Origin of the sequence: Pseudomonas fluorescens (genome assembly GCF_019212185.1) — a bacterium.
Lineage (GTDB): Bacteria > Pseudomonadota > Gammaproteobacteria > Pseudomonadales > Pseudomonadaceae > Aquipseudomonas.
In genome coordinates, this window is the sequence record NZ_CP078138.1 from 464,038 (window position 1) to 520,837 (window position 56,800).

48 protein-coding genes, 3 tRNA genes and 1 pseudogene (1 of these 52 cut by a window edge) are annotated in these 56,800 nt (G+C 60.6%); 17 read left to right on the top strand and 35 right to left on the bottom strand.

What is annotated here, in order from left to right; genetic code table 11:
* The first annotated feature begins 229 nt into the window (after positions 1-229).
* Together KW062_RS02000 and KW062_RS02005 are read left to right on the top strand one after the other, a co-directional pair.
* The gene (locus KW062_RS02000; RefSeq protein ID WP_105754107.1) at positions 230-2,179 is read left to right on the top strand and encodes a RecQ family ATP-dependent DNA helicase; all 1,950 of its coding nucleotides are present in this window, start codon (positions 230-232) and stop codon (positions 2,177-2,179) included.
* 87 nt (positions 2,180-2,266) lie between these two features.
* The gene (locus KW062_RS02005) at positions 2,267-2,695 is read left to right on the top strand and encodes an acyl-CoA thioesterase (RefSeq protein WP_027617273.1); all 429 of its coding nucleotides are present in this window, start codon (positions 2,267-2,269) and stop codon (positions 2,693-2,695) included.
* A gap of 53 nt (positions 2,696-2,748) precedes the next feature.
* Here the strand turns inward: KW062_RS02005 and KW062_RS02010 are convergent, their stop codons facing one another.
* From KW062_RS02010 to KW062_RS02025, 4 genes are all read right to left on the bottom strand, one after another.
* Positions 2,749-3,243 (bottom strand): glycine zipper domain-containing protein, encoded by a 495-nt coding sequence (locus tag KW062_RS02010; RefSeq protein ID WP_105754106.1) that lies wholly within the window; start codon positions 3,241-3,243, stop codon positions 2,749-2,751.
* A gap of 199 nt (positions 3,244-3,442) precedes the next feature.
* Entirely contained in the window at positions 3,443-5,791 is a 2,349-nt protein-coding gene (locus KW062_RS02015) for an FdhF/YdeP family oxidoreductase (RefSeq protein WP_027617275.1), read from the bottom strand.
* On the bottom strand, positions 5,788-6,627 hold the full coding sequence (fdhD, locus tag KW062_RS02020) for a formate dehydrogenase accessory sulfurtransferase FdhD (protein WP_105754105.1): 840 nt from the start codon (positions 6,625-6,627) through the stop codon (positions 5,788-5,790). Before fdhD ends, KW062_RS02015 begins: the two co-directional genes overlap by 4 nt.
* A gap of 97 nt (positions 6,628-6,724) precedes the next feature.
* Entirely contained in the window at positions 6,725-7,612 is an 888-nt protein-coding gene (locus tag KW062_RS02025) for a LysR family transcriptional regulator (protein ID WP_027617277.1), read from the bottom strand.
* A 136-nt stretch (positions 7,613-7,748) separates the two neighbouring features.
* Between KW062_RS02025 and lysM the strand changes: the two genes are divergently transcribed.
* Positions 7,749-8,189 (top strand): peptidoglycan-binding protein LysM, encoded by a 441-nt coding sequence (gene lysM, locus KW062_RS02030; RefSeq protein ID WP_027617278.1) that lies wholly within the window; start codon positions 7,749-7,751, stop codon positions 8,187-8,189.
* A 51-nt stretch (positions 8,190-8,240) separates the two neighbouring features.
* Here the strand turns inward: lysM and yrfG are convergent, their stop codons facing one another.
* Positions 8,241-8,903, bottom strand: a complete 663-nt coding sequence (gene yrfG, locus KW062_RS02035) for a GMP/IMP nucleotidase (RefSeq protein ID WP_105754104.1) — start codon at positions 8,901-8,903, stop codon at positions 8,241-8,243.
* Between the two features lie 88 nt (positions 8,904-8,991).
* On the opposite strand from yrfG, the gene nudE reads away from it, so the two are divergent.
* A complete protein-coding gene (nudE, locus tag KW062_RS02040; protein WP_027617280.1) occupies positions 8,992-9,558 on the top strand; it encodes an ADP compounds hydrolase NudE in 567 nt (188 codons plus the stop codon).
* Positions 9,555-10,382, top strand: a complete 828-nt coding sequence (cysQ, locus tag KW062_RS02045; RefSeq protein ID WP_105754103.1) for a 3'(2'),5'-bisphosphate nucleotidase CysQ — start codon at positions 9,555-9,557, stop codon at positions 10,380-10,382. The genes nudE and cysQ overlap by 4 nt, the downstream gene beginning before the upstream one ends.
* A gap of 220 nt (positions 10,383-10,602) precedes the next feature.
* On the opposite strand, the gene KW062_RS02050 is transcribed toward cysQ, so the two are convergent.
* The 3 genes from KW062_RS02050 to KW062_RS02060 are packed head-to-tail and all read right to left on the bottom strand — an operon-like array spanning position 10,603 to position 14,290.
* Positions 10,603-11,058 (bottom strand): YiiD C-terminal domain-containing protein, encoded by a 456-nt coding sequence (locus KW062_RS02050; protein WP_105754102.1) that lies wholly within the window; start codon positions 11,056-11,058, stop codon positions 10,603-10,605.
* Between the two features lie 35 nt (positions 11,059-11,093).
* Entirely contained in the window at positions 11,094-12,485 is a 1,392-nt protein-coding gene (locus tag KW062_RS02055) for a sigma-54-dependent transcriptional regulator (RefSeq protein WP_105754101.1), read from the bottom strand.
* Positions 12,482-14,290 (bottom strand): sensor histidine kinase, encoded by a 1,809-nt coding sequence (locus KW062_RS02060; RefSeq protein WP_027617284.1) that lies wholly within the window; start codon positions 14,288-14,290, stop codon positions 12,482-12,484. Before KW062_RS02060 ends, KW062_RS02055 begins: the two co-directional genes overlap by 4 nt.
* A gap of 219 nt (positions 14,291-14,509) precedes the next feature.
* Between KW062_RS02060 and KW062_RS02065 the strand changes: the two genes are divergently transcribed.
* From KW062_RS02065 to KW062_RS02080, 4 genes are all read left to right on the top strand, one after another.
* A complete protein-coding gene (locus KW062_RS02065; protein WP_105754100.1) occupies positions 14,510-17,422 on the top strand; it encodes an aminotransferase in 2,913 nt (970 codons plus the stop codon).
* A 208-nt stretch (positions 17,423-17,630) separates the two neighbouring features.
* Complete coding sequence (aguB, locus tag KW062_RS02070) at positions 17,631-18,509, top strand: N-carbamoylputrescine amidase (protein ID WP_027617286.1); 879 nt, start codon at positions 17,631-17,633, stop codon at positions 18,507-18,509.
* A gap of 5 nt (positions 18,510-18,514) precedes the next feature.
* A complete protein-coding gene (aguA, locus tag KW062_RS02075; protein WP_027617287.1) occupies positions 18,515-19,621 on the top strand; it encodes an agmatine deiminase in 1,107 nt (368 codons plus the stop codon).
* Between the two features lie 238 nt (positions 19,622-19,859).
* Entirely contained in the window at positions 19,860-20,060 is a 201-nt protein-coding gene (locus tag KW062_RS02080) for a hypothetical protein (RefSeq protein WP_105754099.1), read from the top strand.
* 54 nt (positions 20,061-20,114) lie between these two features.
* Here KW062_RS02080 and KW062_RS02085 read toward each other — a convergent pair whose 3' ends face one another.
* Complete coding sequence (locus KW062_RS02085; protein WP_105754098.1) at positions 20,115-22,208, bottom strand: TonB-dependent receptor; 2,094 nt, start codon at positions 22,206-22,208, stop codon at positions 20,115-20,117.
* Between the two features lie 224 nt (positions 22,209-22,432).
* On the opposite strand from KW062_RS02085, the gene KW062_RS02090 reads away from it, so the two are divergent.
* The gene (locus KW062_RS02090; protein ID WP_105754097.1) at positions 22,433-23,134 is read left to right on the top strand and encodes a DsbA family protein; all 702 of its coding nucleotides are present in this window, start codon (positions 22,433-22,435) and stop codon (positions 23,132-23,134) included.
* Positions 23,135-23,372: 238 nt separating this feature from the next.
* Positions 23,373-24,659 carry an OprD family porin gene (locus KW062_RS02095; RefSeq protein WP_027617291.1) on the top strand — a complete coding sequence of 429 codons (1,287 nt, stop codon included), beginning with the start codon at positions 23,373-23,375 and terminating at the stop codon, positions 24,657-24,659.
* 259 nt (positions 24,660-24,918) lie between these two features.
* On the opposite strand, the gene KW062_RS02100 is transcribed toward KW062_RS02095, so the two are convergent.
* From KW062_RS02100 to KW062_RS02130, 7 genes are all read right to left on the bottom strand, one after another.
* Positions 24,919-25,752 (bottom strand): hypothetical protein, encoded by an 834-nt coding sequence (locus KW062_RS02100; protein WP_256350877.1) that lies wholly within the window; start codon positions 25,750-25,752, stop codon positions 24,919-24,921.
* On the bottom strand, positions 25,752-27,590 hold the full coding sequence (locus tag KW062_RS02105) for a hypothetical protein (RefSeq protein ID WP_105754096.1): 1,839 nt from the start codon (positions 27,588-27,590) through the stop codon (positions 25,752-25,754). Before KW062_RS02105 ends, KW062_RS02100 begins: the two co-directional genes overlap by 1 nt.
* Before the next feature lie 19 nt (positions 27,591-27,609).
* Positions 27,610-29,127, bottom strand: a complete 1,518-nt coding sequence (locus tag KW062_RS02110; RefSeq protein WP_051550483.1) for an OmpA family protein — start codon at positions 29,125-29,127, stop codon at positions 27,610-27,612.
* A gap of 450 nt (positions 29,128-29,577) precedes the next feature.
* Positions 29,578-31,989, bottom strand: coding sequence for a TonB-dependent siderophore receptor (locus KW062_RS02115; RefSeq protein ID WP_105754095.1), 2,412 nt, complete (start codon positions 31,987-31,989; stop codon positions 29,578-29,580).
* A gap of 111 nt (positions 31,990-32,100) precedes the next feature.
* Positions 32,101-33,048, bottom strand: a complete 948-nt coding sequence (locus tag KW062_RS02120) for a FecR domain-containing protein (RefSeq protein WP_105754094.1) — start codon at positions 33,046-33,048, stop codon at positions 32,101-32,103.
* Positions 33,048-33,548 carry a sigma-70 family RNA polymerase sigma factor gene (locus KW062_RS02125; RefSeq protein ID WP_105754093.1) on the bottom strand — a complete coding sequence of 167 codons (501 nt, stop codon included), beginning with the start codon at positions 33,546-33,548 and terminating at the stop codon, positions 33,048-33,050. Before KW062_RS02125 ends, KW062_RS02120 begins: the two co-directional genes overlap by 1 nt.
* A gap of 115 nt (positions 33,549-33,663) precedes the next feature.
* The gene (locus tag KW062_RS02130; RefSeq protein ID WP_105754092.1) at positions 33,664-34,533 is read right to left on the bottom strand and encodes a LysR family transcriptional regulator; all 870 of its coding nucleotides are present in this window, start codon (positions 34,531-34,533) and stop codon (positions 33,664-33,666) included.
* A 100-nt stretch (positions 34,534-34,633) separates the two neighbouring features.
* On the opposite strand from KW062_RS02130, the gene KW062_RS02135 reads away from it, so the two are divergent.
* Complete coding sequence (locus KW062_RS02135; RefSeq protein ID WP_105754091.1) at positions 34,634-35,542, top strand: DMT family transporter; 909 nt, start codon at positions 34,634-34,636, stop codon at positions 35,540-35,542.
* Positions 35,543-36,319: 777 nt separating this feature from the next.
* Here the strand turns inward: KW062_RS02135 and KW062_RS02140 are convergent.
* The 3 genes and pseudogenes from KW062_RS02140 to KW062_RS02150 all read right to left on the bottom strand — a co-directional run.
* On the bottom strand, positions 36,320-36,997 hold the full coding sequence (locus tag KW062_RS02140) for a hypothetical protein (protein WP_105754090.1): 678 nt from the start codon (positions 36,995-36,997) through the stop codon (positions 36,320-36,322).
* A complete protein-coding gene (locus tag KW062_RS02145; protein ID WP_146118208.1) occupies positions 36,994-38,037 on the bottom strand; it encodes a hypothetical protein in 1,044 nt (347 codons plus the stop codon). The genes KW062_RS02140 and KW062_RS02145 overlap by 4 nt, the downstream gene beginning before the upstream one ends.
* 967 nt (positions 38,038-39,004) lie before the next feature.
* Positions 39,005-39,658, bottom strand: a pseudogene (locus KW062_RS02150) (tyrosine-type recombinase/integrase); the annotation flags it as partial.
* A 78-nt stretch (positions 39,659-39,736) separates the two neighbouring features.
* Between KW062_RS02150 and KW062_RS02155 the strand changes: the two are divergent.
* Positions 39,737-40,378: a BRCT domain-containing protein gene (locus tag KW062_RS02155; protein WP_105754087.1), complete on the top strand. Its 642-nt coding sequence runs from the start codon at positions 39,737-39,739 to the stop codon at positions 40,376-40,378.
* A gap of 147 nt (positions 40,379-40,525) precedes the next feature.
* Here the strand turns inward: KW062_RS02155 and KW062_RS02160 are convergent.
* The 10 genes from KW062_RS02160 to KW062_RS02205 all read right to left on the bottom strand — a co-directional run bounded on the left by KW062_RS02160 (position 40,526) and on the right by KW062_RS02205 (position 48,329).
* Positions 40,526-40,601 (bottom strand) — tRNA-Thr (locus KW062_RS02160).
* A gap of 78 nt (positions 40,602-40,679) precedes the next feature.
* Positions 40,680-41,501 carry an FkbM family methyltransferase gene (locus tag KW062_RS02165; protein WP_105754086.1) on the bottom strand — a complete coding sequence of 274 codons (822 nt, stop codon included), beginning with the start codon at positions 41,499-41,501 and terminating at the stop codon, positions 40,680-40,682.
* A gap of 328 nt (positions 41,502-41,829) precedes the next feature.
* Positions 41,830-43,059, bottom strand: coding sequence for a methyltransferase (locus KW062_RS02170; RefSeq protein WP_105754085.1), 1,230 nt, complete (start codon positions 43,057-43,059; stop codon positions 41,830-41,832).
* Complete coding sequence (locus KW062_RS02175; protein ID WP_027617340.1) at positions 43,040-43,729, bottom strand: ABC transporter permease; 690 nt, start codon at positions 43,727-43,729, stop codon at positions 43,040-43,042. The genes KW062_RS02170 and KW062_RS02175 overlap by 20 nt, the downstream gene beginning before the upstream one ends.
* Positions 43,726-44,421, bottom strand: a complete 696-nt coding sequence (locus KW062_RS02180; RefSeq protein WP_105754084.1) for an ABC transporter permease — start codon at positions 44,419-44,421, stop codon at positions 43,726-43,728. Before KW062_RS02180 ends, KW062_RS02175 begins: the two co-directional genes overlap by 4 nt.
* 77 nt (positions 44,422-44,498) lie before the next feature.
* Positions 44,499-45,254 carry an ABC transporter substrate-binding protein gene (locus KW062_RS02185; protein ID WP_027617342.1) on the bottom strand — a complete coding sequence of 252 codons (756 nt, stop codon included), beginning with the start codon at positions 45,252-45,254 and terminating at the stop codon, positions 44,499-44,501.
* 13 nt (positions 45,255-45,267) lie between these two features.
* Entirely contained in the window at positions 45,268-46,041 is a 774-nt protein-coding gene (locus KW062_RS02190) for an ABC transporter ATP-binding protein (protein ID WP_027617343.1), read from the bottom strand.
* Between the two features lie 395 nt (positions 46,042-46,436).
* Entirely contained in the window at positions 46,437-46,889 is a 453-nt protein-coding gene (locus tag KW062_RS02195) for a hypothetical protein (protein ID WP_027617344.1), read from the bottom strand.
* A 6-nt stretch (positions 46,890-46,895) separates the two neighbouring features.
* On the bottom strand, positions 46,896-47,312 hold the full coding sequence (locus tag KW062_RS02200) for a hypothetical protein (protein ID WP_027617345.1): 417 nt from the start codon (positions 47,310-47,312) through the stop codon (positions 46,896-46,898).
* A 36-nt stretch (positions 47,313-47,348) separates the two neighbouring features.
* On the bottom strand, positions 47,349-48,329 hold the full coding sequence (locus KW062_RS02205) for an alpha/beta hydrolase family protein (protein ID WP_027617346.1): 981 nt from the start codon (positions 48,327-48,329) through the stop codon (positions 47,349-47,351).
* Positions 48,330-48,502: 173 nt separating this feature from the next.
* On the opposite strand from KW062_RS02205, the gene KW062_RS02210 reads away from it, so the two are divergent.
* A complete protein-coding gene (locus KW062_RS02210; protein WP_105754083.1) occupies positions 48,503-48,952 on the top strand; it encodes a hypothetical protein in 450 nt (149 codons plus the stop codon).
* Between the two features lie 77 nt (positions 48,953-49,029).
* On the opposite strand, the gene KW062_RS02215 is transcribed toward KW062_RS02210, so the two are convergent.
* The 6 genes from KW062_RS02215 to KW062_RS02240 form a co-directional block, all read right to left on the bottom strand.
* Positions 49,030-49,105 (bottom strand) — tRNA-Phe (locus KW062_RS02215).
* 76 nt (positions 49,106-49,181) lie between these two features.
* Positions 49,182-49,257 (bottom strand) — tRNA-Phe (locus KW062_RS02220).
* Positions 49,258-49,360: 103 nt separating this feature from the next.
* Positions 49,361-49,633 carry an oxidative damage protection protein gene (locus KW062_RS02225; RefSeq protein WP_105754082.1) on the bottom strand — a complete coding sequence of 91 codons (273 nt, stop codon included), beginning with the start codon at positions 49,631-49,633 and terminating at the stop codon, positions 49,361-49,363.
* Entirely contained in the window at positions 49,630-50,697 is a 1,068-nt protein-coding gene (mutY, locus tag KW062_RS02230; RefSeq protein ID WP_105754081.1) for an A/G-specific adenine glycosylase, read from the bottom strand. The genes KW062_RS02225 and mutY overlap by 4 nt, the downstream gene beginning before the upstream one ends.
* On the bottom strand, positions 50,694-52,931 hold the full coding sequence (locus KW062_RS02235; RefSeq protein WP_105754080.1) for an AsmA family protein: 2,238 nt from the start codon (positions 52,929-52,931) through the stop codon (positions 50,694-50,696). The genes mutY and KW062_RS02235 overlap by 4 nt, the downstream gene beginning before the upstream one ends.
* An 84-nt stretch (positions 52,932-53,015) precedes the next feature.
* On the bottom strand, positions 53,016-53,414 hold the full coding sequence (locus tag KW062_RS02240) for an acetyl-CoA sensor PanZ family protein (protein ID WP_105754079.1): 399 nt from the start codon (positions 53,412-53,414) through the stop codon (positions 53,016-53,018).
* A gap of 274 nt (positions 53,415-53,688) precedes the next feature.
* Here KW062_RS02240 and KW062_RS02245 point away from each other — a divergent pair, with 274 nt between their 5' ends.
* The 3 genes from KW062_RS02245 to hisH form a co-directional block, all read left to right on the top strand.
* The gene (locus KW062_RS02245) at positions 53,689-55,350 is read left to right on the top strand and encodes an OFA family MFS transporter (protein ID WP_105754078.1); all 1,662 of its coding nucleotides are present in this window, start codon (positions 53,689-53,691) and stop codon (positions 55,348-55,350) included.
* A 275-nt stretch (positions 55,351-55,625) separates the two neighbouring features.
* Positions 55,626-56,219 carry an imidazoleglycerol-phosphate dehydratase HisB gene (hisB, locus tag KW062_RS02250; RefSeq protein WP_027617353.1) on the top strand — a complete coding sequence of 198 codons (594 nt, stop codon included), beginning with the start codon at positions 55,626-55,628 and terminating at the stop codon, positions 56,217-56,219.
* Positions 56,219-56,800, top strand: the 5' portion of a protein-coding gene (hisH, locus tag KW062_RS02255) for an imidazole glycerol phosphate synthase subunit HisH (protein ID WP_027617354.1). It continues 57 nt past the right edge of the window; 582 of the gene's 639 nt are visible here — the first part of the coding sequence; it begins with the start codon at positions 56,219-56,221; its stop codon lies off the right edge, out of view. Before hisB ends, hisH begins: the two co-directional genes overlap by 1 nt.

Below are 56,800 nucleotides of genomic sequence, written 5' to 3' on the forward strand. Positions count from 1 at the left end.
GGTTTCCCACGTTCATGTGGGTTACTGTGCGCAATACGCTGCGCTAATCCAGTCAGGTTGAGTCAGGCATTTCTTGGTGATGTGCCAGATTATTCAAGGCCCATGCAACGCGGGCGGTGGGACTTTCTCCCTGTATCATCCGGAATCTTTTTGACCCCGAGCTTTTCTCGACGTGTTGCGTTCGCCCGCTAGGCTTTCGACACCGCAGCCGTCAACGGAGTGACCGCATATGCACCACACCCTCCAACAGGTCTTTGGTTATCCACAGTTTCGTCCCGGCCAGGAGGCAGCGATCAGTGCAGTTCTGGCCGGGCGTTCGGCGGCGGCGATTTTCCCCACCGGCTCTGGCAAATCCTTGTGTTATCAATTGTCGGCTCTGCTGTTGCCGCATCTGACGCTGGTGGTCTCGCCGTTGCTGGCGTTGATGCAGGATCAACTGGCGTTTCTGCAGCGCCACGGGATTACCGCCGGCAGTATCGATTCGGCGCAGAGCCGTGACGACGCCAATGAGGTGATGGCACGGGCGCGCAGCGGTGAGCTGAAGATCCTGATGATTTCCGTGGAGCGCCTGAAGAACGAGCGCTTCCGGCACTTCCTTCAGCAAGTACCTATTTCTTTGCTGGTGGTGGACGAGGCGCACTGCATCTCAGAATGGGGGCATAATTTTCGTCCGGATTACCTGAAGCTGCCGGACTACCAGCGCCAGTTCAACATTCCTCAGACCTTGCTGTTGACCGCCACCGCCACGCCGCAGGTGATTGCCGACATGCAGGAAAAATTCGCCATTGACGCTGGCGATGTGGTGACCACCGGTTTCTACCGACCCAACCTCAACTTGCTGGTTGAACCCGTGCGCGGCCAGGACAAGCGTCGCCGTCTGTTGGAGTGGATGAGCCCGCGTGCCGGGCAACCGAGCATCGTCTATGTCACCTTGCAGAAAACCGCCGAGCAGATTGCCGAGCACCTGACCCGCAACGGGCTCGAGGCGCAGGCTTATCACGCTGGATTGCCCCACGAGCAGCGCGAGGCGATCCAGCGTCGATTCATGGCCGGGGAGTCCAATTGCATCGTCGCCACCATCGCCTTCGGCATGGGGATCGACAAGAGCGATATCCGTAACGTGGTGCATTTCGACCTGCCGAAATCGATCGAAAACTACAGCCAGGAAATCGGCCGCGCCGGACGTGACGGACTCCCCTCCGATTGCCTGGTGCTGGCCAATCGCGACAGCCTGAATGTCCTGGAAAACTTTGTGTATGGCGACACACCGGAACTGGATGGCATCCGCCATGTGCTGGATGAGTTACTGGCGGCCGCGCCGGACGCACAGTGGGAATTTTTGCTGGGGCCGCTGGCCGATCACAGCAATATCCGTCAGTTGCCGCTCAAGACCTTGCTGGTGCAGCTTGAATTGAAGCGCTTGATTGCGCCGCGTTATGCCTACTTTGCCGAGTACCGGTTCAAATACCTGCTGGAGCCGGAGGATTTGCTCGCGCGGTTCGAGGGCGAGCGCCGGGAATTTGTCCGGGCCATCATCCAGACTTCCGATCGTAAGCGAACCTGGGCCACGGTGAATTTCGACGCGCTGTATTTGCAGCATCAGGCGGAGCGCAGCCGGGTGGTCAAGGCTCTGGATTACTTCCAGGAAAAGGGGTGGGTAGAACTGGAAAGCAAACAGATGACCGAGGTCTACAGCCTGCTGCAGGGTGACTTCGATGCGCGAGCAGTGAGTCTGGAGTTGTTTGCCTACTTCACCCGACACGAATGCACGGAAATTGCCCGCATCCACGCGATGCTCGATCTGTTCGCGACCGAGCGCTGCCTCGGCCAGCGCCTGGCGCACTACTTCGGCGACGACAAGGCTCCCGAACATTGCGGACATTGTTCGGTGTGCCTGGGGCAGGTCGCTCATTTGCCACCGCCGCCCAAATTGCCGGCGCTTGTGGAGAAAAACTTTGATGCCTTATGTGGCGATTTTATCCACAAGCACCAAAGCCACTGCGGCCAGGCGCCTGGCGCGGAGCGACTGACGCGCTTCCTCTGCGGAATCAGCGTGCCGCTGTTTACCCGGCTCAAGGCCAGGGCAATTCCGGGGTTCGCGGCGCTGGAGGACTATCCCTATGCCGAAGTGCGGGCCTGGGCCCAGAGCCATCTGGCGGCCAGTGCATCCAGCGGCTGAATGGCGGCCATCAGGGTTATCCCTTCAAAAAGCGTGGCGGCCTGACTATGGTGATCGCTGGATGCCCATTCATTGCCAGGAAACTCCATGACCGACCGCATGCCGCAACGCTCCGACTACCAACACTTCCAACCGATCATTACGCGTTGGCACGACAACGATGTCTACGGACATGTGAACAACGTGACCTACTACAGCTTCTTTGACACGGCGGTGAACACCTACCTGATCGAAGTCGGTGGCCTGGATATCCATGACGGTGAGGTGGTCGGCTTCGTGGTCAGTTCGGCCTGCGATTACTTTGCCTCGATTGCCTTTCCCGAGCGCATCGAGATCGGCTTGCGCGTCGGCAAGCTGGGCAACAGTTCGGTGCAGTACGAATTGGCGGTGTTCAAGGCGGGAGAGGAGGACGCCTGCGCGGCAGGGCGCTTTGTTCACGTGTTTGTCGATCGGTCGTCGAATCAGCCAGTGCCGATTCCTGACCAGTTGCGCGAGGCGTTGCAGCGGCTGGTGTAACGAAAAATCGCAGCCCGAGGGCTGCGATTTTCGTTTGGCAATTCACTGATTCATCAGTCGCGATAGTGGCGATGCTTGTGCTTGCGATGCCCGTAGGCATGACCGCGGCCCGGGTGGCCGTCACGGTAGTAGCGACGGTCGTCACGACCACCGCGGTAGCGACGGCCGTCATCACGGTCTTCGTCGTCGTACTTGTTACCCATGTAGTTACCCAGTGCACCACCGGCACCACCACCGGCAGCGGCGCCGATCAGGCTGCCGGTGCTGCCACCGACACTGCGGCCCACCACGTTGCCGCCTGCCGCGCCGAGCGCGCCGCCGATGGCTGCTTCGCCACGGCTGTGTTTGTTGGCACCCACCGCACTACCACCCGCACCGCCCAGTGCGGCACCAATGGTCGAGCCGGTATTGCCGCCCAGCGACTGACCGACGACTGAGCCGAGAACCCCGCCCAATGCGCCGCCCACACCTGCTTCAGTGGTGCCTCCAGCTGACGCGACGCCACTGATCAGGCCAAGGGACAACAAGAGAATCGAGGAGAACTTCATAGAGGAGCCTCAAAGGGATGACGAGGCGATCCTGAGGCTGTGACAGCATCGTTACAATCGGAATCCGACGAGTAACACGACTTGTGCACAATTAGCTAAGTTATTGTTTTATAGAGGGAACTTAATGGATTTTCGCAGGTCTATGGTTACTTGAGACAGGCCGCTTTCCCCATAAAGCGGCCTTTTTTGTGGGCGATGTTTACGCCGATTTGCTGAGGATCAAGCCATTGTCGCTGGCCGCTTCCAGGCGGATCGCGACGAATTTCGAGGTCGGCGTATGGCTGCCATCGCCGATGCTTTCCAGTGGCACCAGCGGGTTCACTTCCGGGTAATAGGCGGCTGCCTGTCCTGCCGGAATGTCGAACGCCAGCAGCGTGAAGCCCTTCACTCGCCGCTCCACGCCATCGTCCCACAGCGATACGATATCGGCCTTCTGTCCTGGCTTGAAGCCCAGGCGAATGATGTCGGCTTCGTTGACGAACAGCACATCGCGCTGACCCTTGACCCCCCGGTAACGATCATTGAGGCCATAGATGGTGGTGTTGTACTGATCGTGGGAACGCATTGATTGCATGATCAGGTCCGGCGACTGTCCTGTTGCGCGGGTACGTTCGTGGATCAGGTCGAGGGGCAGGCTATTGGGGCGGAAATTGGCGCGGCCGGAAGCGGTGTTCCAGCGTCGCTCACCGGCGCTGTTGCCCAGGTAGAAGCCACCCGGATGCTGGATCTTCTGGTTGAAGTCCTTGAAGGCCGGAATGGTCTCGGCGATCAACTCGCGGATGCGTCGGTAATCGCCCACCAGCCAATTCCAGTCCACCGGCGTGTCGCCCAGAGTAGCGGCGGCGATACCCGCGATGATGGCGGGTTCCGAGCGCATTTGCCGGGACAGCGCGTCCAACTGGCCATTAGAGGCATGCACCATGCTGAACGAGTCTTCTACCGTCACCGCTTGTGCGCCTTCGGTTTGCAGGTCGATGTCCGTGCGCCCGAGGCACGGCAGGATCAACGCATCCTTGCCGTGGGCCAGGTGGCTGCGGTTGAGCTTGGTGCTGATTTGTACCGTCAGCTCGCAGTTGCTCAAGGCCTGGAAGGTGCGCGGGCTGTCCGGTGTGGCCTGGGCGAAATTGCCGCCGAGGGCGATGAACACTTTCGAACGCTTTTCGAGCATCGCGTGAATGGCTTCGACCACGTTGTGGCCGTTGTCCCGTGGCACCTTGAACTGGAAGCGTTTCTCCAGCGCATCGAGAAACGCCGCCGGTGGCCGCTCGTTGATGCCCATGGTGCGGTCGCCCTGCACGTTACTGTGGCCGCGCACCGGGCACAGGCCGGCGCCGGGGCGGCCGATGTTGCCGCGCAGCAGCATCAGGTTGGCGATTTCCTGGATGGTCGCCACTGAATGACGATGTTGGGTGATGCCCATCGCCCAGCACATGATCACCTTCTTGCCGGTGACATACATGCGTGCTGCTTGCTCGACTTCCACCAGGCTCAGGCCGGATTGCTGGATGATCTGCTCCCACGGGGTGTCATCGACGACGGCCAGGTAGTCCAGCAGATTGACGCTGTGCTCATTGAGAAAGGCGTGATCGAACACTGCCGGCGCGCCAGCCTTTTGCGCATCGCGTTCCCATTGCAGAAGGAACTTGGCCATGCCGCGCATCAGCGCCATGTCGCCGCCCAGTGCCGGGCGCAGGTACGCGGTGTTGGTCGGCTTGTCGCCGTTGGTGAGCATTTCGATTGGCTTCTGCGGATTCTGGAAGCGTTCCAGACCACGTTCCTTGAGCGGGTTGATGCACACCACTTGCGCGCCGCGCTTCACTGCTTCGCGCAGCGGTTCAAGCATGCGTGGGTGGTTGGTGCCGGGGTTCTGGCCCCAGACGAAAATCGCATCGGCATGCTCGAAGTCGGCGTAGGTCACGGTGCCTTTGCCGACGCCCACACTCTGCGACAGCGCCACACCACTGGCCTCATGGCACATGTTCGAACAGTCGGGGAAGTTGTTGGTGCCATAGGCGCGCACAAACAATTGATAGAGGAACGCCGCTTCGTTGCTCGCCCGGCCCGAGGTGTAGAACTCGGCCTGATTGGGGCTCGACAGACCGCGCAAGTGTTTGGCGATCAGGGCAAAGGCAGCGTCCCAGCTGATTGGCTGGTAGCGGTCGGTCTCGGCGTCGTAGCGCATGGGTTCGGTGATGCGGCCCTGGTATTCAAGCCAGTAGTCGCTCTGCGCCAGCAGCGAGGTGACGCTGTGTTTGGCGAAGAACGCCGGATCAACCCGACGCTTGGTGGCTTCCCAGTTGACGGCCTTGGCGCCGTTTTCGCAGAACATCACCATGCCGCCTTCCAGCGAGTCGCCCCAGGCGCAACCCGGACAGTCGAATCCGCCGTTCTTGTTGGTCTTGAGCATCATCCGCAGGTTTTTCAGCGCGTTGTCGCTGGTCAACCAGGCCTGGGCAACGCTTTTCAGCGCGCCCCAGCCACCGGCCGGACCTTTGTAGGGTTTGTAACGCGGAACGGGTGTCTGGTCGGCTTGACGGTGTTGGCTCACGCTTGATTCTCCGACGCCGGGCTGTAGACCCGTGGGGCGTTTTTCTGTGGCAAATGGATGAGATTGAGGTTGTGTCGACGCGCCCATTGCACGGCCAGGCCGGTGGGCGCCGACAGGCTGACCAGAGTCTGGATGCCGGCGCGCAGCGCTTTCTGGATCAATTCCAGGCTGCAGCGGCTGGTGACGATCGCCAGCCCGCCGGCGGTCGGGATGTTCTGCCGGGCCAGGGCGCCGATCAGCTTGTCGAGGGCGTTGTGTCGGCCGATGTCTTCACGGCCCAGCAGCAACTCGCCACGTTCGTTCATGAACACCGCCGCATGCACGGCGCCGCAGTGCTGGCCCAAAGGTTGGAAGGCGCTGATGCGCTGGCGCAGACCGTCGAGCCACTGCGCGGGCGGCAAGGGCGCGCCGGGTAATACTTCGAGTTGGGGCAGGGCCTGTTCCACCGCCTCGACCCCACACAGTCCGCAACCGCTGGTCCCGGCCAATTGCCGACGCTGGCGCTTGAGCTGCCAGAACGCGCGGCTGGCGATATTGACCTGAGCGTATTGCGCCGAGCCACTGCCGCTGAGCTGAATGTCGTAGATGTCCGCCAGCTCACTGACAATACCGCTGCCCAGACTGAAGCCGACAATGAAGTCCTGCAGATCGCTGGGGGTCACCAGCATCACCGCCTGGCTGATGCCGTTGTAGGCGATGGCCAGCGCCACTTCCTCCGCCAGCGCAGTGTCGGCGGATTCGTCGCGATCCAGGTTGCAGTACTGGTAGTTCTGACTGGCGGCGGGCGCGGCCGTTTCGGCGGCGGGCGCCGCGCAGGTCGGGCGCTTGGTATTCATGGGGCGTTACCGGCGGCGGTTTATCCAGCTTCCAGCCTATGCGCGACAAAGTGTCGCGTCTAATTGCTATTACTGATCTACCGATAGATGGCGTCGATCAAGAGCTTGCCATTGATCGTTGGTAAAAGGCGAAACAGGCCTCGGCCAATGCCGAGCGAGGGGCGCTGCGCCGCATGATCAGGCCCAGTCGGCTAAGGGTTTGTGCGTTTTCGATGGGTTGCAGGCGCAGGTGCTCGGTCAAGGACTCCAGGCCGCCGGTCAGCGGCATGACGGCGCAGCAGAGGCCGCCGTGCACCGCCTGCAACAGTTGATGGACCGCGTCGGTTTGCAGCAGCGGTTGCGGACTCAAACCGCGACTGTGGAAATTGTGGTCAATGGACTGGCGAAAGTGCATGCCGCTGGTGAGCATGCCCAGTGGCAATTCGATCAGTGCCTCCCAGCTCAAGGGGGTGTCGCCGAAGCTGAAAAAACGCTGGTCATAGAGCAAGCCCATATGGGTTTCGCTGAAGGCCAGAGAGTCGAAGCGTTCACCGTCCAGGCGCTCCAGGTAGGACACCCCGAGATCGAGGCGGTTGTTCGCCAGTTGTTCGAGGATCTGCTCGGAGCTCAGTGCCGACAATTCAAAGCGCAGGTTGGGGTGCTCGGCATGCAGCTGTTGCATCAGCGGCACAGGGTCGAAGCTCGACAGCGGCACCACGCCCAGGCGCAGGGTGCCGACCAGGTTGCCGCGACAGGCGGCGGCTTCGGCCTGCAAGCCATCACACGCCGCCAGTACCGTGCGCGCCCACGCCAGAACCCGTTCGCCCGGGGCGGTAAAGCCCTCGAAGCGCTGGCCGCGATTGACCAGCGGCAGGTCGAGTTCTTCTTCGAGGTTGCGCAAGCGCATCGACAGAGTCGGCTGAGTGATGTGGCAGCGCGCGGCGGCCTGGCCGAAATGCCGGGTCTCGTCGAGGGCGATGAGGAATTTCAGTTGTTTGATGTCCATCTTCGGTCCTCGGCGCGCTGGAGAGCGGATTCTAGCGGCTGGCTTGACCTGCGTCATTGGTCGGTTGGCAGCCGCACGACGTAGAGTTGGTCTAGGCTTTCGCGACCGGACCAATGAAACCCAAGGAGAGTGCACCATGAGTCTTTTGAGCTTTGTCAAAGAAGCAGGCGAAAAACTGCTGGATCTGCTGACACCGGGTAACGCCAATGCGAGCGAGCAGTTGAAGGAACACATCAGCAAGGTCGGCCTGGGCAATCCCAACGTGCAGGCCACGGTAGAGGGTGACAAGGTCACTGTGACCGGCGAAGTCGCCAGTCAGGAAGAGAAAGAGAAAATCCTCCTGGCGGTGGGCAATATCGAGGGTGTGGGCAGTGTCGACGATCAGATCACCGTGACCGGGCCGGTGGTTGCCGCGGCGCGATTTGTGGTGGTGAAGAAGGGCGATACCCTGAGCGCGATTTCCCTGGCGGTGTATGGCAACGCCAACCACTACAACAAGATTTTTGAAGCCAACAAACCCATGCTCAAGGACGTGAACAAGATCTATCCAGGACAGACTCTGCGTATTCCTGACTAACCCATCCAGCGTCTCCCACAGAGTGCCCATCGCTCTGTGGGAGTGCTGTCGCTAGAGCCCTTCGATCAACTGCCGATAATCCCCCGCCGCCGCAAACTCGGCCGTGTCCTTGGGTGCCTTGCGGCTGTCCGGCACGCTGACCGCGAGTAAGTGCCCAACACCAAAATCCCGCGCACTGCGCAGAATCGGCAGGGTGTCGTCGATGAATAGGCTGCGGCTCGGGTCAAAGCCGATATCAGCCTGCAGTGCGTCCCAGAATTGCCGGTTTTCCTTGGGGAAACCGTAGTCGTGGGAGCTGATCAGCCGCTCGAAGTACGGTGCCAGTTCAATTCTTTCCAGTTTCAGCGACAGCGAATCGCGGTGCGCGTTGGTGATCAGGATCACCCGCTTGCCAGCCTGTTTGATCGCCGCCAGAAAGGTATCGGCGTCCGGGCGCATGGCGATCAGGTGCGCGGTTTCCAGCTTCAGCTCGCGCACCGGCAGTTTCAGTTCGCTGCTCCAGAAATCCAGGCAATACCATTTCAATTGGCCAGCGTTGCGCTCGAACAGCGGCTGCATTTCCAGCTCGGCCATCGCCCGGCTGATGCCATGCAGTTCGGCGTAGCGCTGGGGCAGGTGTTCCATCCAGAAATGGTTGTCGTAGTGCAGATCAAGCAGGGTGCCGTCCATATCCAGCAGAACGGTATCGATGTCGCGCCAGGGCAGTGTGGGCATCGCGGACTTCTCCAGCGGTAAACAAATATCCGACATAAACAATCAGGACAGGCCGGGTATAGTAACCCGTTCACGTCAAGGAGCCGCCATGCGCCAGAAACCCGAAGTCCTCGCCCGCGAAATCGTCGCCACCAGCCGTCTGTTTTGCGTTGAAGCGGTCCAGCTGCGTTTCTCCAATGGCGTCGAGCGTACCTATGAGCGTTTGGTTGGCAAGGGCGCTGGCTATGGCGCAGTGATGATCGTGGCAATGCTCGATGCAGACCACGCGGTGCTGGTCGAGGAGTATTGCGGCGGCACTGATGCCTATGAAATGTCATTGCCCAAGGGCTTGATCGAGCCCGGCGAAGACGTGTTGGCCGCCGCCGAGCGCGAGCTCAAGGAAGAAGCCGGGTTTGGCGCCCGGCAACTTGAGCACTTGACCGAGTTGTCGCTGTCGCCGGGCTATATGAGCCAGAAGATCCAGGTGGTGCTGGCCACCGATCTTTACGAAGAACGCCTCGAAGGCGACGAGCCGGAGCCGATGCGCGTTGATCGGGTCAATCTGCGCGAGCTGGCGGCGCTGGCGCAGAACCCGCAATTCACCGAAGGGCGCGCCCTGGCGGCACTCTATCTGGCCCGTGACCTGCTGACCCAGCGTGGAGCCTTCCAGCCATGAATTTTCCCCATCCATTGATGGCGCCGGTGATCGAGTTGGCCCTGCAGGCGGGTGAGGCAATCCTGCCGTTCTGGCGCAGCGGTACCGATGTGCTGACCAAGGCCGACGATTCTCCAGTGACCGCTGCGGACCTGGCGGCGCACCACCTGATTGTCGCCGGTTTGACGGCGCTGGATCCGAGTATCCCGGTGCTCTCGGAAGAGGACGCCAACATTCCCCAAGCCGTGCGTGCCGGCTGGCAGCGTTGGTGGCTGGTGGACCCGCTGGACGGCACCAAGGAATTCATCGCTGGCAGTGAAGAGTTCACCGTCAACATCGCCCTGATCGAAAACGGGCGAGTAGTGTTCGGCGTGGTGTCGATGCCCACCAACGGTCGCTGCTATTTCGGCGGTGCCGGGCTCGGCGCCTGGCGCGCTGACAAAGACGCTGTACCGTTGCCGATCCAGGCCCGCGAAACACCGCCAGCAGGAGAGGCATTCACCGTGGTTGCCAGCCGCCGCCATTCCAGCCCGGAACAAGAGCGCTTGCTGGCGGGCTTGAGTGCCAGCCTGGGTGAGTTGCAGCTGGCGAACATCGGCAGCTCGTTGAAGTTCTGCCTGCTGGCCGAAGGTGCTGCGGATTGTTATCCGCGGTTGGCGCCGACGTCCCAGTGGGATACCGCCGCAGCCCAAGGTGTGCTCGAAGGCGCGGGTGGCGAGGTGCTGGAGTTGAGCGGCGCTCCGTTCAGCTATCCACCGCGAGAGTCGTTGCTCAATGCCTTTTTCCTGGCCTTGCCGGCGCAGGCGGTGTGGCGCGAAAAGCTGCTGGAACTGGCGCGGGCCTGAGATTTCAAAGTCGCTCATCAAACCTGTAGGAGCCGGCTTGCCTGATGCGCCCTGGTGTGGCGATTCGCTGGCAAGCCAGCTCCAGGTCTGCGTCGTGTACGGCATTCCACAAAACCTACCAGGAGCAGCCCCGGCGGCGTTCTGCTGCTCGCGATGAGGCAATCAGCCACACCGCATCTCATGGCTGGCAGCCAGTTTCCAGAGGAGAGAAGGTTGGCTATCAGCGGTGCAACACATACTGCCCGCTGAAGGTTACTGCTGATTCATCGCTGCCAGCGTTGACGATCCGCGTCTGCAGGGTCAGGCGGGCTCGGCCGTAGCGTTGGTACATCGTCAGAAATTTCTTCCAGACCGTCGCATCGGGTGCATCGCACAGGGCAATCGCGTCGCCGGTGACCGGCAGCGGGTAGTTGATCTGGCCTTCCTGAATCACGATATGGCCGTCCTCGATGCCGGCTTCACGCAGGCGCAGATGCAGCCAGCCCCAGCCCGCCAATACCGCGCCGCAATACAGGCTGCCGCCGAACATGGTGCTCTTGTGATTGACGTTGGCCGCCAGCGGCAGGTGCAGGCGCAGTTGCTGGTCCTGCCAGTCGAGCACCGTGAGGCCCATCTCCCGGGTCAGGGGGATGTCGTGGTGCAGGATCGATTCCAGGTAACGGCTGTCGCGGTTCATGCAGGGGCCTCAAGCAAAAGATTGATCGGCACGGCTCAGTCGAGTTCGTCGGCGTGGTGCTGGGCGGCATCGGCAAAGTTCAGGCCGTGCTTGCGCAGTTTGTCATGCAGGGTCTTGCGCGGCACCCCCAGGGCCTCCGCGACGCTGCGCAGTGAACTGTGGGAGCGCGCCAGTTCGGCGGCGATCAGGTTCCTCTCGAAGCTTTCCACCTGTTCGCTGAGGTTGCCGCTCGTTATCTGCTGTTGCGGCGCCGGGCTGCCATCGACGGCATTCGAATCCAGCGCCAGTTCCAGGCCCAGAGCAAAGCGCTCGGCGGCGTTTTGCAGTTCGCGCACGTTGCCCGGCCATGGGTGGCGCAACAACAAGGCACGCTGTCCCGGCAGCAGTTCGTGGGGCGCCAGGCCGTGGCGTTCGCTGGCTTCATTGGCAAAGTGCTGGAACATCACCAGTGCATCCTCACCGCGCTCACGCAGAGGGGGAATGCGCAATGGCGCGACGTTCAGGCGGTAGTACAAGTCGGCGCGAAAACGTCCCTGATCGGCGGATTGGCGCAGGTCTTCCTTGGTCGCGGCGATGATGCGGATATCCAGCGGGATCAGTTGATTGCCCCCCAGGCGTTCGACCACCCGCTCCTGCAGCAAGCGCAGCAGCTTGACCTGCACATCCAGGCTCATGCTTTCGATTTCATCGAGAAATAGCGTGCCGCCATTGGCGAATTCGAACTTGCCGATGCGGCGCTTTTGCGCGCCGGTGAAGGCGCCCGGCTCATGGCCGAACAGCTCACTCTCGACCACTGACTCGGCCAGCGCACCAGCATTGATCGCGACGAAAGGGCCGTTGCGTCGGCCCGAGAGATCATGCAGGGCGCGGGCCACCACCTCCTTGCCAGCCCCGGTTTCGCCGAGGATCAGCACATCGGCCTTGGTGGGTGCCAGTGCGCCGATCTGCTCACGCAGGCGCTGCATCGCCGACGATTGGCCGATCAGTCGCGTGCTCAGCTCATTGCGATCGCTCAGGGCCAGGCGCAGGCTGCGGTTTTCCAGGACCAGGCGGCGCAGGGCCAGGGCGCGGCGCACGCTGTCGAGCAAGGCATCGCTGGCGAAGGGTTTTTCCAGGAAGTCATAGGCACCGGCGCGCATCGCCTGTACTGCCAGCGGTACATCACCGTGTCCGGTGATCAGCAATACCGGCAATTCCGGGTCCTGGGCGTGCAGCTCGGCCAGCAGTTCCAGGCCATCCATGCCCGGCATGCGGATGTCGCTGACCACCACCCCCGGCCAGTCACGACCCAGTTGCACAGCCAGGCCCTGAGCCTGAGCCAGCGGCAGAATTTTCAAGCCGGCCAGGTCGAGCGTCTGGCTCAGCGCCTGGCGCAGATGGGGATCGTCGTCGATCAGGATGACTTCAATCCGCTCGTCGATACTCATTCACTGCGGTCCTCGGAGGGTTGCAGGCTGACACCGGGTGCACCAGCGCGTAGCCGCAGGGTAATCAAGGCGCCGCCTTCCTTGTGGTTGGCGAACGACAGTTCACCACCGAAGGCGCGCATCAGGGTTTCGCAGATGGCCAGCCCGAGGCCAAGGCCCTGGGTGCGGGTCTTGGTGGTATAAAACGGCTCGCTGGCGCGGCCCAGGGCTTCCATGCAGAAACCCGGGCCGTTATCGCGGATGTACAGATTGACGCCCTCAGCGGTGGTTTCGGCACTCAGCCAGAGTTTGCGCGGCGGACCTTTTTCGGTGAGGGCGTCGAGGGCATTTGCCAGCAGATTGCCCAACACCTGGCGCAGGCGTGTTTCGCCAGCCTCGACCCACAACGCGGCCGCCGGCAGGTCGCGGATCAGCTCCACTTCCATGCTCCGGCGGCGCTTGGCCAACAGCGCCAGGGCATCGTCCAGGGCCGGTTGCAGGGCGACACTTTCCGGGGCGTGGCGGTCGCGCCGGGCAAAGGCGCGCAGGTGGGCGATGATCGAGGCCATGCGCCCGGTCAGTTCGCTGATCAGCTTGAGGTTGCCACGGGCATCGTCGGTGCGTTGATGGTCGAGGAGGATTTCCGCGTTCTCGGCATAGCTGCGAATCGCTGCCAGTGGCTGATTCAGTTCGTGACTGATGCTCGCTGACATGGTGCCGAGCGCCGAGAGTTTGCCGGCCTGCACCAGATCGTCCTGGGCGCGCACCAGCTCCTGCTGCGCCTGCTCACGTTCCAGCACTTCTTCCTTGAGGCGGCGGTTGAGGCCTTCAAGGTCGCTGGTGCGTTCGGCCACTCGTGCTTCGAGTTCGCGTCGGGTCCGGGCTTCAAAGTCGATGCGCTGCAAGTAATGCCGGCGGCGCTGCATCAGCAGCCCGAGCAGCAACATCAGCACCAGTAAGGTTGCGCCGCCGATCACCACGACGTTGCGCACTGGGCGATCGATCAGCGTGCGTGGCGCGAGGATGCTGACGCTCCAGCCGGTCTCATCGATCTGCTGGGTCTGGGTCAGCCAGGCGTCGCGGTTGATCAGCAGCGGGCGCGGATCGAGGGTCGGGTAAGGCTGTACGCCGGCGATGGCCTCGCGTTCTTCGGCGGTCAGCTCGCGGGTGGCGCGGAAACGCCAGTCGGGCCGCGAGGTGAGGATGACCACGCCGTTGTGGTCGGTCACCAGCAGTTGTTCCGGGGTCTTGCCCCACAGGCTTTCGGTGTGGTCGAGGTCGACCTTGATCACCAGCACGCCAAGAATGTCCTCGCCATCGCGCACCGCAGCAGCGAAGTAGTAGCCGCGTTTGGTCGAGGTGGTGCCGAGACCGAAGAAGCGCCCAAGGCGGCCTTGCATGGCTTCACTGAAATAGGGTCGGAAGGAAAAATTGCGCCCGATGAAACTGTCGGCTTTGTCCCAGTTGGAGGCGGCCAGGGTATTGCCCCGGGTGTCCATCAGGTACATCACCTCGGCGCCGGTCTGGGCGCTGATGTTCTTCAGGAAGCGGTTGGCGTTGCCCTGGGTGACGCCGTCATCCGGCGCACCGAGCACGGCGCGCAGGGCCGGCAGGTCGCCGAGGATCTGTGGCAGCACCTCATAGCGATGCAGGGTGCCCAGCAGGTTGGCGACGTAGAGATCCAGGGTCTGGCGGTTCTGCCCGGCCAGTTCACTGCGGTAGTAACGCTCGGCCAGTTGCTCCAGCGGCCAGAGCAAGGGTGCCAGGCACAGGGCGAGCAACGCCAGGCTGCGCCAACGGGGTCTGCGGGGGAGGGCTGGGGTCATGGGCATCGGGTGTCGCCTGAGGGTACGGGTGCATTATGCCTAGGCTGGTTCGGCGAAACACGCGCGCAACGGACGTCTGAGCCTGTAAATCATAGCGTGTCGCGAGGTCCAGGCGCGTCACCGGCGTGCCGGGCGCCCGATCACTGACCGCTGCCGGGGGTTGCGTATCGCCCCGAGCAGTGGCGATATAGGCGCCTTACAAAAAATCCAGGGGTCGTCATGTTGCTCGCCACGTTGATTCATCGCGCCAGTCTGGCCAGTCCGCAAGTCACCGCCGAGCAGGCGCTGGAGCTGCTGCAAGAGCACTACGGCCTGAGCGGAACGCTGAAATCGTTGGGCAGCCAGCAGGATCTCAACTATCGGCTCGACAGCGACCAGGGCCGTTTCGTCCTGAAAATCTGCCGGGGCGATTACGCGGCGCTGGAGCTCGAAGCCCAGCACGCGGCACTCAAGCACCTCGTCGCACACCCCGGCCTGCACGTACCACGAGTGATTGCCGCGAAGAACGGCCAGGACCTGCTGACCCTCGAACTGGCCGGGCAATCCCTGCATGTGCGTTTGCTCGACTACATCGAAGGCCAGTCGCTGACCCACCTCGACCACCTTGGCCACGAAGTGGTCGCCGGGTTCGGCCAACTCTGTGGGGAAATGGACCTCGCCTTGGCGGGCTTCGATCATCCTGGCCTCGAGCGCACCCTGCAGTGGGACGCCCGCCACGCCAGCGCCCTGACCGAGCACCTGCTGCCGGTGATCGCCGACGAAGCGCAGCGCGCCCGCCTGGCCGATGCCGCCCAGCGTGCCGAGCGACGCTTGCAGCCATTACAGGCGAAGCTGCCGGTGCAGGCGATCCACATGGACATCACCGACGACAACGTGGTCTGGAAGCGTGATCAGCAGCGCCACTGGCAGGTGCAGGGGGTGATCGATTTTGGCGACCTGATCCGCACCTGGCGCATCACCGATCTGTCAGTGACCTGCGCCGCGCTGCTGCACCATGCTGATGGCGATCCGATGGTCATCCTGCCGGCCGTGCGCGCCTATCACGCGGTCAATCCCTTGCGTCGCGAAGAGTTGCAGGCACTGTGGCCGATGATCGTGGCGCGAGCGGTGGTGCTGGTGCTCAGCGGTGAGCAGCAGGTCAGCATCGATCCGCAGAACCAGTACAGCCGCGACAACCTGAATCACGAGTGGGAGATTTTCCACGTCGCCACCTCGGTGCCGTTCGAATTGATGGAAGCCGCCATTCTGACGGCCGTCGGTGAGTCGCTGCCGGTGATCGCCAGCCAGGGTTTCGCACCTTTGCTGCCGAGCCTGGTGGGGCGTGAGTTCGCACTGATCGACCTCGGAGTCTTGAGTGCGCATTTCGAAGCCGGCAACTGGGAGCAGGAGGGGATCGATCAGCGCCTGCTGCAGGAAGCGGCGGCGGTCCATGGCCTGGCGGCCAGTCGCTATGGCCAGTTCCGCCTGTCGCGCACGCAGCCGGACAGCGCCGTCGAGCCGGACACTTGCCCACTGCATGTCGACCTGCAGGTTCCCGACGGGACCACGGTCGAGGCGCCGTTTGCCGGGATCGTGCACCTAGGCCGCGATGGTCATCTGCAGCTGGACAGCGCGCAGTTGAGCGTGCGCCTGTGGGGCGTCAATCCGTCGCTGCACGCCGGTGCCGCGGTGATCAAGGGCCAGGTGCTGGGTGAGGTCCGCGGTGCGCTGCGGGTGCAGTTGAGCCGTGGCGCCGAACTGGATCCGCCGCTGTTCTGCAGTCCCTCGCGAGCGCCTGCCTGGCAAGCCCTGTGCCCGTCACCGGCGGCGCTGTTGGGGCTGGCCTGCGATGCCGAGGCCGAGCTCGATCCGCACACCTTGCTGGCCCGCCGCGATGCCAGTTTTGCCCGTTCGCAAAAACACTATTACGTCGACCCGCCGCGCATCGAACGCGGCTGGCGCAACCACCTGATCGACATGCAAGGCCGCTCCTACCTGGACATGCTCAACAACGTCGCCGTGCTGGGTCATGGTCATCCGCGCATGGCCGCCGAAGCCAGCCGCCAGTGGTCGCTGCTCAACACCAACTCGCGGTTTCACTACGCGGCGATTGCCGAATTCTCCGAGCGTCTGCTGGCGCTGGCACCGGACTCGATGGACCGAGTATTCCTGGTCAACAGCGGCACCGAGGCCAACGACCTGGCTATTCGCCTGGCCTGGGCCTACAGCGGCGGCCGCGACATGCTCAGCGTGCTCGAGGCCTACCATGGCTGGTCGGTGGCGGCGGACGCGGTGTCGACCTCGATTGCCGACAACCCGCAAGCACTCAGCAGCCGTCCGGACTGGGTGCATCCGGTCACCGCGCCCAACAGCTATCGTGGCGAATTCCGAGGCCCGGACAGCGCGCCTGATTACGTGCGCAGCGTCGAGCACAACCTGGCGAAAATTGCCGAGCAGAAGCGCCAGTTGGCCGGGTTCATCTGCGAGCCGGTGTACGGCAATGCCGGCGGGATCTCACTGCCGCCGGGTTATCTGCAGCAGGTCTATGGGCTGGTGCGCGCCCAGGGCGGCGTTTGCATCGCCGACGAGGTGCAGGTTGGCTACGGGCGCATGGGCAAGTTCTTCTGGGGCTTCGAAGAGCAGGGCGTGGTGCCGGACATCATCACCATGGCCAAGGGCATGGGTAACGGCCAGCCCTTGGGCGCGGTGATCACCCGCCGGGAAATTGCCGAAGCGCTGGAAGCCGAAGGCTATTTCTTCTCCTCGGCTGGCGGCAGCCCGGTCAGTTGCCGGATCGGTATGGCGGTGCTCGACGTGATGCACGAAGAAAAACTGTGGGAAAACGCCCAGGTCGTCGGTGGCTATTTCAAGGAGCGCCTGGAAGCCTTGATCGAACGCCATCCGCTGGTCGGTGCGGTGCACGGTTCGGGCTTTTACCTGGGGGTGGAGTTGATCCGCAATCGCGAGACGTTGGAGCCGGCCACCGAGGAAACCACATTGCTTTGCGACCGCCTGCGCGAGTTGGGGATTTTCATGCAGCCCACCGGCGATTACCTCAACATCCTGAAGATCAAGCCGCCGATGGTGACCTCGCGCCAAAGCGTGGATTTCTTCGTCGACATGCTGTCCAAAGTGCTGGATGAGGGGTTGTAGGCGTTTTTCACGGGCAATTTAAGCCGATTAATATCGGCTTAAATCTGTGTATTTCTGACGAAATGAATATTGTAAGCTTCTAAAGCCGATTTTTATCGGTTATAAAGTCGCCTGACGCCGGGCTGTGGACTGCCACGCCCGGACGTCCCCATTTCTGTCATCGGTCGAGGCCATACTCGATCCTCTGCACCCGCCCGGGAGATGATTCATGAGTCGTATCGTTACTGTCGCTGCTACCCAGATGGCCTGTTCCTGGGACCTTGAAGCCAACATCGAGACCGCCGAGAAGCTGGTCCGCGAGGCCGCAGGCAAGGGCGCGCAGATCATCCTGATCCAGGAATTGTTCGAGAGCCCGTACTTCTGCCAGAAGCCGAACCCGGATTACCTGCAGCTGGCGACCTCGGTCGAAGACAACGTGGCGATCAAGCACTTCCAGAAAGTTGCCAAAGAACTGCAGGTGGTACTGCCCATCAGCTTCTACGAGCTGGCTGGCCGCGCCCGTTTCAACAGCATCGCGATCATCGATGCCGATGGCAGCAACCTCGGGATTTATCGGAAAAGCCATATTCCGGATGGCCCTGGCTACCACGAAAAGTACTACTTCAATCCGGGTGATACCGGCTTCAAGGTCTGGAACACCCGATACGCGAAGATCGGCGTCGGTATCTGCTGGGATCAGTGGTTCCCCGAATGCGCCCGCAGCATGGCGCTGCTCGGCGCGGAAATCCTGTTCTACCCGACCGCCATCGGCAGCGAGCCCCATGACCAGACCATCTCCTCCCGTGACCACTGGCAGCGCGTGCAGCAGGGCCATGCCGGCGCCAACCTGATGCCGCTGATCGCCAGTAACCGTATCGGCAACGAAGAGCAGGACGGCTACGACATCACGTTCTACGGCTCCTCGTTCATCGCCAACCCGTTCGGCGAGAAGGTTGAAGAGCTCAATCAGACCGAAGAAGGCATACTGGTGCACAGTTTTGATTTGGATGAGCTGGAGCACATCCGCAGCGCCTGGGGTTCGTTCCGCGATCGTCGCCCGAACCTCTACGGCCCGCTGAAAACCCTCGACGGTTCCCTGGAGTCCTGATTGCAATGACCACTTTACACAGCACCCCGCGCGAAGACGGCTTTCACATGCCCGCCGAGTGGGCCCCGCAAACCCAGGCCTGGATGGTCTGGCCAGAGCGTCCGGACAACTGGCGTCTGGGTGGCAAGCCGGCACAAGCGGCCCACGTCGCAGTGGCCAAGGCTATTGCGCGTTTCGAGCCGGTGACGGTTGCCGTGTCCGCTGGCCAGTACGAAAATGCCCGCGCCCGCCTCGACGTACCGAATATTCGCCTGGTGGAAATGTCCAGCGACGACGCCTGGGTCCGCGATACCGGGCCGACCTTCGTCATCAACGACAGCGGCGAAGTCCGGGGTGTCGATTGGGACTTCAATGCCTGGGGCGGTTTTGACGGTGGCCTGTATTCGCCGTGGAACCGTGACTCGCAGGTGGCCGGCAAGATTCTCGAAATCGAACGCGCGCCACGCTACCGCACCGAGGGCTTTGTGCTCGAAGGTGGTTCGATTCACGTCGACGGCGAAGGTACGCTGATCACCACCGAAGAATGCCTGCTCAACCGCAATCGCAACCCGCACATGGACCGCGCGCAAATCGAAGCAGTGCTCAGCGCGCAATTGGCTGTGGATAAAATCATCTGGCTGCCGGACGGTTTGTTCAATGACGAAACCGACGGTCATGTGGATAACTTCTGCTGCTACGTGCGCCCGGGCGAAGTGCTGCTGGCCTGGACTGACGATGCGCAGAACCCCAACTACCCGCGCTGCCAGGCGGCGATGAATGTGCTGCAAAACAGCACCGACGCCAAGGGTCGCCCATTTATTGTGCACAAGATGCCGATTCCGGGGCCGTTGTTTGCCACCGAAGAGGAGTGCGCCGGTGTCGATCCGGTGGACGGCACCCAGGAGCGCAATCCGTCGGTGCGCCTGGCCGGTTCCTACGTCAACTTCCTGATCGTCAACGGCGGCATCATCGCGCCGAGCTTCGACGATCCGATGGATGCACCCGCCAGGGAAATCCTGCAGAACCTGTTCCCGCAGCACGAAGTGGTGATGGTGCCGGGCCGTGAACTGTTACTGGGTGGCGGTAACATCCATTGCCTTACCCAACAGCAGCCAGCGCCGCACACCGTTTGAGTGGAGTTGTAACAAGCGTTTATCCGGGCGGTTCACCCGTCTGAGGCACCCGCTAGCACGCAAGCCCGCAGCCTTGACCGGTTGCGGGCTTTTTTGTCGCCGCACGTCGGCCCGCTGGGGAGATTGGCATAGCTCTTGTATCTATTTGAGAGTGATTCTCGGGAATGTAGAACGGCGTTGTTCTGTCATAAACCTTGGATAAGTTAGGCCGCTCACAAACCGGGAGAGAGCGCTGCACATGAACAGGGTCAGCGAGCAGACGCCGCATCCCTTTGTAATCAATAGCGAATCCCTGCAATTGCTGGCGCAGTGGTTGAAATCCAACGGAACGCGACAGGTCAGGGAACCCGACCCGCGCAGGATGATGATCGAGCGCTACCCCGCTGGTTTGTTCAGCGAGGCAGAACTTGAGGCGCTGTGGGATGTGATGGAAGGATAGACAACAACGGATTGGTAAAGCGCTGCCCGGATGGCAGCGCTTTTTTTTCGCCGGTCAGAAACTGTAGGTGCCGGTGACCACCAGGCTGCGTGGCGCGCCCGGCTGGATCTGGAAGGCGCTGGTCGACGACTCGTAGTAGTGCTTGTCGCTGATATTGTTCAGCGCCGCGCGCAGGTCCCAGTCTTTCTGGCGGAAGCCGGCCAGCGCATCCCAGCGGCCATAACCCGGAAGTACTGTGGTGTTGAGGTTGTCGGCGTAGCGGTCGCCGACCAGGGTCAGGCCGGTCTCGGCGTACCAGCCCATTTCCGGTTTCCAGGTGATGAACAGGCTGCCGTTGCGTTTGGCGACGTTGCTGATGCGCTTGCCTTCAAAGCCGTTGTTGTCTTTCTCCACGGTCGCGTCCTGGAACCCGGCGCCACCGCGCAGGTACCAGTTGCCGGTGATCTTGCCGGCTGCCGTCAATTCAATGCCGCGCGAGCGCTGCATGCCGGTCAGCAGGGTCACGGTCGGATCGTTTGGATCGCTGGTGCGGCGGTTGTACAACTCAAGTTCGTAGACCGCCAGGGTGGTGCTCAAGCGGTCGTCGAGCCAGTCGCTTTTGACGCCGATTTCTTTCTGTTTGGTCAGCTCGGGACTGAGGTCGTTGACGTTGGTGGTGACCCCCGGGGTGATGCCGATCAGCCCGCCGCCGACCGGGGAGAAGGTCTTGCTCCAGGAGGCATAGAACGAATGGTTGCGCAGCGGCGTCCAGACCACGCCGACCCGTGGGCTGGTGCTGTGGCTGTCGCGGTTTTCGGAGATGTCCTTGAGCTGATTGGTCGAATCCACCTCGAAGGTGTCGTAACGCAAGCCGCCGAGCAATTGCCACTGATCATTCAGGCGCAGTTGATCCTGGACATAAATGGCGCGGCTTTCGACCTCGGTGTGCGAGTCGCTGAACACCTGCATGCGCCCGGTGTGCACCAGGTCGCGATTGGGGTTGTATAGGTCCAGCCCAGGCACGGCGCTGTTGCCCGGTGGCGTGGTGGCGGCGTTGTAGAGTTTTGGGTCGCGACGCTGGCTGCCCAGTTCCAGCCCGGTGAGCAGGCGATGCTCGAACCCGTAGGTGTCGAAGCTGCCTTCGAGTTCGAGGTTGTTGTAGATGTTGCGAGTGGTCAGGTCCTGCTGCCAGTGCTGGCGCACCACTTGGTTAGTCGCGGTGTTCACGTTGGTGACGTAGGTGTTGTCGAAATCGCTGTTGAGCTTGAACACACCAAGGGTCTGGCGCAGTTGCCAGTTGTCGGCGATGTCATAGCTGAGTTTGGAGCGCAGGGATTGCGATTTGTCGTCGATGAAATCGTTATCGGTGCCGTAGGTGGTATCGCGGCCGACGTCGGCAGGGCGCCCATTGATCGCCGGAATGCCGCGATCGGGCGTACGGTTGTAACGGCTGTATTCGTACTGCACCAGCCAGTTCAGGTCGGGCGTCAGTTGCCAACTCATCGATGGCGCGAACAATTGGCGACTGCCGCTGACGCCGTCGCGGAAGCTGTTTTCATCCATGTTGCCCATGTTCAGGCGCAGGCTCAGGTTGTCGCTGGGGTCGGTGCTGAGGTCTGCGTACAGACTGCGCAGGTCTTCGCTGCCGCCCTGGGCCTCGAGGGTCGAGCGGCGGCCGAACTCCGGCAACTTGCTTACTCGGTTGACGATCCCGCCCTGGCTGCCACGGCCATACAGCACGGCGGCCGGGCCCTTGAGCACTTCGATGCGCTCGATGTTGTGCAGGTCGCGCACGTACTGGCTGTCGTCGCGGATGCCGTCGAGGTAGAAGTCGTTGCTGGCGTCGAAGCCACGGATGCGCAGGCTGTCGAAGCGCGTGTCGGCACCGCTGCTGACGTTGGGAATACCGCTGAGGGCGGTGCCCAAATCGTTGGTGCCGTAGTCGGAAACGTTGGCGGTTTTGATCGAGTCGATAGCCTGGGGAACGTAACGCACAGGGGTGGCCGTGCGCGTAGCGGTGCTGGTTTCCTTGACTCGTGGGTCGTCGACGTCGGCGTCAGCGCTAATGGAAGTCGCGGGTAGTTCGGTGGTGGCAGCGTAGGTGAAACCGCCGCTCAACGAGGCGCAGAGGCCCAGGGTGACGGACGTAAGACGGAAGGGGGCAGGCATGGAGACAACGCATCCGGAAAGGGGGAAGAAATTTAAGGGTGCGAATGGTAATGCTTGCTATTTACGTGCGTTAATTATTCTTGTGTTGCGCTGATGTTTCTTTGTTTCCAGTTGTGTCTGAGTAAATTCGACCGCTTGGCGCAACAAACTAAGTGCCTTTACGACGTTTTTCGAGGGCAGTGACAGAGATAGGCTGTCGGCATTCAATCCTCTCGGAGCTGTCTATGTCTGCCGCGACCCTGCATTACCTCTTCGATCCCCTGTGCGGCTGGTGCTATGGCGCCAAGCCGTTGATTGCGGCGGCACAGGAGGTGCTGCCGGTGATCGCCCACGGCGGCGGGATGATGACCGGGGCCAATCGCCAGCCGGTCTCGGCGCAACTGCGCGACTACGTCATGCCCCATGACCGGCGGATTGCCGAGTACACCGGCCAGCCGTTTGGCGAGGCCTATTTCGAAGGTTTGCTGCGCGATCACACGGCGTTGTTCGATTCCGCGCCGCCGACGGCGGCGGTGCTGGCGGCCGAGCAACTGGCGGGGCGCGGCCTGGAACTGCTTGGTCGTCTGCAAAGTGCGCACTATGTCGAGGGCCGGCGGATCGCGGATGAGTCGGTGTTAATTGAGTTGGCTGCCGCGCTGGGTTTCGAATCCACGGCCTTCACTCATACCTTCAAGCAGGTTTTGGCCAACGAACTGCCCGCGCATTTCAAGCAAAGCCGAGCCTTGCTGGCGCAGGTTGGCGGGCAGGGTTTTCCGACCCTGGCGCTGGAGCAGGAGGGGCGGTTTTCGCTGATCGATATTGGTCCTTGGCTGGGCAAACCGGACGCGTTCGCCGATTGGCTCAAACAGTCTATTGGGCAGTCGGCGGCGCAGAGTTCTGCAGTCAATCCGAGCTGCGGCCTCCACGGCTGCGGGCCAGGCAACTGATTTCTTAGACGTTTTTTGACTTATTACAGACGATTCACGAAATTGACACACAGTTACATGCGCGGCTAGGATCCGCCCCACGCCTGTGGCACGTAGCCACGACCTCAAAACAATAAAAAGGGCCCGCCACGCTTTCGCGTGGGCGGGCCCTTTTGTTTGACGGATGAAAAAAGAGCGCAAAAGCAGCCATTTCAGCCAGCGGTCACAGCGCGTCTCAACCCGTAATAAGGAAAATAACATGTTGAATAAGCGTATTAGTCTGATCGCTCTGGGGATGTTGAGCGCGACTCAAGCAATGGCCAATGACCAAGCTGAGTCCAAGGGTTTCGTTGAAGACAGCAGCCTGAAAGTGCTGCTGCGCAATGCCTACATCAATCGCGATTACAAGGATGGTAACGAAGACAAGGCCGAGTGGGGCCAAGGTGTAATCGGCACCTTCTCCTCGGGCTTCACTCAGGGCACCGTCGGTGTCGGCGTGGACGCGTTCGGTCTGTATGCCCTGCGCCTGGACGGCGGCAAGGGTCGTAGCGGTGCCGGTGGTATCGACTTCTTCAAACAAGGCGACAGCGGCGCTGCAGCCAACGACCTGTCCAAGGGCGGCGCGGCGGTTAAATTCCGTCTGTCGAGCACCGTACTGACCTACGGTGACCAGATGCCGGCCCTGCCGGTACTGAACTATGACAACTCGCGTCTGCTGCCGGAAAGCTACACCGGTACCTTGATCACTTCGAAAGAAATCGAAGGCCTGGAGCTGAACGCCGGTCGTTTCACTGCCGAATCGCGCAAGAGCGCGGAAGGCCGTGACAGCGGTGGCCTGAAGTCGATCAACGTGTTGGGCGGCAGCTACCAGTTCACCGAACAGTTCAAGGGCGCGCTGTACGCTTCCGACGTCGAAGACGTGCTGAAGAAGCAGTACATCAACCTGAACTACGTGTTCCCGCTGGCTTCCGATCAGTCCCTGACCCTGGACCTGAACGGCTACCGCACCAAGCTGGAAGACTCCTACGTTCGTGACAGCGGCGCCACTGGCGACGACAACAAGATCTGGAGCCTGGCCGCCACTTACGCCACCGGCCCGCACTCGTTCACCTTGGCGCACCAGCGCAGCACCGGTGACAGCAACCTGGGTTACGCCTACGGCGGCTACCAGAAAGATCAGGGTCGCGTCGGTGACGGTGGTAACACCATCTATCTGGCCAACTCCTACTGGTCCGACTTCAACGCTGAAGACGAGCGCAGCTGGCAGTTGGGCTACGGCCTGGACTTTGGCGCGTTCGGCGTGCCTGGCCTGACCTACAACGTGGCTTACGTGCGTGGCGACAACATCACCACCTCCACCAGCACCGGTGGCACCGAGCGCGAAATCTTCAACCAGTTCAAGTACGTGGTCCAGAGCGGCCCCGCCAAAGACCTGAGCGTGAAGCTGCGCAGCTCGGTTCTGCGCGTGTCGCAGAAATCCAGCGAGTACAACGTCAGCGGCAACGAGCTGCGGGTGTTCGTCGACTACCCGATCAACGTGTTCTGATACAGCGTGCGTGATCGCGGCCTGATTCCAGGCTGAAAAAAAGCCCCGACTCGCGAGAGTTGGGGCTTTTTTATGGGTGCTGATTTTGAAACTGTTCACCGGCCTGATGTGAGCTCGGACTTGTGGGAGCCAGCCTGCTGGCGATGTCGGTGGGTCAGTCAGCAAAGATGTTGAATGTGCCGGCCCAATCGCTAGCAGGCTAGCTCCCACAGGTCCAAATCCCTGGGGAAGCAGGCCGGCCACAGGGATTGTGACTCAATCACTCCACCGCGCTAGTCAGCTCAGGGTTACCAAAGCCTTTGAGTGTGGCATTGGACTTGGCGAAGTACTGGCTCCAGAAGCCTTCGAGGTTCTGGATCATCTTGCCGCTGCGGTAGCCGTTCTTGATCTGGGTGGGCACAAAGGCCGCCCCATGCACATAGACCCGGGCCCCGCCAAAGTCAGCCAGCAGGTTCTGCTTTTCGACCTTCGCCAGTTCCACTCCCGGGTTGATCTCGCGGATCCCGTTGTTGGTGTAGAAGCTGCCGAAGTCGCTGTACTCGAGCATGTCGGACATCAGCAGGATGACGTTGTCGTCCACCCCTTCGGCGGTCTTGATGTCGTCGCCGATGGACTTCAGGCTGAAGAGGATTTCGCTGCGCGGGATGTCCGAGCTGGACTTGCCCATGGTGCCGGCGAAAGCCTTGCCGAAGCGTTGGTAGAACGCCGTCGACTGGCCTTTGAGGCAGGCATCGAACTTGCGGGTGGCCATCATTGGTACGTCGCCCAACACGGTGGCATCGATGGGCTTCTCCAGCTCGCCGGCAAACTGCAGGCGAGTGTAGTGACCTTCGAGGTAGGCGCTGAACGAGTACAGGCGTAGTTTGTCACCCGGTTGCAGGAACCGCTTGATGTGGCCCCAGGCGGTTTTCTGCAGGTCTGGGGTCAGCGGCGTGGTCTGGTCGACCACCACCGTCAGCATGCGCCCGGACGGCGCGCTGCGGAACTGTTCGATCTTCGCTTGGGCGTAGCAGCTCGGGACATCATTGCGCTCCGCTGCCACCAGGGCAGCGGGCGCCAATGCCAGAGCCAGGATCAGGCTCTTGAACTTCATCAGGCCTCCGACTTGTCGAGCTTTTGCAAGTGGCGCGCGCGACGGATGGTGGCCACGTCCACGCCCTTCTTGCCTGCCACGTAGTCCATGTCGTCGTCAGCGTAGGCGGTCAGGTCGCCGTAGGCGTTGTGATCGAAGGCGCCAGTCGACGGTGCTGGTGCTGGTGCGGCCACGGGCGCAGGCGCAGGCGCAGGCGCGGGTGCCGGGGCTGGAACTGCCTCCACGGTGACGGCCACGACCTGAGCGACTACCGGTGTCGGAGCTGGAGCCGGAACCGCGGTGGGAGCAGGGGCTGGAGCAACGTAGAAGATTTTCAGGGCGTTGAAGCTCTGCTTCAAACCAAACAATTCTTGATCGTTGTCGTCGATCTGCTCAAGACGTGGAATGGCCTGGGCAATGATTTGGTTTATTTTCGGCTCGTCGCTTGTCGTAATCGCAGCATTCAGATCAGCAATGATCTGATTGAGATAATTCACGACAACGTCGCGCGCTTTAGTCTTGGTGTTCGCTTCGCCTTCCTTGTGGCGTTTGAGCGCTGCCTTGTCATCTTCCTCGTTAATGAAGGCCTTGAAGGTGCGATTCGGCAAGTCTGCGCGCAATTTTTCCAGGTCATCGCCACCGACGCGGAACACTTTCATCTGCAGGCCTTGAAGGGTGCCCAAAGAAGCCTGAGCATCGTTGCCCACGCTGCGGGCCTTTCTGGCGTGATAGCGCATGTAGTCGTCGGCGCTGGAAAACTTGTGGACCAACTCCCATGCCTTGCGCGAGTGAATACCGGCAAAGCCGTAAATGTATGCCAGGTAAGTCGAGGTTGCCTGGATGAAGATAAACAGGCCGCTCAAGACCGCAAAGGTCACCAGGGACGCACGGTGCAGGGCGTCGATCTGGTCCTGCGCCGATTTACCTGCGGCGCTATCCGAGAGTGCCTGCATGTCGTCCGCAAGCGGCACGCCATCGTTACTCGGGAAGTCGTCAGCGGATTGGCTGATTGCAGGAGGATTGGCAATCAGGTCGGTTTCCTGAGCGTTGAGCGTTTCAGTACGAACCCAGAAAGCTGCTGCCGCCAGCCCGATAATAAATACGCCATAGCCGATGAGAACACCGAAGCTCTTCTTTGGCATGCCGTCTTTCTTGTCAACTTTCACCCGGTTGAGCATCTTTTGATACTCGGGTAACGCGTCATCGCTCTTGGTGTTATCAAGGGTAATGACACCTTTACCGGTGAAGTCGCCTTCGCTGCCACTGCGACGCAGGCTTTGGTAGGACATGATGTGGTCGATGACGCTGTTTTTGTACATCACCCGACCCGCGAATTCCGAGAGGAACAAGCCAATAATCGAGATCACCAGGCCGATGGCGAACGCACCTGCCATCGCGGTATTTGGCGTGGCCAAAGTCAGAGCGAAAGGCGCCAGGGCAAAACCAAAGGCGGTGGCCTCGATCAGCATCAGGATGATGATCAGGCTCCACAGGCCAAGACCTTTCTCGTGGCGACCATCCTCATGAATTTTGCCCAGGTAATCCTGGTTGCGATGGAAGGCGGCTTCGGAAGGTTGGTGATCTCGATAGTAGGCCTCGTAGAAATGGCACAACTCGCTTTCAGAGGAAAGAAAACCCAAGGCTTTGGGGTTCTCCGGGCTTGGTTTTTCCTTTGTGCCTGGATGTTTGACCCAATGGCGAATCCGGCCAAAAAACGGCGTGCGAATGCGCAGGTTCATCCACCAATAGCAGAAGGACGACCAGTAGACGATCACCGGAATCGCCAACAGGATGGTGAAGACGACTGGAATGATCACATACCAGTACGCCGCAAAAAACGTACGAAAAATCTCGAGCATGATGAGGGCCTCTCTCTACTTAACGGCGCTTGGGCGTGAACTGAGCGACGTAAGCGTCACCCTGTTTCGGGTAAAAGATTTCACCGGCGACTGCGCTGCCGGCACGTTTGTCGAAGACGATGTCGATGCAACTCACCGGCGACTTCTGCTGATCGAGCGCGAACACCCGATACAGAATCTGGCTTTCGCCTTCGTAGGTGTTGGCGACCGAGGCGTAGCCCGGGCTCTGTTTTTTCTGAGCGCTGGCGTAGTCGGTGATGAATTGCAGCTTCGGCGCCTGGGCCACCTTGGCCCCGTCACGCAGCACTGCGACCGGACCAACCGCCACCGAATGGCCGTTGACCGCAGTGGCCCACGGCTTGCCGTTGAGGCCGGGGAAGAACTCGTTGGTGGCAAATTCCTGCAGCGGCTTGTCGTCCGCCAGGCTCTTCACCTGGCCCTCGATGCGCGGCAGGTCGGCGACGCAGGAGCTGAGCGGTGCCGCTGCGTTGGCACTGGCAATCAGGGCGAAGGGCGAGCTTTTCGGGGTGATGCCCATGGCCAGCAGCGAACGGGTATCGGTGACCGCGTGGCCGCCGAAATCGACACCGCCCTTGCCGCTCAACGGCACGGTCGGCGAGCTGTCGACCACTACCGGTGCTGGCACTTCAGGGGCCGGAGTTTTGCTGGCGGGCTTGCTGGCCACCGCCGCAGGTTTGCTTACCGGTTTGGCGGCAGCAGGCTTGGTCGCCGCAGCCGGTGCAGTGCCGTGGGCGAGGTACTTGGCGTTGCTGCGTTCGCTGCGCACGCGCTCGACCAGCAACTGCTCGTTCTCGACTTCGACAAACTCCACTCGACGGTTCGCTGCGCGTCCCTGTTCGGAGGTGTTATCGGCCAGTGGGCGGGAAGCGCCGGCGCCCTGGTAGTAGATGTCCTGACGCGGGATGCCGGCATCGGCGAGGATTCCGCCTACAGCACGGGCGCGCTGTTCCGAGAGTTGCTGGTTGAATTCTGCGGCGCCGGTGGCATCGGTATGACCGACCACCAGGACCTTTTTCGCCACCTGGCCCTTGGCCGGTTGCTTGTCGGTGAGCGCGGCGGCCAGCAGCGTCAGTTGCCGACGACCTGCCGGGGTCAATTGCGCCGAGCCCACCGCAAACATCTCGGAGGATTGCACCTGGGCTTCCACACCCACTGGCTGCACGCTCGGCGCGGCGCTCGGGGTCGCGGCGACGTTGGCCTTGATCTCGTTGACCTGCATCACCAGGCCTTCCTGCTTGGCCACGGCCTGCAGCTTCTTCACTCGATCCTGATACAGCAGGGCCACGCCGCAACCAGCACCGGCACCCACGGTCGCGCCCGCAACCATGGCCTTGCCGTCACCTTTGGTCAGCGCCACGACGGCCACGCCCAGCACCGCTCCCACTGCACCGCCGGCCAGACAGGCGCTGGTCCCGGAAGACTGGCCCAGGTAGCCGTCGACCTGCGCGCAACCCCCCAGGCCCATCGCCACGGCCACGGCAAGTGCCGTCGGCTTCACTATTGTTTTCACACGCATGCCAATGTCCTTTTCCCCATTCCTTAACCCGCCATCAGACGGGGATGCTTGCCAGCCCAGCCGTTGAATTTCCAATGCCCAAAACCCGCCCACGGCAAATCGCAGGCGAGCAAAAGCCCGAACTGCGTGCATTACGCCGGACTCTGGACGGACGAGTGATGTCATGACCCAGGCAAAAGCCCATGAAAGGAAATATCCGTATAAGTGCCAGCCATAAAAGGCCGGGACGTCCATGTTTGCAGCGACTGCTCAGAAGGCAGCAAATCTAGCACAACATCGCGTCAGCAATTCGATCGAGGGTGATGGGCACATGATAGTGCCAAATGGCAGAATAGTGGCAATGTGATATGCGGAAAAACGGTAAATGTGACTTTTGACAGCTCGTATTGGCCATCAAGGGGAGAAGAACGGAGCCGCAGTGAGTGATTCACTGCGGCTCCGGCAGGGCCGTCAGAAGTCCCAGCGGGTGGTGACCATCACGTTGCGCGGGTCGCCGTAGTAGGCCGAGTCATAGAAGCCGATATTGGTGAAGTAGACCTTGTCGAACAGGTTGTTGACGTTGAGGGTCGCCGACAGGTTTTCCGTGAGTTGGTAACGTGCCATCAAATCCACCAGCCAGTAAGGGTCCTGGGTGAATTTCTCGTAGTCGCGTTTGCCGGCGTTGTACACGGTTTGCCAGCCCGCACTCTGCCAGCGTGCGCCACCGCCGACGGTGAGTTTGTCCAGATTGCCCTTGAGCTTGTAGCTGGTATAGAAGCTCAACTGGTCTTCCGGCTCCCAGGTGGCGACTTTGTCATCGTCAGCATTGCGGCTGATTTTGTGGGTGTAGCCGGCCTGCAATTGCCAGCCCGGGCTGAGCTCTCCGGAAACTTCCGCCTCGTAGCCCTTGGTCTTGGTCCGGGTGCCGATGTAGGAGTAATCCGCGCCGGGGGTTGAGTTGAAAACGGTGTCGGCGATCGGACGGTTTTCTTCGTGCACTTCGAAATAGGCGAGGCTGGAGTTAAGGCGGCCATCGAAGAACTCACCCTTGATGCCCACTTCGTAGTTCTTGCCTTCGTTGGGTTCGAGCATCTTGTTGGTGCGGTCGCGGTATTGGGTTTGCGGCTGGAAGATTTCGGTGTAACTGGTGTAGGCCGTGAAGTTGTCGTTGAGGTCGTACGTCAGGCCGGCATAGGGCACCACCTTGCCGCTTTCCTGGGTGTCGCTGGTACCGGTGACTTGGTAGTTGGCGATTCGCGAGCCGAGCATCAGGTGCAGTTCATCCATCAGGCTGAAGCGACCGGTGATGTAAGTACCGGTCTGGCGAGTGGTCTCGTTACTGATTCTGGTCGGCTGATTCCACAGGGGTTCAATGGCTTCGCCGTGCCATTGGTAGAAGTCGTAGGAATTGTCGAAGTAGGTGGCGTTGGAGTAGTCCTTGGCTTTCCACTTGGAAATCGACAACGACTGGCCGACCACCATTTCATGCTCCCGGCCCAGCCACTCGAACGGGCCGGACGCGTAGACGTCCAGGCTGTCGCTGGTGGTCTCGCCCGTGTATTTGCGGGCGAAGATCGAACTGGCGGTCATGCTGTCCTGGGAGATGAAACCCAAGGGCGCGTCGTAGCCGTTGATCTGATGGTTGTACTGGCCCTTGGTGACCCAGCCGTTGTCAAAGCTGTGCTCCAGCGTCGTGAACAGGGTGCGGCTGTATTGCTCCCAACTGCTCCATTTCGGCCCATTGTTGAAGGCGCGGGGCAGATCCAGTTTGTTGCCGGCCGGGTCGAAGATAGTGCGGGTACCGGTCCAGCTGGAACCTTGTGGATCGCTGTCCTGATAGTCGGCACCGAGGGTCAGCAGGGTCTCGGGCGTCAGGTCGACTTCAAGAATGCCGTAGTAGACGTCGGTCTTGCGCGAGTAGTGATCAAGGAACGACTTCTTATCCTGATAGGCCGCCACGGCCCGGCCGCGTACGTTGCCGGTTTCGGTCAGCGGGCCGCTGACATCAACTTGCGTGCGGTAGTTATCCCAGGAGCCGGCACCCAGTTCGAGACTGCCGTGAAAGTCGGACGTCGGTTTCTTGCGAATCAGGTTGATGGTGCCACCCGGGCCGCCGGCGCCGGTGAGCAGGCCGGTGGCGCCCTTGAGCACTTCGACGCGGTCGTACAGGGCCATGTCGGTCAGGGTCTGGCCGGCCGAGTACTGGGCGTCGCGAAGAGTCGGGATGCCATCGTACTGAAAGTTGACGATGGAAAAACCACGGGAATAGTAGTTGGTCCGTTCCGTGTCGTAGGTCGACACGGTGATGCCCGGCGTATGGCGCATCACGTCATCGATGGCGGTGAGACTGAAGTCATCCATGACCTGGCGGGTCACTACGGAAATCGATTGCGGGGTTTCCCGTGGCGTCAGCACCAGGCGCGTCGCGGTGGCGATGGTGCCCGGGGTGTAAGAGCCGGTGCCTTCGGTGACGGTCCCTAACTGGTTGGCGACGACCTCGGTGGACCCCAGCTCCAGCGCGGCCTGGCTGTTGTTCGCCACCAGCACGTAACCGCCATTGCTCTGGCGTTCGGCGTGCAGCCCGCTGTGGGCCAGCAAGCGCGCCAGGCCCTCTTCGGTGTCATACGAGCCGCTGAGCCCGTCGGTGTTCAGGTGGCGGGCCTGCTCGGTGTCGAACGACAGCGTGACCCCCGCCTGTAGCGCGAACTGCGTCAATGCACTGCCCAGCGGACCGGCGGCGATCTGGTACGCGGTCTGGTTTTGCGCCAAGGCAGGGCTGGGTACGAGCGCCAGGCCTGTCAGGCTGGCCAGGGTCAGGCCAACGATTGCCAGACGCACGGCGCGCGTCATCGAAATCCTGGCGTTGAGGGAAAGCGGGGGCATTAGGTGATCCTTCCGTTGTGCTGGCAGAAAGTCGCTGTGATCGCGGCTTGTGTCATTGACGGATGAGAATAGAAATCAGCAAGGTTGCCGCTGAAAAAACTGCAAATGGGCTCATGCCGGTTCGATACTGGCCCAGAAGCGGGTCAGATAATTCACCTTCACCGGCAGGGATTTACTCAGGTTCTCCAGCACCGTTTCGGTGTCATCGAGGCGAAACGTCCCGGAAATGCGCAAGTCTCGGACCGCCGCGGCACAGCGCAGTACGCCCGGGCGATAACGTTCCAGTTCCTCGGCAAAGTCGCCCAGGCGCCAGTCGTTCACGCTCAGCATGCCCTTAACCCAAGCCGTCGAGCCGGAGGGTAGGGGTTGAATCCTCGCCACTGCGTCGCGATCGAAATCGACCTGCTGCCCGGCTCCAAGGCGCAAACGCTGCTCGACCTGTCGACTCGGGCAGACCTCAACGGCATCCTGCAGCACACCGACCCTGGTGTGCCCGGGCAGTTGTCTGACGCTGAATCGGGTGCCAAGCGCTCGTACGCTGCCTTCGGCGGTTTGCACGATGAAAGGGCGCTGAGCGGGATCCTTGGCGGTCTGCAGCAGAATTTCGCCCTGCTGCAACTGAATCAGCCGCTGGGTGGCGTCGAAGCGAATATCCAACGCGGTGTCGACATTCAGTTGCAGTTGCGAGCCGTCTTCCAGGTGCATCGAGCGCCGCTCCCGCCTGCCGGTGCGTTGATCGGCGAGCATCGCGCGGTAGGGCACCTGCTCCACGGCCAGCCAACCACTGCCACCCACGGCCAGCAACAGGCCGAGAATTTTCAGCACCTCGCGGCGTTGCGCCTGCGCGGCGCCCAGGCTGGACAGGGCGGCCTGGCGAGGCACCCGGGCGAACTGACGTTGCAGCGCCTCGACCCTTGCCCAGGCCGCCGCGTGTGCCGGGCTCGCGTGCAGCCAGGTCTGCCAGGCCAGGGTGCGAGCCTCGTTGGACGTGCCATCGTTGAGTTGCACATACCAACTGGCGGCGGCTTCCAGGGTCTTGAAATCCGGGGCGGCGGGCATCAGGGCTCGACCAGCAGCAGGCAGCGGGTCATGGCGCGGATCAAATGATTCTTCACGGTGGTGACCGACACCCCGAAACGCTCGGCGGCAGCCACATAGCTCAAGCCTTCGAGCTGGACGGCGAGGAAAATCTCCCGGGTCCTGCTGCCTAATTCATCGAGCAGGCTATCGATCATCACCAGCATCTCGATGATCGACAGCCTGACTTCCGGTGACACCTCCACCGGCTCGGGCCGTTGTGCCAACGCGTACAGATAGGCTTGTTCGATGGTGCGGCGGCGCGATCTGTCGATCAACAGCGAGCGCGCAATCGCACTCAGGTAACCCCGTGGCTCGCGGATCGGCGCGGCATTGCGCGCGGTCATGACCCGAATAAAGGTGTCCTGGGCCAGATCCGAAGCATCCGCCGCATTTCCCAAGCGCACGCGCAACCAGCCTTTGAGCCAACTGTTGTGGTCGCTGTACAACTGCTGCAGGGCTGAATGATCGAGCGCCGACATGGGGGAGCCACCAATGCGTAAATGGTAATCGCTCGCATTGTCGTGATAGCAGGGATTTTATGCAAGGGGCGGCGCTACCCTCGGTGAGTGCCGCCAATCCTCAGTTGTTGACTCATCAGGGCGTTTCGAACTCAGCCTGCAGCAATGCCACAAAGGCCTCCCGCGCCGGATGGCGTGCCGCGTGTGCATGGGAATAGAACAGGTTGTCGATGCATGTCAGGTCGTCGAACTCGTAGCCCAGCCAACCTGCGTTGTCGCGGTACTGCTCGTAGATCCCACGTGGTACCAGGGCCACGCCGGCCCCGGCGCTGACGCAGCCGACGATGGTCCCGTAGCTGGCGATGCTGACGATCTTCTGCGTCAGCTCATGGCGCAACAACCACTGCTCCAGCGCCAGGCGGTAGGGGCAACCCGGGGGCCACATGAACAGGTCCTTGCCATGCAGATCCGCGGCGGTTTGCAAAGGTCCATGGGATTGGGCGGCGATCAGGATCAAGTCCTCGCGATACATCAGCGTGCGCTTGAGCCCGGGGCGCTCCACGTCGACAGCCACTATCGCGCCATCCAGCCGGTGATGCTGAACATCGTCGAGCAACTGCGACCAGGTGCCGGTACTCAGCTCCAGCGACACCTTCGGATAGAGCGCGTGGTATTTGGCCAGCAAGGGCGGCAGGCGCCCTGATGCACTGGACTCAATCGCGCCAATGCGCAGCGGACCGCTCGGCTCGTGGGTCGGGGATACAGCACGCTGCGCTTCCACCGCCAGATTGAGAATGCGCGAAGCGTAATCAAGGAATACCTCTCCAGCGGGCGTAATCCGCAGCCCTCGGCCATCACGGAAAAACAACGCGGTGCCGAGTTCGCGCTCGAGAGACTTGATGCGTGCCGTGACATTCGACGGCACGCAGTGCAGCAACTCGGCGGCGCGAGCAATGCTGCCGATATCGGCCACCGTCTTGAACATGCGCAGTTGGGACAGTTCCATCGATCACCCAAAGTGAATTCTCGTAGCAGTTTAAGTCACTTGTAGTGATGCATGAGGGTTTTGATACTTCCTGTGGGTTTTACATATCAGGGGAGTTGTCATGCAGTGCAGTTTGTTCACCATCAAACCCGGTCTGAAAATCAGCATGGCAACGGTCTTTGTCATCCTGTGCTGGGCCTATTCGCCGATCGGCATCCGCATCGGATTGCAAGGCTACGAGCCGGGCCAGTTGGCTTTGATGCGATTCATCATCGCCTCGGTATTCATGGCAGTTGTTGCCGCCGTGATGGGTATTTCCCTGCCGCGCTTGAAGGATCTACCACTGCTGATGCTGCTCGGTTTCTTCGCCGTCAGCCTGCACCACATTGCGCTCAACTTCGGCCAACGTAACGTCAGCGCCGGCGCCGCCAGTGTCCTGGCGCAATCGACACCGCTGTTCAGCACACTGCTGGCGCACTTCGTGTTCAAGGATCGGGTCAACACCTGGCAATGGCTCTGCCTGCTCTGCGGCCTGTTCGGCGCCGCAGTGGTCATCAGTGGCGATCGAGGCATCGGCCAACTGGACGCCCACGGCCTGCTGATCCTGCTGGCCGCGCTGTCATGGAGCCTGTACTTCGCCCTGCAGAAACACCACTGCCACCGCTACGACCCACTGACCATGGTCTGCTACACCATCTGGTCCGGCACCGCGTTGCTGCTGGTCTACGCGCCAGGCCTGTGGCACCAGGCGCAAAATACCCCCATCCCGGTTAACCTCGCCGTCCTCACCCTCGGCATCTTCCCCAGCGCCCTGGCGTACCTGGCCTGGGCCTACGTGCTCAAACACAGCGTGGTCAGCCGGGCGTCGATGGCGCTGTACTTGATACCGCCGACGGCTATGGGGCTGGCTTCGGTGGTGCTGGCGGAGCGGTCTTCGATGATGGTGGTTGTGGGGGGAGTGATAGTGTTGGGGAGTGTGGTGGGGGTTAGGTTGGAGCCGTTGAAGGAAGCTGCTTTGGAGAAGGTTTGAGGGCGTTGGGAGCAGTCTATTGTGGACGGCGCTTCTCGGGCTCGAACTGAGGCTGGCGATCTGTCGGTTAGCAGATAGACAGGTGGATTCAATCAATGATCCGCTTCATCTTCATCCTCCCGTTATCGAATGACCTTACCCCTGGCTTTATCCTTAAAAACGGATGGTATCCATAGAATTTTGGCGGAATCCGACAAGCCCAAAAACGAAAAAACCCGCCAGAAGGCGGGTTTTTCGGGGGGGCCAGAGATTTTGAAAGCCTTCTCTGGAACCTTGTATGGTGCCGGCACCAGACGAACGGTATGTTTCGGCGGGGCTAGGTTTTTCGGGCGTCTGGAGTTCGTTGGAAAACTCGGCGTCCCCCAATTAGTAACTACAAATGGATCAGCTAGTTATGGCGTTCAATGGAATCGAACCCGATCCGAGATCGGTTTCAAAAATTCTGACTATCGAGGCTTCTGAAGCTATCGTCGGCTTTGCTGATTCACCAGTCCTGTTCAAGCCGCGCGATCTTCAACTCCCCGTATGGTGCTAAGGCTTATGATGTGATTCATAGCTAAAGTTCAACGCTAGGGGCTCGACCCAGTCGCTGTTGAATATATTCGCAGAGGCCCTCGCCGCTACCGGCTATAGATATTCTAGGCGAACAATGATTTTTGGTCTGTACTGGCATTAGCTGATGTCGGCGAGTCGCCGGCTGGAGATATGCTTATTTGCTTCATGTGACGGAAGCTAATGGTCCCAACAAAAAAGGCCCTACGTTGTAGGGCCTTTTAGTTACAGTGCGGCAAGCTGTCTGACCAAGTTAGGCATATAGCTTATCCGCGCGGGCTGATCTTTAAGTCCAAGCAATGGATAAATTTCACCACCGATTCCCGGCAATACTTCTCCAGTCTTAGATTTTTCTTGATCCACAGCTAGCACTAAAAATTCAAATTTGTCAGCGATCTCGGACGGGAATTCATCACGTAGCGCAGCTTCTGATTTTGAATGCATTACTGGAGATACAATAAAAATCTTAACCGGGTCAATATGTTCGATCAGCTCAAGAATGTTTGTTCTGACTACGCAGCTTCCAGAGATAACTGATTTGGCAATTACCAATACGTTGGCTGCTTCATAACCGGGCTCAAGAAATTTATGCACCACGGGAGCAACACTGCCACCTGGGACCGAGTAATGGTTGTTCCAGAAAACGGCTGCTTTGATCGAGTGGCTTTCCTTCAAACAGTCATATATGCCTTTCGTCAGAAAGTCAGCATCCTCAGCTGTGGACGCGAGTAAGCACTCATGATCGTTTGGAATTCTGCTATTGAGCAGTGTTCCTAAGATTCGACCCAAGGCTTCCATCGTAGCCGAGTAAACCGATGGGTTATCCGTCGAGGACAGAAGGCGTTGCAACGCGGCCTTCGCATCTCCTTCAGCTAGGGCACTGTACCTTTCAACAATGCTCATTTACGGATTTCCCCCATAGACGGTTGGTCGTCAAGTCCTTCTGCTGCAACTGACATCAAAAAGAGGATGATATCACCCGGTGATTTCAGCTTTGCTAAATCATCCTGTGACGGAGCCACAACATCATGAGCGACTCGTGCCTGCATCCCATTGTAGCTGACGATAAAGGCGCCGCATTCTACAGACGCTGCCTGCATTTGAAAAGCAGCCAGTAGGTCCGACAGCCATCCAGGAATCTCAACTGGCGTCAGTGCCCCCATCATTGCTGGATCCTTTTCAACCAAAAAATTGGCGAATAGATCAGGACGGGAGTTGGCTTTTGCCCGACCCATCACATCTGCGACGACTCTTCCATTTTCGTTGTCTGCGCACCACTCTCCTAGCACCAATCTAAAGGCCGCGTCAACGTTTGACAAGCTTTGAGTGCCGCACAGGCCGTTTAGGGCTTCCCGCAAGGGTTGGTGCCCCATCAAGAGCTTCAACGATGATGTATGGTAGGGGAAATGTTCTGAGGCGCAGTAAGCCTTCATTTCTGTAGGAATCTTGGCATCGTTGGCTGCGGCTTTTTCTTCGCTGCTTACTAGAAGAACCTGAGTAGATACGTGGCTGAGGTGCAATTCCTGATCGATTCTGTACTGCATCTCGAACCGATTGCGCATTTCCTCGTCCCAGCTCGCGGGAGCACCGTCAGAATTTTTTGCCTGGTAGTTTGTCTTGGAACCCACAGAGAGCTGTCTTACGCATAGATCATCAACGAACGCTACCTCCTGGCAGGCAACATGGAAGTCCGTCAGTTGGCCGGCGGGCATGGACGATGCGAGAAAACAAATCTTGCTTGCGGCGTAGAAATTTTCGAAATCGGATCCTTTCTTGTTGCTGTTGCCGCCTGTGCCGATTCGTACAAGTTTTGTTGCGTGATCAGTGCCGAATCGTTCCTTTACAAAATCAACCACATCCATGCCGCTTCCCCCAGAGATCGATGCATTGCACTTGTTGGTTCTGGCGGCATTATCAATAGATCTACCGCATTCGTCGAGCATGCCTGCATCAGTATTTTCGAAAGTTTGAAACGATCTTTGTTTCGTGTGAGAGGGGGCAATAAGACACCGCTCTCAACCAAACTGTTAAAGCTTTCCCCACGTCATCCCGCCAAGAATGTTGAGTGTTATCAGGGATCAAGGCCCCTGCGACCTGTGAGGGGTGTCCACTAACGCGGGACTGGCGGCTCTTTACGACCGGGAGCTTGGGCATCTCATGATCTGGCCTCCTGAGCACTTCCAAAGAAGTGGGCGGGTGGGGGCTGCGCTGGCTGACGAGACCAATGCCGCGAGATCCTGAGTCGGGTAAAGGCAGTGATGCGATGACCGGGGCGTGCCTGACTGTCAGTCAGGTGCAGTCCATTCCGTGGGCTGCGGCACCATCATCTGCATCGCTGTTGCTGGTGACTTCGGTGTTTGTCACGCCGATTGTCACGAGGGGGAATGCCGCAAAGCCTTGTACGAGTTGGGCTGCAGCAGCGGTAGGAGCGCCCGTCTCTTTCCGGGAGAAAGAGACGGGCGCAGGTTGGCGCACGGGAATGGCCAAGTGGATAGGTTGCTGCAGGGCAACTATGAAAGGGGATGAGTTGCCGCAGTGGGCACACTGGTAAAAGTAGGCATCCATCACATCGCTGTGACCGTGCGAGCCACCGGACGCTCATCGCACTTTGGGAGAACCACCACGGTGTGGCGTAGCCTTAAAGGTTCTGGCTACCTAGGTTGCTGTCGACGACAGCGCTTTGCCCGATCTTTTCTACGCCTGTGGGTAATTCGGGTCAAGACTCCAATTTTCGGGAGTTCTGCGGCTGTGGATGAAATTATCCACCGGTGGAAATCAGTGGTTTTCCACAGACACTTGTGTGGGCTTTAGATTTTTTAAGTGAGGTCCATCCAAGCAGGGCGGCTTTGCAGCCCTGTTTGGATGGACCCGCGTGGACAAGCGGTTCACTGAGATATTAAGGCCGAGCGCTTACTCAGTTGCGCCACGTTTTGCTTTTAGGCGAGTGACGTTCGCTCCTGTCTGGTTCGCGAATTCGTGTGGAGTGACATGCTCCTGCCGGTTGGCCTCCAGGTACCGGCTCCACCAGTTCATGATCAGCCTGCGCTCCTCGATGAACTCGGCCTTGTGGATGTAAGCGGCGCGGACGTTGTTGCGCTCCTTGTGGCTCATCTGCCGCTCAATAGCTGTCTCCGACCACAATCCTGACTCGATCAGTGCGCTGCAGGCCATTGAACGAAACCCCTGCCCGCAGATATCGGTTTTGGTGTCGTTTCCCATTTTCCTAAGCGCGCTGTTCACTGTGTTTTCAGATATGGGCTTCCAAGGCTTGGCATCGCCTGCAAACACTAGGTCGAATTTGCCGGTGAGGGCATGGATCTGTTCAAGCAGGGCCACGGCTTGCGGCGATAAGGGTACAAAGTGGATGTTCCCGGCCATCTTAGTCCCCCTTGTTGAAAGGGGTACTCCGTCCAACGCTGGACGAGTATCAGGTATCTCCCAGGTGCCGCGCTTAAGGTCGAACTCGCTCCAGCGGGCGAAACGCAGTTCGCTGGATCGTACAAATACATGCAGCGATAGCATCACCGTCAGATGGGTAAGTGCGCGGCCTTTATAGGTGACGATCGGTGCTAGCTTTAATCCCAGCGTTTATCCGCTAATGCTTCGGTATCAAGGCAAGACTCACTTTAAGGAATCCCCGTAATGGACTTACACCTCGAATTCGAAAACAGTAAATTCTTCCACCGCTCCCGAATCGATCGACGCGCAGCCGATGCGTTGGTCGGGCTGGCCGCAGGTATAACGGCTGACGGTGTTGTGAACATCACGGAAGCGGTTTTTCTAAAGCAATGGTTGGAAAACAATCTCGCGCATCTGAACGATCCGGTGATCAATCTGCTGTATTCGCGTTTGGCCAGCATGCTTCAGGACAACGCTCTGGACATGGACGAGTCTCAGGAGCTGCTTAATATCCTGCGGGGCTTTTCTGGATTGAGCATTGAGCGACCGACAGTAGATGGCGCTGTCGTCGTTGCGCCGACAGACCTTCCTTTCAATTCGCCGATCCCTGATTTGGTATGGGACGGCCGGGTGTTTGTATTCACCGGGGTCATGGCCTTTGGGCCGCGCAAGGATTGTCAGGCGCTGGTTGAGGAGCGTGGTGGCTTGATTGGGGGCGGTGTGAGTAAGAAGGTGCATTACCTGGTGGTCGGTAGCGTCGGTAACGAGCAGTGGCGCCACAGTACTTATGGAACGAAGATCATGAAGGCAGTGGAGTTACGGGAGGCGGGGGCTTCGATTGCCATTGTGGGGGAGGATCATTGGCAAAAGATGCTGTTTGGTTGAGCTGGTTGGCTTGGGGGTGGATCTTCGCTGGAGTTGATGGCCTCTTCGCGAGCAGGCTCGCTCCTACAGGGGCCAGGGTGCAGTTCTGAAGGAAGGCATTCCAGAAACAACAAAGCCCTCGTATTTCTACGAGGGCTTTGTTTTGTATGGTGCCGGCACCAGGAGTCGAACCCGGGACCTACTGATTACAAGTCAGTTGCTCTACCAACTGAGCTATACCGGCGTGTTGGGCGACGATTATAGCGATTGCTTGGCGTCTGTAAACCCCTGAATTCTGACTATTTTTGCGTGGGGCTTTGGGTCAGGCCCGGTGCAGGACTTTCTTGAGCTTTTCCAGGGTGCGCCAGGTGCGGCTGTTGCGCAGGGCGTGGAGTTCGGCTTCGGCAGTTTCGGCGCGTTGGCGTTGGGTGTGCAGGGCGTTTTCCAGGTCGGCGATAGGGTGGCTGAATTTGTGGCCGTAGCAGAACTGGAACTCGTCGAGGTTGCACGGGGCGAGTTCGAAAGCGCCTTTGAACTGCAGGTGTTCTTCGGCCAGGTAGAACGTGTTGAGGCCGTCGAACAGGACGGGTTGATAGCCGGCGTCGGTCAGCAGGTGTTCCCAGGTCTGGTCGCGGGACCACGGGGTTTCGATCAGGATGATCAATGGGCGCCAGCGGCTGAAGTCCATGCCGCGCAGGACGGTTTCTTCGTGGCCTTCGACGTCGATCTTGAGGAAGTGGATCGGGCCCTTGACGTGTTCTTCGCAGATCGAGGTCAGGGTGCGCGAGGTGACGGTGTGGCTGCGTACGTCCATGCCGGCATCCTGATGTTGCTGGGCGACAGCAGGTTCGACGGTGGACAGGCCGGTGTCGGCGATGGCGTAGAAGGTCACATCGGCCGCGTTTTCGCCGGCCACGCATTGCAGGTTGATGTCCCGGGGCCGCTCTGCGCACAGGGCGTCGTGATAGGCCTGCACCGGCTCAATGTTGATACCGTTCCAGCCGCGCTCGTAGAACGCTTTGGTCACGGAATCGGCGCTGGGGTCGTTGGCGCCAACGTCAATGTAAAAACCGTTTTCGAAGTATTTGAGTACGCGCCATAGGCGAATGTCTTCGAAATTCTGTGCGTAGGAAATGAACGTCACGGGCGGTTCCTGTCGGTCACAGGGCACACGCTTGGCGCCCGAGCGCTTTGTATAGCAACAGCTTTCGACCGGCGCAAATGTTGGTGCGTGAGGTCCGGAATTCGGCGTTTATGTCCTTTGGTTTTAACGCTTATGCACAATCGGCAGTTGTTTCAGCGCTGCGCCTCAAGTGTTCCAGCCTTGATTCTCATCAATGCGCAACTGGCTGTTATTCGGTTTGTTTTTTCGTTTGAACAAAAATTATACAGTTGCATTTTTGTTACATGACCCTTGGATCCAAGGGTTTTTGGCAAATTCATCAACAGAGTTATCCACAGGCTGGATGGGCTCAGTGACGTTCCGCCAGTAACAGCAAATTGCGCGGCGTCAGGGTGGCTTGGCAGAAGGTGCCGAGACGAACGACGTAGCCTTGGGATTCAAGGAATAAAGCCCGGTCGAGCAGTAGCCAGAGTTCGAGGGGGCGGCGAAACAACCCGCGCAGCAGTTCGAGGTTGCGCACCTCGGCCAAACGTTGCCAGCCCGCGGCCTCCAGTGCCGGCCAGTCCTGCGCGCCGACTGTGGATAAGTTTTTCAGTGCGGCCAGGTCGCGGCAGTAGTCGGCGAATGGTTTTTCCAGCCAGGCGCTGGGCAGCGACGGGGTTGGCAGGTAGTCGTCACGGCCGCGCAGTTGCCGTTGCAGCAGGTCGAATCCCAGGCGCCGGGCCATGGAGCTGTCGCGCTGGCGGCGGACCCGGGCGCCGGCCGTCACGGTTTCGCTGAGGGGCAGGGCCAGATCATCGAGTGACAGGCGCAATGTGGAGTTCTGCCCGGCAACGGACAGCGCCTGATAGTGGCTGGCATGAATGCGGTTATAGCAGCAGGGAGCGACCGCCAATTGTCGGCAGCCGGCAGCGCTGGCCAATTGCAGCAGGCGCACATGCAGGTCGCCGCAGGCGTGCAGAGCGACCGGGGTCAGGTCGGCGCCCAGGTGCTGGGCGGCATCGTCTGCCAGCACGTCCTGCTGGCGGTGCAAGGCCGGCAGATGATGGTGCTGGCTCAGTGCCTGGCCGCTACTGACCAGCGCTGGGTCGTATTCCAGGCAGGTCAGTTGCTGATCGGCTTGCAGCAGGCGGCGGCCCAGATGACCCTTGCCGGAACACCAGTCGAGCCAGTGTCGGGGGGTGTCGGTGAATCGCAGGCAGGCGGCGAAGGCTTCGATTTGCTGCCACTTGCGCCCCGGCACGTCGACGTTCAGGCGATGAGCGGCGGGCGTGATGGCTTGAATCGGAAGTTCACCGACGGCGCCAAGAGTCGTGGCTTCGGCCGCCAATGCTGGAAAGGGCGCCGGTGCATCGAGTTGTTCAGGGTGGTTGTGACTGTTTTCTGCGTCTTCCAGCGTGCGTTGGCGCAGCCAGGCGGCCAGCCCAGGGTGCGCAGTTTCCCAGGGCAGTTGGCGCTGGGTAAACGGACGCGGGCGCCAGAGTGCCTGGTGCTCGCAAAGGAAGGTGTCGAGGGCGTTGAAGCGGGCGAGCAGGTGCTCGCCCGTCAGCACCGGAGTGTCAGCGTCCCTGGCAGGCATCGACGCGCAACCAGCGCTCCAGCAGCTTGAAGCCGCGCACCAGGATGTAGGCCATCAGCAGGTAGAACATCCCGGCGGCGAAGAAGATCTCCACCGGCAGGTAGGTCCGGGCAATGATGGTGCGGGCCATGCCGGTCAGTTCCAGCAAGGTCACGGTGCTGGCCAGGGCGCTGGCCTTGAGCATCAGGATCACTTCGTTGCTGTAGGCCGGCAGGCCGATCCGCGCGGCACGCGGCAGGATGATGTAGAACAGCGCCTTCGGTCGTGACATGCCGAGCGCCCGGGCGGCTTCGATTTCACCCGGCGGGATGGCCTGGATCGCGCCACGCAGGATCTCGGCGATGTAGGCGGCGGTGTGCAGGGTCATGGTGGCGGTGGCGCACCAGAACGGATCGCGCAGGTACGGCCACATCGCGCTGTTGCGCACTGCATCGAACTGCGCCAGGCCGTAGTAGACCAGGAACAACTGCACCAGCAGCGGCGTGCCGCGGAAGAAGAAGATGTAGGCGTAGGGCAGGGCGCGCACGTACCAGAGCTTGGACGAGCGGGCGATGCCCAGCGGAATGGCCAGCAGCAGGCCGAGGATGACGGCGATGGCCACCAGCTCCAGGGTCAGGGTGGCGCCCTGGGCCAGTTTCGGCAGCCACTTGATGATCACTTCCCAGTTCATTGGGTGCTCCGGGCAAAGCCGCGAGCGGCGCGTTTTTCCAGCAGGTGCATGCCGGTCATGGCAATGACGGTCAGGCCCAGGTACATGAAGGCGGCGACCATGTAGAAGGTGAAGGGCTGCTTGGTCATGGTCACGCCGTTCTGCGCGTGGCGCATGATTTCTTCAAGGCCGATGACGGACACCAGTGCAGTGTCCTTCATCAGGATCATGAACAGGTTGCCCAGCCCCGGCAGGGCGATGCGCCACATCTGCGGCAAGATCAGTTTGGTGAAGATTCGCCATTTCGACAGGCCGAGGGCCACACCGGCTTCGCGGTGGCCTTTGGGGATGGCCAGGATCGCCCCACGGAACACTTCCGTGGCATAGGCGCCGAAGCACAGGCCGAGGGCGATGACGCCGGCGGCGAAGGCGTTGAGGGCCAGGTCGGGGGTGCCGAAGAACTCGCCGATGGCGCGCATCAGGTTGACGGTGCCGAAGTAGATCAGCAGGACCCATAGCAGTTCGGGAATGCCGCGAACCAGGGTCGAGTAGGTGCCGCCAAGCCACTGCAGTGACTTGTACGGAGAAGTCTTGGCCAAGGCGCCGAGCAGGCCGAGCACCAGCCCCAGGCAGAGTGCCGTGAGAGCCAGTTTGACGGTCATCAGCGCGCCAGCGGCGAGCGCCGGGCCGAATCCTTGGAGATCGATAATCATGGAGGTCTATTCAGGTTGCAGCAGGCTTTGCAAAAGACCGGCGCAGCCAGGGGCTGCGCCGGTCAGGCACGTCAGGATCAGTAGATGCTGAACGGGAAGTACTTGTCGTTGATCTTCTTGTAGGTGCCATCAGCGACGATTTCTTTCAGCGCGCTGTTGAGCTTGTTGCGCAGTTCGTCGTCACCCTTGCGCACGGCGATGCCGATCTTGTCGCTTTCCATTACAGGGTCGCCCTTGAACTCGTAGTTCTTGCCAGCGTCGCTTTTCAGCCAGTCGTAGTTGGCGTACTTGTCGGCCAGGATCGCGTCAACGCGACCGGAAGTCAGGTCCAGGTAGGCGTTTTCCTGGGTGTCGTACAGGCTGACCTTGATCTCGTCACCGTAGGTGTCTTCCAGCCAGGTGCCAGCCAGGGTGGCGCGCTGGGTGCCGATGGCCTTGCCCTTGAGGGAGTCCTTGTCGGTCTTGAAATCGACGTTTTTCGGCGCGATGAATTGCAGTTTGTTCGAGTAGTAGGGGTCGGTGAAATCAACCGCCTGCTTGCGTTCGTCGGTGATCGACAGCGAGGACACCAGGAAGTCGAACTTCTTGGCGTTGAGGGCCGGGATGATGCCGTCCCAGTCGGACGTGACGACTTCGCACTCGACCTTCATCTTGGCGCACAGGGCGTCGCCGATGTCTTTGTCGAAGCCGACGACCTGGCCGCTGGCATCCTTGTTGTTGAATGGCGGGTAGGCCGCCTCGATACCCATCCGCAGTTTTTCCGCGGCCATGGCGTTGGCCGAGAACACCAGAGTGGCGGCCGCGGCCAGGATGAATTTCTTGTAGGTCTGCATGCGGGTAGCTCCGTTAGCGGTTGCTGGACATGAATTGTTTGCAGCGCGCCGAAAGCGGGTTTTCAAACACCTGCTGTGGCGATCCTTGCTCTTCGACCAGGCCCTGGTGCAGGAACACCACTTCACTGGAAACCTGGCGGGCAAAGCCCATTTCATGGGTGACCAGCAGCATGGTGCGGCCTTCTTCGGCCAGGGCGCGGATCACATTAAGTACTTCCTGAACCATTTCCGGGTCAAGTGCGGAAGTCGGCTCGTCGAACAGAATCACTTTCGGCTGCATCGCCAGGGTGCGGGCAATGGCTGCGCGTTGTTGCTGACCGCCGGACAGTTGTGCGGGATAGGCATGGCGCTTGTCGCTGATGCCAACCTTGGCCAGCAGGGCTTCGGCGACTTCGGTGGCCTCGGCCTTGCTCTGCCCCAGCACCCGGCGCGGCGCCTCGATGATGTTGTCGAGCACGCTCATGTGCGGCCACAGATTGAAATTTTGAAACACAAAACCGATTTCGCTGCGCAGGCGATTGATCTGTTTGCCATCGGCGGCCACCAGTTCGCCGTTTTTCGCGGCCTTGAGCTTGAGCTCTTCGCCGGCCACCAGGATCTGCCCCTGGTTGGGGTTTTCCAGCAGGTTGATGCAACGCAGGAACGTCGATTTGCCGGAGCCGGAGGAACCCAGGATCGAGATCACATCGCCGTCGCGTGCGGTCAGCGAGACGCCCTTGAGCACCTCGAGCTGGCCGTAGCGTTTGTGCAGGTTGCGGATTTCAAGCGCGGGCGTGGCCTCGGCCATGTGCGGTCCTCATTGTGTTCATTGGTGCTTGTGCTGTTGGGCAGCCTTCCTGGCGAGGCGCCAAGCTAGCATAGCGATGGAATGGCGGCCAACAGCCCCACGGGGCGTACACGGGATGTGGTGAGCAGGTGTCGCATCGACGCAGCAGACTGTCGCGCCATCAACAACCGAGCATCTGCCTGATGCCATGTGTGCGTGGGGGGAGCGTAAAAAAAGGCGCGATGGTGCCAGCTTTGGCCGGGGGTTGGAAGGCTTGAGCGGACATTCGGTCTAGATCTGCACAATTATTGTGCACGAGGATTTTGGTGCGGCGGGGCGATAACTGCGTCATGCCTTGAAATAATTTGCCGGCCCGTGGCGGCCAGGCCACGGGTCGATCATCACTGCTGACCTGGTTATTCAGCCTTGTCTTCTGGCGCTTCCAGGGACGCACGGTAGCTGTCCAGGGCCTTGCCGAAATCGCTGATGAATTGTGGCTCGGTCAACCAGGCCTGGGCGGTCTCGCGGTCCATGCCGTCGGCCCACATGCGGTAGTCGATCAACATGTCGGCAGCCAGGTGGGTGGCAGCCATCGATTCGTTCTCGGCATTTTCCAGGTCCAGCAATTCTGGACGTTCATTGATGATGCCGCTGAGGTCGTTCAGCAGGATCAACAGCATTTCGTCGCGGCTGGTGGCTTCGGCTGCATGCATCTTGCTGAACATGGCCAGGGTGTATTCGGGGATCGGTTCGGCCAGGTGGCCGGTGTCGTCGTCCAGCGCCAGCGGCTTGCGGCCGACCATGCGGATTTGCTTGGCTTTGGCCTTGGCGCGTTTGGCGCGTTTTTGCTGCTTGTTCGGGGATGCCATGTAATGTCAGTTCGCTGTGTGTTGAGAGTTGGCCGCGATAGCGTCGGAGGCCGCCACGTAGTCGGCCTGGAATGCCGGGGATTCGATCCACGCCAGGGCGCCGGCTTCGTCGGTCTCGGTGGACCATTGGCGATATTCGATCAGGGCCGCGAGGATGAAGTCCATCGCGCCTTCTTCGCCTTCCTGCTCGAACACCAGCTCCAGCAGCGGGTCTTCGAGGAAGGCTTGGCACATGGCCTGCTGGCTGGTTTTTTCGGCGTCGATCATCTTTTTGAACAGCTCGGTCAGGTCGACTGACTCGAAGTCGATGCGGTCATCGTTCGGGTCCAGCTCCACTTGCGGCGCTGCGCGCTGGGTGCGGTTTTGCTTGGCCTTGGCTTTGGCGCGGGAGGCGCGTTTTTGCTGCTTGTTCGCGGATGCCATGGGCGTCGTTCCGTATTTCGTCGAGAGGGTACAGGCCTAGCGACTGCGCGGTACTCGCCGTCCGGGGTGATCGGGGGCCAGCTCGCCGTGTTGCAGCCAGGACAATGCAATGGGCCATAGTGTGGCTTGGTATGGGCTGCGAAAAAAGCCGAAATGTCCGACTTGTTGTTCGCCGATGTCCTGTGGGGCGATTCGCAAGTGGGTGTTCGAGCTGCCGCTGAAGTAACCCAGCAGGCGTTCGATAGCCGGCACGGTGCCGTAGGGATCGTCGCTGAGGCTGATGGCCAGGGTGTTTGCGGTTACCCCGGCGAACGGCAGGCTTGCGCCCTTGGTGGCCAGTCGACGGCCGCTGGGGCGCTGCTCGTAGCGGGCGGTGGAAAAGGCCCAGTCGCGAACCACGCCGGCCGGTGTGTCCTCCAGCCAGCCCAGGCGCTTACCGGGGAAGTAGCCGCACACCAGGGTGACCAGCGGCATCAGCACATGCCACTTGCCGAGCATCTGCCAGCGCTGGGCGGGTGTGTAGTCGCGCCAGTAGGCGAACTGCGCGCCGACCGTTACCAGGCGGCGAATCAGGTGTCCGGAATTTGCCAGCCCCGCCGCGCAGCCGCCAAAGCTATGGCCAACGACATCGATCGGCTGGCCGGGAAACTCACGCTGGGCGCGCATGAGCATGGCCTCGAAGTCCAGCGCGCCCCAATCCGACCAGCTTGCCTGCAAGGTCTTCATCGATGCCGGACGTGACTCGCCGATGCCCCGGTAGTCGTAGGTGATGACGTCGAAGCCGTTGGCGAACAGGTAGTCGGCGAAGCGCGAGTAATGCCGGCAGCGCACCGAGGTGGCGGCATTGATGATCACCACGGCGCGGGAGGTGGTCGTAGCGCCCTGGCGCCAGGTGAAGCCGCCAAGGGGGAAGCCATCGGCGGCGCGTTCCTGGAACGGCTCGGCGCGCAGGGCGGCGGCGGTCAGCGGCAAGGCCATCTGGGAGGGAGTCGGAGTAGGGGCGTCCTGCACATTCATCGGCTTCGAACCTCGGCGGCTAGCTGCCAACCATAGTCCGGCAATCGGTGATCAACAATCGGCTAGTGCGTTTTGCAGTGGGCTCAAGTGCCAATCAATCTGAAACGTCGTCTGGCTCGATGACCTCCAAAGTAGGTAACGAATGGGTTCTGATGAGCCCGGGAGTTGTCATCATGAAACACGTCCATTCTTTCATCGTGCCTGTTGCTGCGCTCGGCTTGCTGATATTTCCGCTGATAGTGCAGGCCGTCAGTGACGAGGCAATTGACAGCGCCGGCGTGCGGGCGCAACCAGAGCAGCAAAACGGCATCACCTACCTGACGGGTGGGATCGGCGAGGACGAATCGCGCAGCATCCAGCAAAGCCAGGGCTATAACTTGCACATGACATTCGCCGTGGGCGCGCAAAACCAGTACACCTCTGACGTGGATGTATCGGTGGAAAAGGCGTCAGGGCAGACCGTGTTGAATCTGGATAACGTTGGGCCGCTGGTCTACGTGCGATTGCCGGCGGGCAAGTACTCGGTGGTTGCTACGCGCAATGGCGAAGTGCGGCATGACGTGGCGGATGTTGGTAATGGAGCGGCGCGAAACCTGGTGTTCCACTGGAACGACGCGCAATGACGGGGAGGGTGGAAGGCTTCCTGGCTTTCCTGCAGGCATAAAAAAACCCTGAATCTTGCGATTCAGGGTTTTTGTATTGGTGCCCAGAGACGGAATCGAACCGCCGACACGGGGATTTTCAATCCCCTGCTCTACCGACTGAGCTATCTGGGCGAGATAACAAAAAACCCGCGCTAGGCGGGCTTTTTGTAGCTTTCGGGTGATTTTGACACCACCTGAAATGAATAAGTGGTGCCCAGAGACGGAATCGAACCGCCGACACGGGGATTTTCAATCCCCTGCTCTACCGACTGAGCTATCTGGGCAACGGGGCGCATTAAACGGCTTTTTCAGGGGGTCGTCAAGCGGGTTTTCAGAAAAATTTTAATTTATTCCGTCGCTTACGATCCGACCCCCGATTTTGCGGGGTTATTCCACTGGTGGAACGTAGCCTTCGGCCTTGGCGTAATCTTCGCCCGAGAAGAACTTGTCCATCTCGCCCTGCAGGTATTTGCGGTCTTCAGCGTTCATCATGTTCAAACGCTTCTCGTTGATCAGCAGGGTCTGGTGTTTCTGCCAGTCGGCCCAAGCTTTATGCGAGACGTGATCGAAAATGTCCTGGCCTTTGGCGCCCGGGAAGGGAGCGCGCTCCAGGCCCGGCAGTTCTTCTTGGTACTTGCGGCACATGATGGTGCGGGTCATGACGACTCTCCTGCGTTCAATACGTCGGCCGCGCGCTTCAGCAGTTTCTTCACCGGGGCGGCGAGGCCCAGGCGCGGCGGGGTGGCGAGGTTATACCAGAGCCAGTCGGCCTCGGCCACGTGCTGGCCGGCCTCCTGGACCTGAACCAGCCAGGGTTCGATAGCCAACTGGAAATGGCTGAAGGTGTGGACCAGGTTCGGCAGTTCGGTTTGCCTGCCCAGTTGCAGCGAATGTTGCAGGGCCAAGTGCTCGAGGTCGCCGAGGTCGTCCAGTTCCGGCAGGCTCCACAGGCCGCCCCAGAGACCGGTGGATGGGCGCCGGTAAAGCAGAATGGCGCCGTCGCGGTTGGCCAGCAATGGCATGAGGGTGCGCTTTTGCGGCACAGTCTTGCGCGGTTTGGGAATCGGGTAGCGGGTTTCCAGGCCCAACAGGTGCGCCTTACAGCCGTTTTTCAGCGGGCACAGCAGGCAACTGGGTTTGCTGCGGGTGCAGAGGGTTGCGCCCATGTCCATCATCGCCTGGGTGTAGGCGTTGACGCGGTCTTGGGGAGTAAAGCGCTCTGCCGTGGCCCATAGCTGTTTGGCGACCTTCGGCTCGCCCGGGTAGCCCTCCTGCGCGGTATAGCGCGCCAGAACCCGTTTGACGTTACCGTCGAGGATCGGTGCGCGCAGGCCCATGCTCAGGCTGGCGATGGCGCCGGCGGTAGACAGGCCGATGCCCGGCAGCTCGGTGAGTTTTTCCACATCGCGGGGAAACTCGCCACCGTACTCGGCGACCACGATTTTTGCAGTCTTCTGCAGGTTGCGGGCGCGGGTGTAGTATCCCAGCCCGGTCCACAGGTGCAGCACCTCATCTTCCGGCGCCGCCGCCAGAGCCTCGACCGTGGGCAGCGAGGCCATGAAACGGTCGAAGTAGTTCAGCACGGTGCTGACCTGGGTCTGCTGCAACATGATCTCCGAGACCCACACCCGGTAGGGCGTGATGCCCTGCTGCCAAGGTAAGTCATGGCGGCCGTGGCGGTCGTACCAATCAAGCACCGCCGTGGAAAATTGCTCGGCTCTCATCGTTTGAACAGCCCCTTGAGTGCGTCTTTGAGTTCTGGGCTGACCTTGTCACCAAGCTTCTCGTCGATTTTCTCGCTGAGCTTATCGTTAAGCTTGTCGCCCGCCATTTTGGCGGCGACCTGGCCGAGGCGTTCGTTGTCCAGGCGGCAGGCTTTGGCGCCAAGCTCCAGCGGGCCACGGCAGCGCAGTGGCCATTCGATGCCGACGAATTTATCACCGACCTGGCAGGCCGGATCAGGCATCTCGCGCTGGTCGCCTTCGACGATGATGCCGACGCGGTAATCCATGCCTAGCACGCGCAGATCGAGGTCGCCATTGCCGTTGACGGTCATGCCGGGAATACGCACTTTCAGGTCCGGGTTACTGGCCACGCCGTTACGCAAGGTCAGGTTGCCCTTGAGCTCCTGGAACGGCGTGTCCTTGCCGCGTGGTTCGCCGCTCAGGGTTTTGCGATTGAGGGTGGCGATGCCTTTGCACAACTGTTGTTCAAGATTGGCGTTGAGCAGCACGCCGTTGTTGATCACGAAGCTGGCGTTGCCGTTGAGGCTGTCGATCAGGGTTTTCTGGCTATTGCCGTTGGCGGTCAGGTTGCTGTTGAGCGTTACCAGCCCTTTGACCGGTGGATTCTTGCCCTGGCTTTCGAGGATTTTTTCCGCGGGTACCCGGCTGATCGCGGTCTGCATGCTCAGCGCCGGCACCGTCTGACGCACGTCGAGGGTGCCCTTGGCGTTGAACGTGCCGTTGTACAGCTCTCCACTGAGGTTCTGCAGAGTCAGCAGGCCGCCCTGGCCCGTGGCCTTGAGCGCGGCGTTCTGGATCGGCAGTTTGTCCAGAGTCAGTTGGCCGAAGGTCAGCTCGGCATCCAGGTCGAGCTTGCTCAGGCGCTCGGTGGGGATCAGCTTGTCGGTGCTCCAGGCGCCTTTGGTCGGCGCATTCGGCAGCGGGGTGCTGCCAGCGCCGGCCATGGCGTCGGCCTCGGTGCTGCTGACTTCCGCCTGGCGGGCCACGGCAGCGCTGTTGGCCTCGGCGGATTTCGGTGGCAGGTAGCGATCAGCATTGAAGGTGTCGCCCTTGAGCTGCACGCGCAGCGCTTGCTTGGCGAAGTCTTCGACGGCGATGCGGCCGCTGAAGGTGCTGTCGTCGAGCTTCAGGTTGATATTGTCCAGCGCCACACTGGTTGGGGTCGCAGCGATGCGGCTGACCAGTTCGACTTTGCTCAGGCTGCCTTCGCCCATGGCCGGCAGTTTCTGCCCGATGCTGTCGACGAATTTCGCCAGGTCGAACTGGGCAATCGACAACGCGCCGCTGATTTGCGGGGTCTTGTCGAGGTCGTTGGCCTTCAGCTCGCCGAGGGCGCGCAACTGGTTGATCGACAGCTTGATGCCAGTCCATTCAGCGACGTTCGCCGCTTTATCCACGGCGACTTGCCCTTGGGCGGAGAAGGTCACGGCCTTGCCTTCGAGTGGCTCGCCGGTCAGTTCGCCGGTGAGTTTCATGTCTTCGAATTTGTAGCGCTGCAGGGCGCGCTCGAAACGCAACTCGCCGTTCAGTTCACTGCGTACCCGCAGGGCCGGCTGGTTGCTGGAGAGGAAGGCGGTGAGCTTGACGTCGATATTGGTCGAGTCGTGCACCGGGCCGGTGCTCAACTGGATGCTTTCGGCGCTGAATTGCTTGCCGGTGCGCTCGTCGGTGTATTCCACGCGAGCGTTGTTGACGGTCAGGCTGTCGATGTCGAGGCGCATCGGCTGCGCGGGTTTTTCCGTGCTGGCGGGGGTCTCGCTGGTTGGTGCAGGGCTGCTCGCGGGCGTACCGGTGCTGTTCGCTACGGGAGCGGCTTTGCCGATGTCTTCCCAGTTGCCGTGGCCATCCTTGTCGCGATTCAGGCGCAGGTTCAGGCCTTCGACGCGCACGTCGCTCATCTGCACTTCACGGCGCAGCAGCGGCAATACGCGTACCGACAGGCCGAGCATTTGCAGGTCGGCGAAGGGCGCAGTGGGGTTGGCCAGGGTCGCGACACTGGCTTCGTGCAGTTCAAGACCGAGCCAGGGGAACAGGCTCCAGCCGATATCGCCATTGAGCGTCAGCTCGATGTGGGCCTTGTCGCGGGCAATCTGGCGAATCTCGTCTTTGTAGTCATTGGGGTCGAACAAGTGGGTCAGGGCAAAGCCCAGGGCCACAATGACCAGCAATAGCCCGAGAAGTACCAGACCCAGGATTTTGCCGAACGCTTTCATGGGCGAGTCCTTGTAGAGAGTCGAATTCGAAATTTAGCCGGGGAGTATAGCGCCCCGAAACTGACGACTGGTCAGCGATCACATTTACAGCAGGTCCAGCGGCAACTTGAGCTTGGCGGCCAGGGCCTGCGCCTCCAGGTGGCCGCCAGGGGCCAGCAGATGCAAGGTCGCGCCAGCGCGCTCGGCCATGTTGCGGGCCTCGCAGATCAGGCGCTCGGCCACCCCACGGCGTCGGGTCACTTTGCGTACGCACAGATGCGACAACTGCCACACGGGCGCCTGGCGGTCCAGTCGCGCGGCGCCCAGCAGGCGGTCGTTGAAGCGCCCGGCGATCAGGCTGCCGTCAGACAAGCTATCTTCAATCAGTTGACGTTCATCGGCGTAGGGCGCGAACAGCCACTGCGGGGCGTCCTGATAAATTTTCTGCAGATCCTGCTGATCCTGATAGCTGGGGCTGTGCAGCGATTCGACAACGATGGGCATGGGAATTCCTTGCAGAGAGCGATCCTGACTGTTCGCTCCAGGGTTAAAACGGTTTTTTGCCGGGTGATCGACGCAAATCACCTGAAAAAAGGCCTGATCGGTCAGGTTTTTCCAGGTCGGGCAAATGCTACCCTGCGGCCGTTCGTCGGTATCGCTGCGACCTGTTGTCGCGCAGAGAGTTGCTTCATTCGAAAAAACGGTCATGCCTGGTGTGCAACAAGGCCGGGAACGAGGTCAATCCGGCGAACCATACTAATAATTGGGGGAAACACAAATGAGCACGAGCACCGTGGCCGGCAATAGTGCCGCCGAACCGGCGTTCCTGTCCAAGGAACGCATCATCGCCAAGCCCGGTTTCAACCGCTGGCTGGTTCCACCGGCCGCATTGGCCATCCACCTGTGCATCGGCATGGCCTATGGCTTCTCGGTCTTCTGGTTGCCGCTGTCCAAGGCGTTGGGCGTGACCGCGCCGATTGCGTGCGCGCCGGACATGAGCTTTATCGCGCAAGTTTTCTCATCGCAGTGCGACTGGCCGATCTCGATGCTCGGCTGGATCTACACGCTGTTCTTCATCTTCCTCGGTTGCTCGGCAGCCATCTGGGGCGGCTGGCTGGAGCACGCCGGACCGCGCAAGGCGGGTGTGGTGTCGGCGCTGTGCTGGTGCGGCGGCCTGCTGATTTCCGCGCTGGGTATCTATACCCACCAGATCTGGCTGATGTGGCTCGGCTCCGGCGTCATCGGCGGGATTGGCCTGGGCCTGGGCTACATTTCCCCGGTCTCGACCTTGATCAAATGGTTTCCGGACAAGCGCGGCATGGCCACCGGCATGGCGATCATGGGGTTCGGTGGTGGGGCCATGGTCGGCGCGCCGTTGGCGGCTGCCTTGATGAGCCATTTTGCTTCGCCAAGCGGTGTCGGCGTCTGGCAGAGCTTCCTGGTAATGGCGGCGATCTACCTGGTGTTCATGATTGGCGGTGCGATGTCCTACCGTGTTCCGCCGACCGGCTGGAAGCCTGAAGGCTGGACACCGCCGGAGAAAAAAACCGCGAACGCGATGATCACTCATCGCCATGTCCACGTGAACGTTGCATGGAAAACCCCGCAGTTCCGCCTGGTCTGGCTGGTGTTGTGCCTGAACGTTTCGGCCGGTATCGGCATCCTCGGCATGGCTTCGCCGCTGCTGCAAGAGGTGTTCGGCGGCAAGCTGCTGGGCAATGACTTGCCTTTCGGCGCGCTGGATGCCGGACAATTGGCGTCGATTGCGGCGATCGCGGCGGGCTTCACAGGCTTGCTGAGCCTGTTCAACATCGGCGGGCGCTTCTTCTGGGCGTCGTTTTCCGACTACCTGGGACGAAAAAATACCTACTTCGTGTTCTTCGCCCTAGGTTTTGCCCTCTATGCGTTGATCCCGAATCTCGGGCACCTGGGTAACGTTTCGCTGTTTGTCGCGGCGTTCTGCATCATCCTCTCGATGTACGGCGGCGGTTTTGCCACCGTGCCGGCCTACCTCGCCGACCTGTTCGGTACGCAAATGGTTGGTGCCATTCACGGTCGTTTGCTTACCGCCTGGGCCGCAGCCGGTGTACTCGGCCCGGTGCTGGTGAACTACCTGCGTGAGTATCAGTTGAGCATCGGCGTTGAGCGTGCGGCGGCCTATGACATCACTCTGTACATCCTCGCCGGCCTGCTGGTGCTCGGGTTCCTGTGCAATCTGCTGGTGCGGCCGGTGGCCGACAAGTACTTCATGACCGACGCCGAACTCGCCGCCGAACAGGCGCTGGGCCACGACAAGGGCGCCAACAGCAGCACCGTGCTGGAGTGGAAAGCCTCTTCGGGCAGCGTGCCGTTGGCGGTGGCGGCCTGGCTGGCGGTGGGGATTCCGCTGGCGTGGGGGATCTGGGTGACGTTGCAGAAGACGGCAGTGTTGTTCCACTAACACCGTTGCCCTTGTGTAGGAGCGAGCCTGCTCGCGAAGGCGGTCTGACAATCGACGGCGATGTTGAATGTGAGGTCCCCTTCGCGAGCAGGCTCGCTCCCACAGTAGTTTTGTGCAGTGGTTTGAAAACATGGCCGACATGTCTTGTATGGACATGTCTATCCCCGCAAATACGGGCTTCTATCCGTCAGCCATCTCACCTCGCATGTTTCTGTTTCCCGCCCGCACGCCTATACTGGCTGCCTTTTTCGCCCAATGATTTTGCGGAGCTGGTGATGGCCGAACGTATTGCCTCCGTCGAGCGCGACACTCTGGAAACCCAGATCAAAGCCTCGATCAACCTGGATGGCACCGGAAAGGCCCGATTTGATATCGGTGTACCTTTTCTTGAGCACATGCTGGACCAGATCGCCCGTCACGGGCTGATCGACCTGGATATCGAGAGCAAGGGCGACCTGCATATCGACGATCACCACACCGTGGAAGACGTCGGTATCACCTTGGGCCAAGCCTTCAGCAAAGCCATTGGCGACAAGAAAGGCATCCGTCGTTATGGCCACGCCTATGTGCCGCTCGACGAAGCGCTGTCGCGCGTGGTGATCGACTTCTCCGGCCGGCCAGGCCTGCAGATGCACGTTCCCTACACTCGCGCGACCGTTGGTGGCTTCGACGTGGACTTGTTCCAGGAGTTCTTCCAGGGCTTCGTCAACCACGCCAACGTCACCCTGCACATCGACAATCTGCGTGGGCACAACACCCACCACCAGATCGAAACCGTGTTCAAGGCTTTCGGCCGCGCCCTGCGCATGGCCGTCGAGCTGGATGACCGCATGGCCGGGCAAATGCCCTCGACCAAGGGCGTCCTGTAATGCAGACCGTTGCGGTAATCGATTACGGCATGGGTAACCTGCACTCGGTGGCCAAGGCGTTGGAACACGTCGGTGCCGGCAAGGTGCTGATTACCAGCGATGCCAGCGTGATTCGCGAAGCCGACCGGGTGGTCTTCCCCGGTGTCGGCGCGATTCGCGACTGCATGGCTGAGATTCGTCGCCTGGGCTTCGACTCGCTGGTCCGTGAAGTCAGCCAGGATCGTCCGTTCCTCGGCATCTGTGTGGGCATGCAGGCCTTGCTCGATCACAGTGAAGAGAACGACGGAGTTGACTGCATCGGCCTGTTCCCGGGTCAGGTGAAGTTTTTCGGCAAAGACCTGCACGAAGACGGCGAACACCTGAAAGTCCCGCACATGGGCTGGAACGAAGTGCAGCAGACGGTGGATCACCCGCTGTGGCACAACATTCCTGACCTGGCGCGCTTTTACTTCGTGCACAGCTACTACATCGCCGCCGGTAATCCGCGCCAGGTGGTAGGTGGCGGTCACTACGGCCAGAATTTCGCCGCCGCACTGGCCGAAGGCTCGCGCTTCGCCGTGCAGTTCCACCCGGAGAAGAGC

Coding starts and splice junctions, on each gene's coding strand:
- KW062_RS02240 (WP_105754079.1), bottom strand. CDS start 53,414: ATGCCCATCGTTGTCGAATCGCTGCACAGCCCCAGCTATCAGGATCAG.
- KW062_RS02060 (WP_027617284.1), bottom strand. CDS start 14,290: ATGACCCCAGCCCTCCCCCGCAGACCCCGTTGGCGCAGCCTGGCGTTG.
- mutY (WP_105754081.1), bottom strand. CDS start 50,697: ATGAGAGCCGAGCAATTTTCCACGGCGGTGCTTGATTGGTACGACCGC.
- KW062_RS02100 (WP_256350877.1), bottom strand. CDS start 25,752: ATGAAGTTCAAGAGCCTGATCCTGGCTCTGGCATTGGCGCCCGCTGCC.
- lysM (WP_027617278.1), top strand. CDS start 7,749: ATGAGTCTTTTGAGCTTTGTCAAAGAAGCAGGCGAAAAACTGCTGGAT.
- KW062_RS02080 (WP_105754099.1), top strand. CDS start 19,860: ATGAACAGGGTCAGCGAGCAGACGCCGCATCCCTTTGTAATCAATAGC.
- KW062_RS02195 (WP_027617344.1), bottom strand. CDS start 46,889: ATGGCATCCCCGAACAAGCAGCAAAAACGCGCCAAACGCGCCAAGGCC.
- aguA (WP_027617287.1), top strand. CDS start 18,515: ATGACCACTTTACACAGCACCCCGCGCGAAGACGGCTTTCACATGCCC.
- KW062_RS02180 (WP_105754084.1), bottom strand. CDS start 44,421: ATGATTATCGATCTCCAAGGATTCGGCCCGGCGCTCGCCGCTGGCGCG.
- yrfG (WP_105754104.1), bottom strand. CDS start 8,903: ATGCCCACACTGCCCTGGCGCGACATCGATACCGTTCTGCTGGATATG.
- fdhD (WP_105754105.1), bottom strand. CDS start 6,627: ATGAATACCAAGCGCCCGACCTGCGCGGCGCCCGCCGCCGAAACGGCC.
- KW062_RS02185 (WP_027617342.1), bottom strand. CDS start 45,254: ATGCAGACCTACAAGAAATTCATCCTGGCCGCGGCCGCCACTCTGGTG.
- KW062_RS02210 (WP_105754083.1), top strand. CDS start 48,503: ATGAAACACGTCCATTCTTTCATCGTGCCTGTTGCTGCGCTCGGCTTG.
- KW062_RS02190 (WP_027617343.1), bottom strand. CDS start 46,041: ATGGCCGAGGCCACGCCCGCGCTTGAAATCCGCAACCTGCACAAACGC.
- KW062_RS02140 (WP_105754090.1), bottom strand. CDS start 36,997: ATGAGCATTGTTGAAAGGTACAGTGCCCTAGCTGAAGGAGATGCGAAG.
- KW062_RS02005 (WP_027617273.1), top strand. CDS start 2,267: ATGACCGACCGCATGCCGCAACGCTCCGACTACCAACACTTCCAACCG.
- KW062_RS02110 (WP_051550483.1), bottom strand. CDS start 29,127: ATGCGTGTGAAAACAATAGTGAAGCCGACGGCACTTGCCGTGGCCGTG.
- KW062_RS02235 (WP_105754080.1), bottom strand. CDS start 52,931: ATGAAAGCGTTCGGCAAAATCCTGGGTCTGGTACTTCTCGGGCTATTG.
- KW062_RS02025 (WP_027617277.1), bottom strand. CDS start 7,612: ATGGACATCAAACAACTGAAATTCCTCATCGCCCTCGACGAGACCCGG.
- KW062_RS02135 (WP_105754091.1), top strand. CDS start 34,634: ATGCAGTGCAGTTTGTTCACCATCAAACCCGGTCTGAAAATCAGCATG.
- KW062_RS02120 (WP_105754094.1), bottom strand. CDS start 33,048: ATGCCCGCCGCCCCGGATTTCAAGACCCTGGAAGCCGCCGCCAGTTGG.
- KW062_RS02200 (WP_027617345.1), bottom strand. CDS start 47,312: ATGGCATCCGCGAACAAGCAGCAAAAACGCGCCTCCCGCGCCAAAGCC.
- KW062_RS02130 (WP_105754092.1), bottom strand. CDS start 34,533: ATGGAACTGTCCCAACTGCGCATGTTCAAGACGGTGGCCGATATCGGC.
- KW062_RS02000 (WP_105754107.1), top strand. CDS start 230: ATGCACCACACCCTCCAACAGGTCTTTGGTTATCCACAGTTTCGTCCC.
- KW062_RS02205 (WP_027617346.1), bottom strand. CDS start 48,329: ATGAATGTGCAGGACGCCCCTACTCCGACTCCCTCCCAGATGGCCTTG.
- KW062_RS02085 (WP_105754098.1), bottom strand. CDS start 22,208: ATGCCTGCCCCCTTCCGTCTTACGTCCGTCACCCTGGGCCTCTGCGCC.
- KW062_RS02055 (WP_105754101.1), bottom strand. CDS start 12,485: ATGAGTATCGACGAGCGGATTGAAGTCATCCTGATCGACGACGATCCC.
- KW062_RS02010 (WP_105754106.1), bottom strand. CDS start 3,243: ATGAAGTTCTCCTCGATTCTCTTGTTGTCCCTTGGCCTGATCAGTGGC.
- KW062_RS02155 (WP_105754087.1), top strand. CDS start 39,737: ATGGACTTACACCTCGAATTCGAAAACAGTAAATTCTTCCACCGCTCC.
- KW062_RS02090 (WP_105754097.1), top strand. CDS start 22,433: ATGTCTGCCGCGACCCTGCATTACCTCTTCGATCCCCTGTGCGGCTGG.
- hisB (WP_027617353.1), top strand. CDS start 55,626: ATGGCCGAACGTATTGCCTCCGTCGAGCGCGACACTCTGGAAACCCAG.
- KW062_RS02170 (WP_105754085.1), bottom strand. CDS start 43,059: ATGCCTGCCAGGGACGCTGACACTCCGGTGCTGACGGGCGAGCACCTG.
- KW062_RS02125 (WP_105754093.1), bottom strand. CDS start 33,548: ATGTCGGCGCTCGATCATTCAGCCCTGCAGCAGTTGTACAGCGACCAC.
- aguB (WP_027617286.1), top strand. CDS start 17,631: ATGAGTCGTATCGTTACTGTCGCTGCTACCCAGATGGCCTGTTCCTGG.
- KW062_RS02145 (WP_146118208.1), bottom strand. CDS start 38,037: ATGCTCGACGAATGCGGTAGATCTATTGATAATGCCGCCAGAACCAAC.
- KW062_RS02050 (WP_105754102.1), bottom strand. CDS start 11,058: ATGAACCGCGACAGCCGTTACCTGGAATCGATCCTGCACCACGACATC.
- KW062_RS02115 (WP_105754095.1), bottom strand. CDS start 31,989: ATGCCCCCGCTTTCCCTCAACGCCAGGATTTCGATGACGCGCGCCGTG.
- KW062_RS02245 (WP_105754078.1), top strand. CDS start 53,689: ATGAGCACGAGCACCGTGGCCGGCAATAGTGCCGCCGAACCGGCGTTC.
- KW062_RS02095 (WP_027617291.1), top strand. CDS start 23,373: ATGTTGAATAAGCGTATTAGTCTGATCGCTCTGGGGATGTTGAGCGCG.
- KW062_RS02105 (WP_105754096.1), bottom strand. CDS start 27,590: ATGCTCGAGATTTTTCGTACGTTTTTTGCGGCGTACTGGTATGTGATC.
- KW062_RS02065 (WP_105754100.1), top strand. CDS start 14,510: ATGTTGCTCGCCACGTTGATTCATCGCGCCAGTCTGGCCAGTCCGCAA.
- nudE (WP_027617280.1), top strand. CDS start 8,992: ATGCGCCAGAAACCCGAAGTCCTCGCCCGCGAAATCGTCGCCACCAGC.
- KW062_RS02225 (WP_105754082.1), bottom strand. CDS start 49,633: ATGACCCGCACCATCATGTGCCGCAAGTACCAAGAAGAACTGCCGGGC.
- cysQ (WP_105754103.1), top strand. CDS start 9,555: ATGAATTTTCCCCATCCATTGATGGCGCCGGTGATCGAGTTGGCCCTG.
- KW062_RS02175 (WP_027617340.1), bottom strand. CDS start 43,729: ATGAACTGGGAAGTGATCATCAAGTGGCTGCCGAAACTGGCCCAGGGC.